Source organism: Arthrobacter sp. 05L428 (assembly GCF_056397665.1).
The window spans coordinates 57,110-114,780 of the sequence record NZ_JBFTNW010000005.1 but is presented as its reverse complement, the minus strand read 5'-3'; the positions used below and the strand labels follow the sequence as shown (position 1 = coordinate 114,780).

The following is a 57,671-nucleotide window of genomic DNA, read 5'->3' as shown; positions in this document are numbered from 1 at the left end:
GAAATCTCCGCGGGATCCTGGCTGGACCGGAAGGTCACACCCTTCTTATGGATGTTGCGGTACAGGTTGCGGTTGACCGGCTTCATGTCCGCCAGGACGTCCTTGAAGTCGCGGTCCAGGTCCACGATCCAGCTCAGTTCGGGCTGCAGGTTCGCCGGCGCGGGCCGCAGGCCGCGGCTGCGCAGCACGGTGCCGGCGTCGGCGGCCGCGAACCCGGCGCTGACCGGTTCCAGCCGGATGCACACCGCCCCGCACCGTTGCGCCAGCGCCGTCAGGGACTCCAGCGCGGCGTCGAAGGCGGCTAGGGACTCGGCCAGCGGCCCGTACGGCACGTACAGCACCTTCCCGGCTGGGTTGCGTTCCTCGACGGCGAGGAAACGCCAGCCCTCCCCAGCCTGCTCGTGCACGGTGCGGCCCAGGGCGCGCTGGACGTCGGCCCAGTGCGGGCCCTGCAGGAAGTAATCCACGGTTCAGGCCTTCATTCCGGTAGAGACGGCAAAGGCCACGGCGGGCCCGGTGGCACCCGCGACGGGGTGCACGTTGACCGGCGCCTCGGCGGCCGGGAGGAATGCCGAAGCGCCCCGCTCCAGCTGCAGATCGCCCTTGGGGGAGTCCAGCAGGATTGCGCCGGACACCACGATGATGACCGCGGCGCCGGCCTGCGCCAGCGGCACGGGTTCCGCGCCGGGGCGCAGTTCCACCCGCTGCAGCGCGAATTCCTGGAACGGCGGCCGATAGATCTCCTGGCCGAGCATCGTCGTCTCCGCGCTGAGCGCCGGCACGCCGACGGCCTCGAAGGCGATCGTCTTCAGCAGTTCCGGCACGTCCACGAATTTCGGTGTCAGCCCGCCGCGCAGCACGTTGTCCGAGGACGCCATCACCTCGATGCCGAGCCCGTGCAGGTACGCGTGCACATTGCCGGCGGGCAGATACACGGCCTCGCCGGGGGCGAGGGAAATCCGGTTCAGCAGCAGCGAGATCAGCACGCCGGGATCCCCGGGGTAGTCCTGGTTGAGGTTCACCACCGTGGTCAGCTCCGCCCCGTGCGATGCCATGGGCGCGCCGGAGACCAGCGCGGCGACGACGGCGGCCGTCGCGGCGGCGACGTCCTCGCCGCCGGCGATCAGCCGCTCGAAGGCTGCCCTAAGGGCCGCCGGTTCGTCGGACCGGGCCAGGTCTTCAAGCAGCCGGGGGAGCAGGGCCGGGACGTCCAGGCCCGCGACCTCAAGGCACTGCACCAGGTGCAGGAACACGGCCCGCGACTCTGCCGCCGGCCGGAACCCGCAGAGGGCCTCGAACGGCGTCAGGGCGAAAATCATCTCCGGCTTGTGGTTGTCGTCCTTGTAGTTCCGCTCCGTGGCGGCCCGGTCGACGCCGGCAGCCTCCTCGCGGGCGAACCCGGCCCGCGCCTGCTCCAGCGTCGGATGCACCTGCAGGGACAGCGGGCGTTCGGCGGCAAGAACCTTGAGCAGGAACGGCAGCCGGGGACCGAAGCGGGCCACGCTGTCGCCGCCCAGATGGTGCTCCGGGTCGCTGGCGATCAGCTCGTCCAGGGCCAGCCGGCCGCCGTCGCCGTCGCCGTCGGCGGCTGCTGCGGTGACTGCCAGCGACGGGGAGTCCGGGTGGGCGCCAATCCAGAGCTCGGCCTCCGGGCCGCCGGAGGCCGGCCGGCCGAGCAGACCGGCGATCGCGGTGGTCGACCCCCAGGCGTAGGGCCGGAGGACGTTCTCAAGTTCGTACACGGAATACCTATCTGCTCATGGCGAGCTGTTGGTTGGAACCTGCTGGAGGGACGGAACAACCGTCCGGACCTAGAGTGGCGCGCACTGGCCGTTGGTGGCTACCAGGTTGCGGATGGACTGCTCATCGCCGTTGCGTTTGAAGTCGTTGAGCATTTTCTCCGTGATCGGCTCGCCCTCCGGCGTCGTGGTCACGGGGGTGAAGTCCGACGACGACGGCGACGGCGAAGGCTCGGTGGCGGAGAGCGCTCCGGCCGCGGAGAGCGGTCCGGGCACCAGGGCAGGCTGGCGGATGGAGTCGTCGGCTGCCCCGGCCGCGGGAGCGGGGCCGAGCAACTTGTCCACCGCCTGGTGGATCTTGTTGAAGTCCGGCACCGTGGAGAAGGAGGCGTCGAAGTCTGGCGGCCCGATCGTCAGCCGGCTTACGGGCTGCCCCTTGGACTTCATCGCGAGGTCCACGAAACTGCCGAGCTGGCTGGCGGAAATGTTGGAGTCGACCACCTTGGTGCCCGCCTTGACGATCCCCTCGAATTTGGCGAGCAGCGTCGCGGGATCCATCTGCTTGAGCATCGCCTGCTGGACGCACTGCTGGCGGGCGATCCGGGCGTAATCGTCCACGAATTCGCGGGAGCGGCCGTACCAGAGGGCGTGATATCCGTCGAGCTTGTTGTCGCCGGCCGGGATCCAGCCCAGCGGCATGCCGTGGATTCCGTTGGCTTCGTCGATGGTGGGGCCGCTGATCGGGACCCACCCGCCGGCCTTGATCCGGATGCCGCCCATGGCGTCGATGAGTTTGGCGAAGCCGTCCATGTCCACCAGCACATAGGCCTGGACCTTGATACCGAGGGTGCCGGAAACCGCCTCGAGGGTGGCTTGGGCGCCCGGGTCCTGCACGCCGGGGTAAAGATCCTTGTACTTGTTGGTGACCTCGGTGTTGATGGCGTTGATGAGGCACTCATTGCCGCAGTCGTAGCCGTCCGGGTAGATCTTCCGCATCGGGGAGCGCTCGCTGAACTGCGCGTTCTGGAGGTTGCGGGGGATGGAGATGATCGCCGCCTTGCCGGTCTTGGCGTCCACGCTGATCACGGACAGGCTGTCCGGGCGGCGGCCGGTGCGGTCCGCCCCGGCGTCGCCGCCCATCATCAGGAAGTTGTAGCGGCCCTCGGACGGCTCCATGGCCGGGCCGTTGGCGAAGATCGTGCCGATCGCGTCCCGGCCGACGTTCAGCAGGTACGCCGCGTAGCCCAGGCTGCCGCTGCTGAGCAGCATGGCCAGCATCAAGGTGGCGACGACGGCGGTGCGCGTCCCGGTCTCAAGCAGCACCGGGCGGACCAGGCGCAGCGTATTCAGGAACAGGGCCGCCCAGCCGAGGGCGAGCAGCGCAAGCACGATGACCAGCACCAGCGAGGTGGCGGGATTGGCGATGAAGTTGATCAGCGTCGGGCGGGACACCACCAGCAGGACCAGGGCCGCGATGACCAGGGCCCATGCGGTCAGGGTGACGCGGAGCGCGAACCGCCCCAGCCGGCGGTTGCCCGCGACGGTCTGGGCGCTGCCGGGGACCAGCAGCGTCATCAGGATCAGCAGGAAGGCGCGCTTGGCCAGGACCGGCGACGCCGCTCCGGAGGGGTAGCGGACCGGGTCCGTCAGGGCACTCCGTGGCGGCTGCGACTTTTCCCGCGCAGCGGCGAAACCTTGGCTCATGTGCTGGACCCCTACCGGCCGCCCCGCGTGACGCTGTTTTCGTCCGAGAAGACTTCGGCCACCTTGCTGCGCAGGTTCGCACCCTTCCGGGTGGCGGCGTCGTTGAGTTCCTGGGCAAACTGCACCAGTTCGGACCGCAGCTGGTCCGCGAGGGCATCCGTGCCCGAGGCCAGCATCCGGACCGCGAGCAACCCGGCGTTGCGGGCGCCGGCGATCGAGACCGTGGCCACCGGCACACCGGCGGGCATCTGAACGATGGACAGCAGCGAGTCCATCCCGTCCAGGGTCTTCAGCGGCACGGGCACGCCAATCACGGGCAGGGGAGTCACGGAGGCGAGCATGCCGGGGAGGTGTGCTGCGCCGCCGGCGCCGGCGATGATCACGCGCAGGCCGCGTTCATGCGCGGTCTGCCCGTAGCGGATCATCTCGGTGGGCATGCGGTGGGCGGAGACGACGTCGGCTTCGAAGGGGATACCGAATTCGGCCAGCGCCTCGGCGGCGGCCTCCATCACGGGCCAGTCGGAGTCGGACCCCATCACGAGGCCCACAATCGGGGCGGCCCCGTTGTTGGAGTTCCGGGAAATGGAGTCTTGTGCTTCGGTGCTGGCGTTCACGCGTTCTCCTCGGGGTTCCCCGGGGCGGCGGCATGCGCCCGTCCGTCCCGGATGATGTTGGCGACAGTCGCGGCCCGCTGCCGGACGGAGTCGACGTCGGCGGCAGAGGCCCCGACCAGATTGACGTGCCCGATTTTCCGGCCAGGCCGCACGGCCTTGCCGTAGCAGTGGACTTTGGCGGCCGGCTCACTCGCGAGGGCCGCGGGGTAGGCGGAGAACAGGTTCTGGTTCGCGCCGCCGAGGAAATTCTTCATGACCACCACAGGTCCCAGCAGGTCGGTGGCTCCCAGCGGCAGGTTCAGGATGGCGCGCAGGTGCTGTTCGAACTGGCTCGTGACCGAGCCGTCCTGCGTCCAGTGGCCGGTGTTGTGCGGACGCATGGCGAGTTCATTGATCAGGAAGCCGGCGCCGACCCCGGGGGTTTCGAACATCTCCACGGCCATGACGCCGGTGACGCCGAGCTCGTTGGCGATCCGGACGGCGGCGTCCTCGGCCGCGGCGGCAACCTCCAGCGGGATGTCCAGGGCGGGGGCGATGACTTCGTCGCAGACGCCGTCGACCTGGACGGTGTGGACCACCGGCCAGGCCCGGGATTCGCCGTCGGGCGTCCGCGCAACCATGGCCGAGAGTTCACGGCTGAACTCCACTTTGGCCTCGGCCAGCAGCGGGCTCATCGCCTCGAACCAGTCGGCCGCGTCCGCGGCTTCGTCGGCGGAGGCGACGATCCGCACGCCCTTGCCGTCGTAGCCGCCCCGCGGCGTCTTGAGCACCACCGGCCAGCCGGCGTCGTCCCCGAAGGCAACCAGATCCTGCACGTCCGCCACGGCGGCCCAGCGCGGGTTGGGAAGCTCCAGCCGGTCGATCGCTGCGCGCATCACCAGCTTGTCCTGGGCGTTGACGAGGGCATCCGGGCCCGGGTGGACGTTGACGCCGGCCTCGATCAGGGCGCGCAGGTGCCCGGTGGGGACATGCTCATGGTCAAAGGTCAGCACGTCCAGGCCGCGGGAGAACTCCAGCAGGTGGTCAAGGTCCGTGTAGTCGCCGACCGGGGCCTTGGCCACGGCCGCGACGGCGGAGACGTCCTCAGCCTCGGCGAGGACACGGAGTTCGAAGCCGAGGGCTGTCGCGGCAGGGGCCATCATGCGGGCAAGCTGGCCGCCGCCAACCACACCGATTACAGGAAAAGTCACATCTCCCAGCCTACCGAACACCTGCGCGGAACCGGCCTTCGCACGCCCGGGCCGCCCAAACAGCCCTCTAAACAGCGGCATTTTCGGCGCGGTTTGCCGGGCGCCGCCGCGGATTGGGGCCGGCTGGGGGCGCACACCCGGGAAACGGCGCTAAAATGGGCCGTTGGCCATGTGGCCGCCAGATTCCACCAGATTCAAACGGCCATGGAGGGTCATGATTAACACACTTGCAGATCGTGCGCGTGGGCTTGCCTCGCTCTTCTGGCGCGAAGTGGCCAAGTTCGGCGCCGTCGGCGGTGTCGCCTTCATCATCGACAACGGCCTGACGTACTACCTGATGCACGGCGCCATGTCCGACAGTGAGGCGAAGGCCCGCTTCGTCGGCGCAACGGTCGCCACGATCTTCTCCTGGATCGCGAACCGCTTCTGGACCTTCCGCCACCGGCGCCAGGAAAACGTGCTGCGTGAATTCGCCATGTTCGTCCTCATCAACGGCATTGGCATCGGCATCTCCACCGGCCTCACCGCCCTCGCCAAGTACGGCATGGGCATCACGGACAAGAACATGCTTTTCTCCGCCGGCATCGTCGGCATCCTCGTCGCCACGGTGGTGCGGTTCTTCGCCTACCGCTTCCTGGTTTTCAACAAGGAACTCGACGACGAGCCGGAGTTCTCGCACGACCACGAAATCATCGAGCGGCACCCGCACGGCCAGGACGCCGTCAGGGTTCCCGGGCAGGGCCTCCAGGACCCGGACGTTCCCGGAGCCGAACCCGACCACCGCTGATCCGGTCCCTCCGCTGACAAGGCCGGCCCGGGTCAGCTCCGGCTGACGCGCTCGTCACTGAGCAGCCGGTCGGTCACCGCAACGTCCGGGTGCACCAGCACCACGGAACCATCGCGCTGCCACGCCCCGAGGGACTGCGCCAGGACCGATTCGAGGCCCTCGGCGCCCCGGACCAGCAACCGCTCCCCGCCCTCCGCGGACTCCGCCGCAGGGGCCTTCGCCGGGGCGGCAAAACCCTGCAGCAGCTCGGCGTGGCTGTACGCCCCGCCCGCAGCACCCTGCACGGCCCGGCGGCCGGCTTCCGGGTCCACGTGCGGCATGAAGAAGTCGCCATGGGAGCGCACCTCGGCGGCGTAGTCCACGACGCCGGAAGGCAACTCGCCCAGCCAGCGCATCGCCAGCGCCGGCAGCGCGACCGCCACGACGGCGTCGAACGCACCTTCCGCGGCCGCCGGCCCCGGATCCGCGGTGGCGAGCAGCTCGGCTTCCGCGGCGTCGAGCACCACCTCCATGCCGAGCTGCCAGGCGGCCAGCGCGAGCACCACGGATTTCCAGTGCGCCGGCAGATCCAGTCTCAACCGCGTTCCCGGCTCGGCGTCCAACTCGTCCTGCAAGAGATTGCTGGTCTTGGCCACCCAGTTGTCCAGCACCCGGCCGGAGAGTTCCACGCGTTCGGCGTCGGGCCCGTACCAGGTCAACCGGGGCGAGGTCGACTGGCCGGATCGCAAGGCTGTCATCAGTTCGATTGCCGGGATGCTCATGCCCTCATCTTGCCACGGCGGCGGGGCGTGATCTCGGTCACAGCCGGAACGGGGACCCGTCCCGGAGGGCGGCAGGGCGGTGGAGGGCGGCGCCGGAAAATCAGCGTAAACGCAGGAGAATCGCAGAAAAAGCACAAGAAAGTGGTCAGCAGGCTGTCAATTCCTTGCCAGCGGGCGGACGGAGCGCGAAAACTCCCGGGCGTGGCGTGCCCCGGCATTCTGACGGGAATTGATTATTATCTCCGCTGCGGCTTGACTCCCGGATACTTACACGCGTGTAATTAGGTATCGAAAGCCAATGCGCATCAGGCGGCACACAACCGAGTGTCCGAGGGTCAGGCAAAGGCTGCAAAATCAGAGAGGGAACGCCAATGGGGCTTGCAGAGCGTATCCATGAAGATGAAGTTGTCGCCGGCCAGGCGACGGCAAAATACCGTTCACGCGGGGTGCCGAGTGACTGGTACGTCGACCCGGCCGATCCGGACGCCGCGGAGCGGTACAACGAACACACCCAGGATTCGCTGCAGGACCAGGCCACGGCCTTCCTCGCAGCCCATGAAGCACTTCTGGCGGGGAATCCGGAGCAGGACAATGATCCGCTCGACCCGCCAATGGAACTGCAGACCCTGCACTCCGGAACCACCGCCCAGCCGGTGTGGATCGGGTTGCCGTCCCGGCAGGACTTCGATGACGAAGGCGAGCTCGGATGGCAGACAGACGCACTCTGCGCGCAGACCGACCCGGAGGCCTTCTTCCCTGAAAAGGGAGGCTCCACCCGCGACGCCAAGAAGGTGTGCGGTGCATGCAATGTACGCTCACAGTGCCTGGAGTACGCCTTGTCCAACGACGAGCGCTTCGGCATCTGGGGCGGCCTCTCCGAGCGGGAACGCCGCCGGCTTAGGAAGCGGGCAGTCTAATTCTTCAAGAAGTACGAGTCACCGCCGTTGTGGTAGCCCACAATGGCGGTGACTATCTCCCCAGGACCCTGGCGGCATTGGCGGCGCAGACCCGTCCAGCGGATGCAGCCATCGGGATCGACACCGGATCACGCGACCACTCGGCGGCACTGCTTGAGCAGGCGCTCGGCAAAGCCAGCGTCACCGTCTTCGACCAAGCCAGGACCGGTATGGGCGGTGCCGTCCAGGCCGGACTGAAGGCGCTCGCGCCCTGGCGCGGGGACGCCGGGCACGCCGCCTCCGAATGGATCTGGTTGCTGCACGACGACGCCGCGCCGGCTCCCGAGGCCCTCGCCGAGCTCCTGCACGCCGTGGAGCGGGCGCCATCGGTCACCGTGGCCGGCTGCAAGCAGCTGGACTGGCACGCCGGCCGACGGCTGATCGACGTCGGACTTTCCACCAGCCGCTGGGCCGAGCGCCTGACGCTCATCGAAGCCGACGAACTCGACCAGGGCCAGTACGACGGCCGCAGCGACACCTTCGCCGTCAACTCGGCCGGCATGCTGGTGCGCCGCGACGTCTGGGAGGAGCTCCGCGGCTTCGACCCTGCCCTTCCGGGCAGCGGCGACGACGTCGACTTCTGCTGGCGCAACCGGCTCGCCGGCCACCGCGTAGTGGTGGTCCCGAGCGCCCGGATCTTCCACGTGTCGCACCGGCCGCACGCCCAGGGCAACGCGACGGCGGCCCGCAAGGCCCAGGTCCACCTGCGGCTCAAGCACGCCTCGGCCTGGAAGGTTTCGCTGCACGCCGTCGGCGCCCTGCTGGGCAGCCTCTTCAAACTTGTCCTCAGCATCGCCGTCAAGGACCCCGGCCACGGATTCTCCCAGCTGCTGGCAACCCTTGGCGCCCTCGGGAGGCCCGCGGCCGTGTACCGCGGCCGGCGCAACGCGGCCCGCACACGGCGCATCCGCCGCTCCGTCATCAAGGGGCTGCAGACGCCGCGGCGCGAGGTCTGGGCGCACCGGCGTTCGCTGATGGAGGCGCTCGGATCCGACGATACCGAGGCGTCGTCCAGGCACGACCCGCTGGCCGAACAGCCCAGCGGTGATTCCGCCGACGACTTCGCCGCCCTGGACACCACCGGGCGCGGCTGGGCGGGAAACGGCGCCCTGCTGGCGCTGCTGCTCACCGCCGCAGCCTCCCTGATCGGCCTGCTGAGCCTGTTCCGCGCCGACGCCGTCACCGGCGGGGCGCTGATCCCGGTCTCGGCCCGCCTCGGCGACATCTGGAACCATGCCTCTGGCTGGTGGATTGCCCTCGGTGCCGGCCTGCCGGGCCACGGCGACCCGTTCGGCTACGTGCTCTGGGGGCTGGGCGTCATTGGCGCCGGCAACACCAACGGCGCCGTGGCCTGGCTGCTGGTGCTGGCCATGCCGTTGTCCGCGCTGGGGGCCTGGTTCGCCGCCGGCGCCCTGACGCGCCGGCGCAGGCTGCGTCTTGTTGCCGCGCTCATCTGGGCCGGCGCTCCCGCCCTCCAGGTGGCACTCAACCAGGGCCGCCTCGGCGCGCTCATTGCGCACGTGATGATGCCGTTGCTAGTCCTGGCCCTGCTCCGCGCCACCGGCTCCGTGCCGGGCCGCGGACGCTACGCCGTCCCCGCGCCGGGCGAGCGGCGCTTCACCGAGGCGCCTCCCGTCAAGCCCGGAATCAACGGCACGCCGTCCTGGACCGCGGCGGCCGCGGCGGGACTGGCGCTGGCAGTCGTTACCGCGGCGGCGCCGTCGCTGCTGCTGCCCTCCTTCACCGTCGTCATACTGTGCGGCGTGCTGCTGCGAGGCCGTGGGCGGACCGTCTGGTGGTCGCTGCTTCCCAGCCTTGCCCTGTTCCTTCCCTTTGCCCTCTCTGCCCTGGACCGGCCGCGGGCCCTGCTGGCCGACCCGGGCCTGCCGCTGGGCTTCGATGCCGCGCCGCTCTGGCAGCAGGCGCTGGGGCAGCCGCTGCGGTTCGAGTCCGGCGCCGGCCTGGCCGGACTGACGGTCTTCGGGCCGGGGGCCGTGCCGTGGGCGCTGCTGCTGGCACTGCTGCTCGGCCTGCCCCTCCTGCTGCTGGCCCTCACCGCGCTGTTCCTCCCGGGCCGGCGCGGCACGGGCCGGCGGCCGCGGCTGGCCCGCAGTTTCTGGGCCGCCGCCGTGCTGATGCTGGCGGGCGGCTGGCTGGCCGGGCACGTCGCCACCGGCGCCAGCGCCGACGTTCTGGTCTCCCCTTTCACCGGGCCGACGGTATCGGCGGCGGCGTTCGCGCTGCTGGGGGCGGCGCTGCTCGGCGCCGAAGCCGTCCTCGACGCCGCAGACGCGACCGCTACGGCCGCGCCGGGCCGGGCGTTTTTGGTTCGCAAAATCCTCATCCGGGGCACCGCCGTCGCCGCAACGGTGCTCCTGCTCGCCGGGCCCCTGGCCGGGCTCGCCGCGTGGGCCGCGCACAACGTGCTGCAGTCCGACCCGCCTCCGGCCGCCGCGGCCGCCCCGGGCGGGGACGCGTCAGATGCCGCCGCCGGCAGCATCGCGGGGGCGGATGCGGACACCAACGCTGACCATGGCAATGGTGCGCTCGGCACCCGCCGGCTGGTCCAGGCCAGCAAGGCCCGCACGCTCCCGGCGACGGCCATCGACCGCGGCGAGGGACCGGAACAGACCCGGACCCTGGTCCTCTCCGCCAAGGAGGACGGAACGTTCGCGGCCGCGCTCATGCGGGGCGACGGTACCAGGCTGGACGAGCTGTCCGCCGTGGCCTCCGCCCGTCAGGTGATGGGCGAGCCGGGCAAGGAAACGGTCCGGGACGACGACGCCGTCGCGGCTTCCCTGCGCAGCGTGGTCGCCACGATTGCCGCCGGCCAGGGCGTGGACCCCCGCCGGCAGCTCGAGCAGCTCGGCGTCGGGTTCGTCGTCCTGGAGGCCAGCGACAGCTCGGCGGAACTGACGGCCAGCCGGATGGACGCCGTTCCCGGCCTCGTGGCCGTCGGCCAGACCGACGTCGGCTGGTTGTGGCGGATCAGCCCGCTGAACGAGACGGCTGCCAAGGCCGCCGACGTCGCGCACCGCGTGCGCGTCGTCAACGCTGCCGGCACCACCGTCGGGCTGCTGCCCGCCGGGGTGGTCGGCGCCGACGCGGCCGTGCCTGCCGGGCCCGAAGGCCGGCTGGTGGTCCTCGCCGACCGCGCCGATCCGGGCTGGAGCGCCTGGCTCGATGGCCGGCGCCTGACCGCCACCACCGCCGACTGGGCGCAGGCGTTTACCCTGCCGGCCCAGGGCGGCCAGCTCAGCATCCGCTACGAAAACCCGTGGGCCCTCTGGACCGGAATCGTCCAGGCCGTCGTGATCGGCCTGACAATCCTGCTGGCCATTCCGATGCCTGCCCGCCGCCCGAACACCGGGCTCTCCAGGGACGAAGGCTCCCTGCGTAAGGAACATCAGCATGCATGACAACCATGGGGCCCCAACGCCTCCGGAACGGCCCGAACCGGCCAAGCAGCCCCAGACACCGGCGGTTGGGAGCCGGCGGGACAGAAGCGCACGCGGCGCCCAGCCGGACACGGCCCACACCGGGGTTACCGCGTTGGCCCGGCTGAAGAGCCTCTCGGGGGCCGTCGGCGGAGTTCTCTCCGCCGCAGTGCTCGTCGCCGCCGGCGGCGGGCTGGTCGCGGCAGCCGCACTCACCCCGCAGGTCACCGGCAGCCGGCCGCTGGAGGCGCCGCTGGCCGCGGTTCCGGCCGGCAGCAGCGTGGGCATCTGCCCCGGACCTGCACGGCTGCTCGAAGGCACGCCCGTCGGCACCGACCCGCAGTTCAGTCCGGAATCGGCGACCGCCAAGAGCGCGGTCAACGCCGTCGTCATCAGCTCCAGCACCGGCGCACTTCCCGGAAGCCGGCTCGCCGCGCTGGCCGGCAGCCGGCTGGTGGAACTTGCCAAGGCCACCCCTGCCACCGCGGGGCCTGCCGCAAGCCCCGCCCCGGGCGACCCTTCGGCGCTGCGGGCCGGCGTGGTGCCGCAGCGCGCTGTCGACGGCGTCAGTGTGCTCAGCGCGGATGCCCAGGGAAACCAGCAGCCCTCTGCCGGGGCCGTGATGAGCTACACGGCCACGGACGGGGATCTGCGCGGCACGGCTGCCGCCGCCTGCCAGCGTCCGGCCAACGACCTGTGGCTGGTCGGGGCGAACACCGCCCTCGGACGGACCGCCGTGCTGAACCTCAACAACGCCTCCGGGACGCCGGCTACCGTCAGCCTGGATCTCTTCGGCGCCAAAGGCCCCATCCAGGCCCCCGGCAGCCGCGGGCTGCTGGTCGCGCCGGGCAGCACCCGGTCCATCATCCTGGCCGGCCTGGCGCCCGGGCAGGACCAGCTGAGCGTGCGGGTGCGCAGCACCGGCGGCCCCGTCGCAGCCGTCATCCAGCAAAGCGTGCTGCGCGGGCTGACCCCCGGCGGGGTGGATTTCATTTCGCCGGGAACGGCCCCCGCGACCCGCCAGGTCATCTCCGGCATTGATATCCAGAACCCGGACGCCCTGGCGGCGCTGGCCGCCAAAACCGGCTTTGCCGACGCCAAACCTGCCCTGCAGATCACCGTCCCCGGCGCCGCGGACGCCGTGGTGGAAGTGAAACTATTCGGGCGCGACGGCCAAAAGGCCCTGCCCGGCGGCGGCGTAGTCACCGCCAAGTCGGGCGCCGTCACCGAGGTCTCCCTGGCGGGCGTCCCGGCGGGGCACTACACGGTGGCGGCCAGCTCGGACGTTTCCTTCGCCGCCGCGGCCCGGGTCACCCGTGGGCTCAAGGCCGATGAAGCCGCCGATTTGGCCTGGGCGCCGTCTTCGGCGAGGCTCGGAAGCCAGCACGTCGTTCCGGTGCCCCGGACGGGCGAGCGGTTCCTGATGTTCGGCGCGCCGGAAGGCCGCGCCAAGATTTCGTACACGCCGATCACTGCCGACGGCAAGGTCCGGGCCGCGGCCACAATGGACATTGCCGGCGGAACCACCGCCTCCGTCAGAATTCCCGGGGACGTGGGTGGCTCGCCGCTGGTGGGGTACCTGGTCTCGGCGGCGGGGGATGCGGCCTACGGGGCCGTCATGCTGCAGCAGGGCGGCAGGTCCGACATCGCCAGCATCCCGGTCCTCCCCGGGGCGGCCGGCCAGGAACAGATCCCGGTCACCCTCGGGTACTAACCGCGACGGCCGGCGCCCAGCAACGGCGGCCTAATAGCGGCGGCGGTACACCGGGTCCAGCGACTCGGGCGGGACGCCGAGCATCTCCGCGGTACGCTCCACCACCACGTCATGCACGAGGTCCTGGAGTTCGTCGCGGCTGCCGCAGGCCTGCTCGACAACCCTCCGGTAAAGTGTGATCACGGGGCCCTCCTCCGCCGTCGCCGGTGTGTAGGAGCCCATCGGCGCCGGGGTGCCGTCGGCTACGAGTTTCTCGAGTCCGGGCGGGATTTCCTCGACCGCAAAACGGACCCCGTCCAGCGGCTTGCCCCAGATATCGTGCAGGCGCTGGGCCGAATCCAGGACAAAGTCATCGAAGCGGTCCGAACGTGTCCGGTAGCCGGGCAGCGTCGGGAGCATCAGCTCGCCGCGCAGGCCGCGGCCGTGCCGGTTCCTGCGGCGTTGCCGGAAGCTCTTCCCCTTGGCGGCGCCGCCGTCGCCGGGGTCAGCCAACCGGACCGTAAAGCCGGGATCATGGTGCGATGACTGCATATCTTGACTCTAAACCCGGCGCCTGATTTCTGCGATATGGCGGCCGCCGCGACCCGCCGTCGGAGCCCGCCCGACGCCGTCGGCCGCCCTGGGCGCAGCGTCCCGGGGCCGGACGGGCGTTTCAATGCGCGGGAGCGGGCAGGTGGGGGAGTAGTCTGTGATGTCGTGGGTGCAATTCGTCAGTGTTCAAGGTCAGCCTGCCGCAATTCGGCGGTGGCTACTTTGACGTACGTGTATGCCGACTCCACCGCGGTGCTCGGCCCGCTGGCCACCTACGCCGAGCCGCACTGCTACGACCTTTGCGAACAACACGCCGGCACCCTGACCGTGCCGCGGGGCTGGGAAGTCCTGAGGCTCGCGATGCCGGCCACTCCGGCCGGTCCCGGGCCCGATGACCTGCTGGCCCTTGCCCATGCGGTCCGCGAGGCCGCAGCCCGGCCCGCAGCCGCAGAGCCCGCCCAGGGCCAGCGTGCCGCGCATCCGGCCCTCGAAGCCCCGGCCGCCGCCGACGGTACGCGCCGCGGGCACCTGCGCGTCCTGCGCGAACCCTCCTGAGCCGCGAACTGGCGGTAGGCTGGGAACTGAAATTTCCGTACGCCACCGGCGCCAGCGGCGTCGCCCCCAGGGAGCCTTCACCATGCCACTGATCAGTCCCGAACTGTTGTCTGTCCTGCGCTGCCCCGTGACCGGCTCAGCCCTGGTGCAGGAGGGCGAAGAGCTCGTCGCCGCGTCGCCCGACTCGAACGGGCAGAAGCTGCGCTACACGATCGAGGACGGCATCCCGCTGCTGCTGCCGCCGGAGCTGCTGGCCGCGGCCACCGCCGCCTCCTCCGATCAGCACGACGGCGGCCGTCACGACGGCGCGCCCCGCCACGCCGCAGAGTAGCCCCGCCCTCCGGTGCGGGCGGCGGACGGAACAAGCGCAGCCGACCCATCGGAGGGCGCCCCGGCGCCGAACCACTTGCAGTCCCTTCAGCTATATTCCGGCTACCCCAAAGGATCCCCATGACTTTCGACTATAAAATTGCCGACATTTCGCTGGCCGAGGCCGGCCGGCACCAGATCCGCCTCGCAGAGCACGAGATGCCCGGGCTGATGTCCCTGCGCGAGGAGTTCGGCGCGAGCCAGCCACTCAAGGGTGCCCGGATCGCCGGCTCCCTGCACATGACGGTGCAGACGGCCGTGCTGATCGAGACCCTCACCGCCCTCGGCGCCGAGGTCCGCTGGGCTTCCTGCAACATCTTCTCCACCCAGAATGAGGCCGCAGCCGCCGTCGTGGTCGGCCAGGGCACCGTCGAGGACCCGCAGGGCGTTCCGGTGTTCGCCTGGAAGGGCGAGACGCTCGAGGAATACTGGTGGACGGCCGAGCAGATCCTGACCTGGCCCGGTGCGGACAGCAACCCGGACCTGGGCCCGAACATGATCCTCGACGACGGCGGCGACGCCACCATGCTGGTGCACAAGGGCGCGGAATTCGAGGCCCTGGGCGCCGTGCCGGCGGCAGGCGACGATGAGTCCGAGGAGGGCCGCGTCTTCCTCGAGGTGCTGCGCGCCTCGCTGCAGAAGGACCCGCAGAAGTGGACCCGGATCGGCTCGCGCCTGCTCGGCGTAACCGAGGAGACCACCACAGGCGTCCACCGTCTCTACCAGCTCGCCGAGCAGGGCAAGCTGTTGTTCCCGGCGATCAACGTCAACGACTCCGTCACCAAGAGCAAGTTCGACAACAAGTACGGCATCCGCCACTCGCTGCCGGACGGCATCAACCGCGCCACCGATGTGCTGATGGGCGGCAAGGTCGCCGTCGTATGCGGGTACGGCGACGTCGGCAAGGGCGCCGCGGAGGCGTTCCGGGGCCAGGGCTCGCGCGTGATCGTCACCGAAATCGACCCGATCTGCGCGCTGCAGGCGGCGATGGACGGCTACCAGGTGGCCACGCTCGAGAGCGTGCTGGCTGAAGGCCACATCTTCATCACCACCACGGGCAACAAGGACGTCATCATGGCCGAGCACATGGCCGGGATGCGCGACAAGGCGATCGTGGGCAACATCGGCCACTTCGACAACGAGATTGACATGGCCGGGCTCGCCCGGATCCCCGGCATCAAGAAGGTCGAGATCAAGCCGCAGGTGCACGAGTGGGTCTTCGATGCCGGGACCGCGGAAGAGCGCTCCATCATCGTCCTGTCCGAGGGCCGGCTGCTGAACCTCGGCAACGCGACTGGGCACCCCTCCTTCGTGATGAGCAACTCCTTCGCCAACCAGACCATCGCGCAGATCGAACTGTTCACCAAGGCGGGCCAGCCGGAAGGTGAGCGCGAGTACGAAAAGCAGGTTTACGTGCTGCCGAAGATCCTCGACGAGAAGGTGGCCCGGCTGCACCTTGGCGCCCTCGGCGTGCAACTGACCGAGCTGACCAAGGAACAGGCTGCCTACCTGGACCTCGACGTCGCCGGCCCGTACAAGCCGGAGCACTACCGCTACTAAGCGCGACACTGCGAGCAAAAGGGGCCCTGGACTTAGCGTCCGGGGCCCCTTTTGTGACCGTATCGTGGCGCTGGCAACGGCGGGCCGCACCAGAAATTCACATATGCTTTCAAGGTAACGTCTGGAAGGACCCGAGTATTGTGATCGCCCCGAAAAGCTGGAGCACCGGCCGGAAAGCCGCCGTGCTGGCAGCCGTATGCGCCCTGGCAGCCGGCGGCGGAGTCTTCGCCGCGGCAGGACCCCTGGCGCACGCCTCCTTTGCCTCCGAAGCAGGATCGCCGGAGCGATCGACCCAAGGCCTGGCCTTCCCGGTGGTGCCCCCGCTCCAGCTCGCCGCCGCGCCCGCCGACGCCGCCGTCCAGGTCAACCCGGCCGCCCCGGTCACCCTGAAGGTGGGCAACGGCCGGATTGAGCGGGCGGCCCTGACAAGCGAGACGGGCCAGTCCGTGGACGGGAAGCTCAGCGCCGACGGATCCAGCTGGGCCGCCACCGGGCCGCTGGAATTCAACACCCGCTACAGCTACAGCTACTCAGTGGTTGACGGCGCGGGACGATCAACCGAGAACACCCGCAGCTTCACCACGGTGACCACCGCCAACGAGGCGGACGCTGCCATCTATCCGCTGGACGGCATGAAGGTCGGGGTCGCGCAGCCGCTCCAGCTCACCTTCAGCGAGCCGGTACTGAACCGCGCCGCCGTCGAAAAGGCAATCAAGATCAGCTCCACCTCGGGCCAGGTCGGGGACTTCCACTGGTTCAGCAACACCATGGTCCGGTACCGGCCGCAGAATTTTTGGGCGGCCAACAGCACCATCACCATGGACATCAAGCTCTTTGGCGTCAATCTGGGCAAGGGCCAGGTCGGCAACTTCAATAAGTTGGTCACGGTCCACATTGGCGACAAGAAGGTCGCCGTGGCGGATGCCAAGGCGCACACCTTCACGGCCTCGATCAACGACCGGCAAGTCGGGCGGTGGCCCGCGACCATGGGGGACACCCGGTTCCCGTCGGCGCGCGGCTACCTGGTGCTGATGGAGAAATACCGGGTGGAGCACATGGACGCCCGCACCATCGGCCTCAAACCGGGCGACCCGGCCTACTACGGGCAGCTCGACGTCAATTACGCCACACGACTGACCCCCAGCGGCGAGTTCATCCACCAGGCCACGGCCTCCGCGATGCCCTACATCGGCAAGGTGAACCTCTCACACGGCTGCGTCGGCCTGGGACCGGCCGGTGCCAAGTGGGTCTTCGACAACATGACGACCGGGGACGTGGTCCAGGTGGTCAACACCGACGGCGACTATGCGGCGTACGACGACGGCTTCGGGGACTGGAACATCCCCTGGGCGAAGTACGCGAACTGAGCCGGGGCGCCTGGCAAGGCGCCGGGGGATTTGCACAATGGGGGAATTGCAGTTGGGGGATGCGGGATGGCCAAGACGGTAAGGCAAGGCAAGAGCGGTCGAAGTACCGGCAAGATGCTGGCAGTAGCCGGCATCTGCCTCGCCATCTGTGCCGGCGGAATTGGCGTCGCCACCGGCCCGGTCTGGGCGGACAGCGACCTGCCCTCGGAAGCGGGGTCGCCGATGCGCAACGTCTCGGGCCTGGTTGCGCCTGTCGTGAAGGCCGTTGAACTCGGGGTAACGCCGACCGACGGCGCCCGGGACGTCAACCCGGCCGCCCTGCCGTCGGTCAAAGCCGTCAACGGCGTAGTCAAGGACGTGGTGCTGCGGCCCGAACCCGGCGGCGCCCCGGTCCCCGGCACCACCAGCGCGGACGGCTCCATCTGGACCGCCGGGGACCCCCTGGAGTTCGACACCCGGTACCACTACAGCTTCACGATCGTGGACCTGGCCGGCCGGGAGACGAAGAAGGTCCAAAGCTTCTCGACCGTCGCCACGGCCAACGAAGCCGACGCCGCGGTCTATCCGCGGGGCGACAGCACCATTGGCGCCGGGCAGCCCATTGAGATCGTGTTCAGCGAGCCGGTCATCAACAAGGCGGCCATGGAGAAGGCCGTGAAGGTCACCGTCTCCTCCGGTCAGGCCGTCGCCTGGCGCTGGTACTCGGACCGGCGCGTCCGGATCCGGCCGGAGCGCTTCTGGGCCGCCAACAGCCGGATCACCGTGGACCTGAAGCTGTTCGGCGTCGACTTCGGCAACGGCATGGTCGGCAACTCGAACGTCCCGGTGTCCTACAAGGTGGGGCCGCAGCGGCTCGCCGTCGTGGACGACGTCACGAAGACGATGAAGGTCTACTTCGACGGCCGGCTGGTCAAGACCGCACCGGTCACCCTGGGCGGCGAGGACTGGCTATCACCCTCCGGTTACGCCGTCATCATGGAGCAGGAACGCCGCTCCAAATTCAACGCCGGCAGCATCGGCCTCAAGCCCGGCGACAAAGGCTACTACCCGCCGCTTACCGTCGAGTACGCCAACCGGCTGACGACGTCGGGCGTCTACGTCCACCAGGCACTGGAGTCCGCGTGGGGCGCGGTGGGCCGGTTCAACGTCTCTCACGGTTGTGTTGGACTGCTCCCGGCGGACGCCCAGTGGTTCTTCAACAACATGAGGACCGGCGACGTGGTGCAGACCCTGAACACGGGGGCGGCGCCGGTGGAGCCGCTGGAAGGCTTCGGTGACTGGAACATCCCCTGGGCCCAGTACGGCAAGCGCTGAGCCCGCGCGGCCGGCAAACGCCGAGCCCCGCGGCCGGACGAGGTCAGCGGGCCCGCTGGTGCGGCAGCCGCCCAAGCCGTGCGCCGAGGCGCGCGTTGCGTTCCCGGGTGAGCCGCAGGCGGTCCAGCTCGCGGCGGCTCCGCTCGCCCAGCACCGCGGCCAGGTATTCCTCCGGCCCGGTTCCGGCCGGCGGCGGGGGAGCAACGTGCGCCGCTAGCTCGGTGGCCAGCGACTGCGCCATCGCCACCCGGGAGCCGGGGGACATGCGGTGGGCCTGGCGGATGAAGAGCGAGGCGCGGCGGGCCGCGGCGTCCGGAATCCGGCCAATGTCCGCGAGCGACACCCAGGGCTGGAGGTGGAACGGCACGCTGTGCAGCACGGGAGCTTCGGCCTGCACCCGCCGTCGCAACGCATAGGTGCCGGCCACCAGGTCACCGAGCCGCTTGGACTTCCCGTTGAAGAGCGCGACGGCGATCGCCAGTCCGCCCAGCGTCGTGTAAATCTCGAGGAAACCTATCAGGCCCCGGATCAGGGCATGCCGGAAACGGATCGCGCCGCCGTCGTCGCGCACGATCCGCAGGCCGGTTGCCAGCTTCCCCAGCGACAGGCCGCGGCTGAGGGTTTCCACCGTGACGGGCAGCACCACGAAGCAGAAGACGACGACGACGGTGACCAGGGCGCCCATGGCGGCACGATCCAGCTCGGGGGCGGCGGCGCCGACTACCACCAGCAGGCCCCAGAGCACGGCGGTGTGTGCCAGGACGTCCAGCAGCAGGCCCAGCGCCCGGGCGGCGAACGACGCCGGCCGCAACTCCAGGACGACGCCCTCGCCTGTGATGATGGAACTCAACCCGGACCCCCGCTCGTCTGCCAGTCAGGCACAGTCTAACCATCGTCAGGTGCCGGTCCTGAGCGCGGACAGACCTTTGCCGCCACGTTTTCCGGGGCAACCGGGGCCGGAACTGCCCGTTCGCGCCGTGGTGGGGCCGCAACTGCCCGTTCGCGGGCGCTAGGGTGGTGCCGTGGACATCGAGGCGTTCTCCCTGGTGAACGGGGACAAATGGGCGCGGCTGCACGCGCTGGCGCACCAGCGCAGGCTCAGCGGGACCGACGCCGACGAGCTGTTGCGGCTCTACCAGGGCGCATCGGCCGACCTTTCGCTGCTGCGGTCCGTGGCCCCCGAGAGCGGGCTGTCCGCCGCGCTGTCCGCCAGCCTTGCTCAGGCCCGCACCCGCTTCACCGGCGCGAGATCCAACTTCATGGAGGACCTCGCCCAGTTCTTCGTCGTCGCACTGCCCGCCGCCCTCTACCGGATCCGCTGGCTGACCGCCTGGTGCGGGCTCGCGTTCTGCCTGATCGCCGCCGCCTATGCGCTCTGGATCGGCAACTCCCCGGAGGCCCTGCGCGCCCTGGGCTCGGATGCCGAGGTCCGCCGCTACGTGGAGCAGGACTTCATCAACTACTACTCGGAGAATCCCGCCGCGTCCTTCGCCGGCCTGGTCTGGACCAACAACGCCTGGATCGCCGCTCAGGCCGTGGCGCTGGGCATCACCGGGTTCTGGGTCCCGATGATCCTGATCGGCAATGCCCAGGGTGTCGGTGTCGCCGCCGGGGTCTTCGCCGGCGCCGGCAAGCTCGACGTGTTCTTCAGCTACATCCTCCCGCACGGGCTGATGGAACTGACGGCGGTCTTCGTGGCCTGCGCGGCAGGGCTGCGGATCTTCTGGGCAGTGGTGGCGCCCGGGCCACGCCGCCGCTCGCAGGCGCTCGCCGCCGAGGGCCGCTCGCTCATCACCGTGGCCCTCGGCCTCGTCCTGGTGCTGCTGGTCTCGGGCGTGGTTGAAGGCTATGTGACGCCGAGCGATCTGCCGGTGTGGGCCAAGATCACCATCGGCGCCGCCGTCCTGGCCGCTTACTGGGCGTACGTGCTGGTGTTTGGCGGGCGTGCGCACCGTTCCGGCGCCACCGGTGACCTCGGCAGCGGGGACGCCGGTTACGCCGAAATTTCCGCCTGAATCCGCCCGGCCACGGGGTGGCACCTCGCCGGGGCTGAGGCCCTGACGGTAGGCTCGGTGTCAGATATGTGGCGCCGCCGGCCCAAGGCCCGGCGGCGCGGAACCCTACGGAAGCGAAGCTGCAGTGACCGAAAAAAGTCCCACCCCTCCGAATCGGCAGGATCCGCACCTGGATTCTGCCGACGACGCCGGCGAGCCTGCCTTCGAGTGGATGAAGCCGGCCGGCGCGGGCAAGCGGTCCGACGCAGCCTCCGGAGCTCCCGAGACCGAGCGGACCGCCGCGGCGCCGGACGCTGAGCCCACCGCCGCGGCGCCGGACGCTGAGCGCACGGCCGCGGCGCCGGTTCCGGTCGATCCGGCCGGAACCCCGGCCGCCGGTGAACGCCAGGGCCGGCGCGCCGAACGGAAGGCAGCCGACGACGCCGCGGCCGGCGCTGCCACGCCCGCCGGCGCTGCCACGCCCGCCGGCGCTGCCGGGACGGAAAAATTCAACGAGTCGCTGCCCACCTCGGCCCTACAGGTCCGGCCGCCGCGCGAAGAGGTGGAACGCCGCAACGCCGAGCGCGAACATGCCGCCAACGCCAAGCCGGTCGCCCCCCGGGTGATGCAGGTCCTGCTCGCGGTCTGCTACCCGGTGATCCTGCTGGTCCTGGCCGTCCGCGCCGTGACCAGCCCGCTGTTCCTCTGGGTGGAATACAACCGCCCGGGCTTCCCGGGGGACGGCTACGGCTTCAACACCGACGACCGGATGACGTACGGCTCCTACGCTGTCGACTACCTGAGCAACTGGTCCGGCCCGCGCTACCTCGGCGAGCTCGTGAACCGCTCCGGCGAGCCGCTTTTCAAGGACGGCGAAGTCAGCCACATGGCCGACGTCAAGCTTGTCATCCTCTCCGCCTTCGGAGCCGGTGCCTTGCTGGTGGTGCTCAGCCTGGTTGCCATCCTGTACCTGCGCCGGCGCAGCACCGGGGGAGTACGCCGCGGCCTGTTCGCAGGTTCCATCGTCACGCTCGTGATCATCGTCGGCCTGGGCGTACTCGCGGTGCTGGGCTGGGAGCAGTTCTTCACCGAGTTCCACCGCGTCTTCTTCGCCAACGGCACCTGGACCTTCTCCCTTCAGGACACCCTGATCCGGCTGTTCCCGGGCCAATTCTGGGTTGACGCCGGGATCGTGATCGGTGCCCTCGTCCTGCTCGCAGCCCTGCTCACGCTGATCCTCACCTGGCCGACCCGCAAACGCCGCGGACTGCCACCCCGGGTCCGGAATGCCTCCGCCGCCGAGGACGCCGGGGACGTCGCCGCGGACCCGGCCGAGCTCAAGGGCCGCCGCTTCAAGCGCAGCCGGAACGGCGCCGTCGACGGCCCGGCCGGCCGCGACGCAGACGCCGGAACCGACGCCGCCAGCAACGAAGCGGCAGCCGCTCGCCGCGAGGGCGCCTCCTAAGCCTGGAGACCCGGAGACCCACAGACCCGGAGAGACAAAAAGCGGCCGGCACGAGAGTGCCGGCCGCTTTTGCGTGCGCCGCTGCCGGGCGCCGCGTCCCTAGCCGTAGATCCGGTCGATGTGGGCCTGGAAATCACGCACAACGGCGGAGCGCTTGAGCTTCAGTGACGGCGTGAGGTGCCCGGACTCGACCGTGAAATCGGCGTCCAGCACCACGAAGGTGCGGATCGACTCCGCCTTGGACACCAAGGCGTTGGCGTCGTCGACGGCGGCCTGGATGGCGGCCCGGACCTGGTCGTTGGCCGCCGCCTCCGTGGCGCCCATGACGGGGATGCGCTGCGCGGCACACCAGTTCTCCAGGCCCTCCGGGTCCAGGTTGACCAGGGCTGACACAAACGGCCGCCCGTCACCGACCACCACTGCCTGCGCCACCAGCTGGTGCTCGCGGATCTTTTCCTCCAGCGGTCCGGGTGCCACGTTCTTTCCGCCCGCGGTGACCAGCAGGTCCTTCTTCCGCCCCGTGATGGTCAGGAAACCGTCGGCGTCCAGGGAGCCGAGGTCGCCGGTGCGGAAAAACCCGTCGACGAACGCTTCGGCGTTGGCCGCCTCGTTGGCGTGGTACCCCTTGAAGACACCGATGCCCTTGACCAGGATCTCGCCGTCGTCGGCGATCCTGATGGTGGTGCCGGGCACCGGGATGCCCACGGTCCCCACTTTGGTGCGCGTCGGGGTGTTGGCCGTGCACGGCGCCGTCGTTTCGGTCAGGCCGTAGCCTTCGAGAACGGGGACGCCGGCGCCGCGGAAGAAGTGCGCATCGTGGGAACTGAGCGGGCTGGCCCCGGAGACGGTGTAGCCGAGGCGGCCGCCGAACGCCTGCCGCAGTTTCGGGTACAGCACCCGGTCGAAGACGCCGTGCTTGGCGCGTAGGAGCCAGCCGGGCCCCGCGCCCTCACCGCGGGCGGCGGCGTCGAGCGCCTTTGAGTAGTCGACGGCGACGGCGGCGGCCGCCTCGAAGAGGCGGTCCTTGCCGGCCAGCGCCGCTTTGTGCGCGGCGCCGGCATAGACCTTCTCAAAGATCCGGGGCACCACGAGCAGGAAGGTCGGCTGGAACGTGCCGAGGTCCTCCAGCAGTTCCTTGGCATTGGAGGTGTGGCCCAGCGTGGTCCCGGCACTGAGGCAGATCACCTGCACGGCGCGGGCCAGGACGTGGGCCAGCGGGAGGAACATCAGCGTCCGGGTGGGGGGCTGCAGCAGGATCTCCGGCAGGAACAGGACGATGTTCTTCGCGACGAGGGCAAAGTTGCCGTGCGTGATTTCGCAGCCCTTGGGCCGGCCCGTGGTGCCGGAAGTGTAGACCAGGGAGGCCACATCGGCGAGGCCGGCCGCCGAGCGCTGCCGCTCCAGCTCTGCGTCGCTGACGCCGGTGCCGGCGGCAGCCAGGCTGGCGAGGTTCGGCGCCGCGCCGGCGTAGTCCATCCGGACCACGCCGAGCACCCGGCCCGCCAGCAGCTCCGAGCCGTCCAGCACGCCCTGTACCAGCGTGGCCTTCGCCGCGTTTTCGACGACGACGCGGCGGGCGCCGGAGTCGTGCAGGATCCACTCGACCTGGCTGGCGGAGGAGGTCTCATAGATGGGGACGGTGACGCCGCCGGCGAACCAGATGGCGAAGTCCACCACGGTCCATTCGTACCGGGTGGCGGACATGACCGCGACCGTCTCGCCCGGGGTAAGTCCGCCGGCGATCAGCCCCTTGGCCAGGGCCGTGACCTGGTCCAGGAACTGCTGGGCCGGAATGTCTGTCCAGCCGGCGGGGCCCTTGCGGGCATAGAGCGCATGCACCGGATCCTTGGCGTGCTGCTCCAGCAGCAGGTCCGTGACATTGCTTTCCGGATCCAGCTCGACGAGCAGTCCGGTGCTAGCTTCTCTCACAACCCGTGTCTCCCGTTCCGGTCCGCGGCCCCGCGGACGCGGGCTCCGCTAGTAATCCTGCCCTAGATCCAGGACGGCATCCACATCCGCAGGCGCCAGTCCTGGTACGTAATCAGCTCCGCGGTCCACACCGGGTAAAAGAACGCCGAGAGCAGCACGGCCGCGACGACAAACAGCGCGACGAGTAGGAGGCCGGAGCGGCGCCGCCAGAGCGGGTCGGTGCGCCGGCCCAGGACCAGCCCCAGGCAGTACACCAGGGCCAGCACCAGGAACGGCTCGAAGGACACCGCATAGAAGAAGAACATGGTGCGTTCCGGGTACATGAACCACGGCAGGTAGCCGGCGCCCACGGCGGCCAGGATGGCCCCGGCGCGCCAGTCGCGCCGGCCCGCCCACCAGAAGAGCAAGATGCCGAGGCAGACCGCCGCGCTCCACCAGATCAGCGGGTTGCCGACCGAGAGGATGGCCGAGGTGCAACTGGGCAGCTCGCAGCCGGCCGTTCCCTGCTTGGACGACTCATAGAAGAACGACGTAGGCCGGCCCAGGACCAGCCAGCTCCAGGCACTCGCCTCGTAGGGGTGGTCCGCGCTCAGGCCCTGATGGAACTTGTAGGCCTCGAGGTGGTAGTGGGCCAACGAACGGAGTGAATCGGGCAGCCAGCCCCACTGGGCCGAGGGGTTGGTTTCGGCCCAGTGCCGGAAATAGGCGTTGCTGGAGCGGAACCAGCCGGCCCAGGTGGCCGTATAGACCAGTGCCGCGACCGGGACGATGCTCAGGAAGGCGCCGATGCCGTCCTTGAGGATGCCGCCCGTGATCCAGCCATGCACGCCGGCGATCCGGCGCGCGCTGAGGTCCCACAGGACCGTCATCAGCCCGAAGCCGGCCAGGAAGAACAGAGCTGACCATTTGGTGCCGACCGCGAGACCGAGGCAGACACCGGCGGCCAGCCGCCACCAGCGGATCCCCAGCCACGGCCCGGCCGCAAGCTGCAGCCGGGAGGGGCGCTCCTCGGCGGAGGCCGCGGCTTGTCTGCCGAGCCGCTTCGCGAGCCGGCGTCGGCCGTCGTCGCGGTCCATCAACAGCGCGCCAAAGGCCGCGAGGATCCAGAACATCAGGAAAATGTCCAGCAGCGAGGTGCGGGACATCACCAGGTGGTGGCCGTCCACCGCCAGCAGCACCCCGGCCACGGCGCCCAGGGTGAGCGAGCGGAAAAGCTTCTGCGCAATCAAGGCGAGCAGGAAGATCGAAAGGGTGCCGGTCAGGGCGGCCCCGAAGCGCCACCCGAACGGGTTTTCCGGGCCGAAGAGCCACATCCCGGCGGCGATCATCCACTTGCCCACCGGCGGGTGGACCACGTACTCGGGGCTGTCCAGCAGTACCCCGGGGTTGCCCGCGATGAAGGAGTCGTTGGCCTTGTCCGGCCAGGCGCGCTCGTAGCCGCTGACCAGGAGGGAGTAGCCGTCCTTGACGTAGTAGGTTTCGTCGAACACCAGGTTGTGCGGGGTGTCCAGCCGGACGAAGCGCAGGATTCCGCCGAGCACCGCGGTGAGGGCCGGGATGAGCCAGAACCACAGGCGCAGCGAGGGCGGATAGTCGCGCCAGCTGCGGATGTTGCCGATCAGCCGCTCTGTCAGGTCCTCGGCGTCGAATGCCTTGCCGGGACGGCTGATCCAGCGGTGCCCCTCGAGGTTGCGTCCGGTGCCCGGCAGGTCCGGCTTCCGGGCGTGGTGGCGGGTGCTGTCCGGGCTGCCGTCGGCGGGCACGGCCTCGGCTGAACCGGCCTCGGCAGGCCGCATGGGGGTCTGCGTCACGTTGCCATGCTACCTTTCGCGGCCGTGATCGTCGGTCCCGCGCGCCCGCCGGCAGTAGGCTTATGGGGTGGATCCCGAACAAAGCACCTCCCAAGGCAATTCCCCGGCACCCGCCTCCGCCGACGCCGTTCCGGCAGCGGGGACGGCCGCCGGACCGGGCCGGATCGTGCTTGCCGCCACCCCGATCGGCAACGTCGGCGACGCCTCCGCCCGGCTGATCGGGCTGCTGGAAACGGCGGACATCGTCGCCGCCGAGGACACCCGGCGGCTGCACCGGCTGGTTCAAAGCCTCGGCATCACCGTGGCGGGCCGGGTGATCAGCTACCACGAGCACAACGAGGCAGCCAAGACCGGCGAACTCCTGGACCAGGTCCGCTCCGGCAAGACCCTGGTCATGGTGACCGACGCCGGCATGCCCTCGGTCTCGGACCCCGGCTTCCGCCTGGTCGAAGGCGCCGTCGCCGCCGGGCTCACCGTCACCGCCGTTCCGGGCCCGTCCGCCGTACTGACCGCGCTCGCCCTGTCCGGGCTGCCGACGGACCGCTTTTGTTTCGAGGGCTTCCTGCCGCGGAAGGCCGGCGAACGGACCTCGCGGCTCGCGGACCTCGACGCCGAGCGTCGCACCATGGTGTTCTTCGAGGCGCCGCACCGGCTGGAGCCCATGCTCCGGGCCTTGCACGAACGCTTCGGCGCCGACCGCCGCGCGGCCGTCTGCCGGGAACTCACCAAAACCTACGAAGAGGTCATCCGCGGGACCCTGCGCGAACTGCTCCGCTGGGCCGAAACCAACGAGGTCCGTGGCGAGATCGCCGTCGTCGTGGGCGGTGCGCCCGAGCGGGAGCCGGGTAAGCCGGAGGACCAGGTCGCGGCCGTGAACGCGCTGATCGCCCAGGGCATCAGGCTGAAGGAGGCCGTCGCCGCGGTGGCCGATGACGCCAGGGTCAGCAAACGCGAACTCTATTCCGCCGTTCTCGCCGCGCGCTGACGCGGGGCTCCGGCCGCGGGCTGCGGGGCCGCGCCGCCGTTGTGCAGCTGCACAGCAGATCCGGCTTGGTCTAGTGCGCAGATGCGTAGACACCCCGGAGAGCCCGGCAGTACCGTGGCAGTAGTCCAGGCCCGCGGCGCAAGCCGGTGCGGGGCTGATCAGAAAATTTTCCGAACCCATTGCTGACGAGGGAGTCATTGTGACTGTAACTGCCCAGCCCACCGTTACCGCGGAGCGCGAGGCCGCACTGCTGGCGTCCGTGCCGACAGGCCTGCTGATTGACGGACAGTGGCGTCCGGCCGCGTCCGGCAAGACGTTCGACGTCGAGGATCCCGCCACCGGCAAGGTGCTGTTGAGCCTGGCCGACGCCGGTCCCGAGGACGGCGCCGCCGCCCTGGACGCGGCCGCCGCCGCGCAGGAGTCCTGGGCCAAGGTCCCGCCGCGGGAGCGCGGTGAGATCCTGCGCCGCGCCTTCGAGCTCGTCACCGAACGGGCCGAGGACTTCGCGCTGCTGATGACCCTGGAGATGGGCAAGCCGCTGGCCGAAGCCCGCGGCGAAGTCACGTACGGCGCCGAGTTCCTGCGCTGGTTCTCCGAGGAAGCCGTCCGCGCGTTTGGCCGCTACTCGGTTTCCCCGGACGGCAAGTCCCGGCTCCTGGTGACCAAGAAGCCGGTGGGGCCGTGCCTGCTGATCACGCCGTGGAACTTCCCGCTGGCCATGGCCACCCGCAAGATCGCCCCGGCCGTCGCCGCCGGCTGCACCATGGTGCTCAAGTCCGCGAACCTCACGCCGCTGACCTCGCAGCTCTTTGCTGCCGTCATGCTGGAAGCCGGCCTGCCCGCGGGCGTGCTGAACGTGATCCCGACCTCCACCGCGGGCGCCACGACCGGCCCGCTGATCAAGGATTCCCGGCTCCGTAAGCTTTCCTTCACCGGCTCCACCGAGGTGGGCCGCCGGCTGCTCGCGGACGCCTCCGAGACGGTGCTGCGGACCTCGATGGAACTCGGCGGCAACGCCCCGTTCGTGGTGTTTGAGGACGCCGACGTCGACGCCGCGGTAGCCGGAGCAATGCTGGCGAAGCTGCGGAACATGGGCGAGGCCTGCACCGCGGCGAACCGCTTCATCGTGCACGAGTCCGTGGCCGACGAGTTCGCGGAGAAGTTCGCCGCGAAGATGAAGGACATGACCACGGCCCGGGGCACCGAGGCGGACTCCAAGGTCGGCCCGCTGATCGACGCGAAGAGCCGCGACAAGGTCCACGAGCTCGTCACGGACGCGGTGAACGCCGGCGCTGTGACAGTGCTGGGCGGCGCCGCCGTCGAGGGTCCGGGCTACTTCTACCAGCCCACGATCCTCAAGGGCGTCACCGAGGGCACCCGGATCCTGTCCGAGGAGATCTTCGGACCCGTCGCCCCGATCATCACCTTCGACACCGAGGACGAGGCCGTCCGGCTCGCGAACAACACCGAATACGGCCTGGTGGCGTACGTCTTCACCAAGGACCTCAACCGGGGCATCCGGATGGGCGAACGCCTCGAAACCGGCATGCTGGGCCTGAACGCCGGCGTCGTGTCCAACGCGGCAGCACCGTTCGGCGGAGTCAAGCAGTCCGGCCTGGGCCGCGAGGGCGGCCTCGAAGGCATCGAGGAATACCTCTACACGCAGTACATCGGCATCGCCGACCCCTACGCCGGCTAGCTTCGGCGAAGCCTGCGGGCGGCGTCGCGGACCCTGGACCAGGATTCCGCGGCGCCGCGTCCGGCTGCCCTGGCCGGGACCGAAACGGCCCGCAGCGGTGTCCATGCCCGGCGCCGCCAGCCGGCCGTGAGCGACGGCGGCAGCCAGATGGCGCGCCAACGGGTCCACCACGAAGCGTGGGCGCGCAATGCGTCCCGGACCTGTTCGACCCTGTCCGCGGGAGAGTCCGGCAGGGAGCCCGGCAGGGAGTCCGGCCGGGAGTCCGGCCGGGAGTTGCCCGCCGGGGAGTCCGGGCCGGGGCGGCCGTAGCGCTGCCGTTCAAAGTCGGCGCTCAGGGAGGCCACGGCAGCGTGGGCCGGGGCGTCCACGCCGCCCGGCTCGCCGAGCGCCGCTGAACCGCGCAGCCGGGCGGAAAAATGCCGCGGCGTTTCGCTGCTGCGCGGCGGGATCCCGAAGTCCGTGGCCAGGTCCCGCAGCTCCGCCCAGGCCGGGGCGGCTGCCCCCGACAAGCCGGAGGCCTTGAGCCGCCGCCGCCGGACGCCGCCGCGCGCCAGCGCCGGGGCCGACAGCAGCAGGAGCACCAGCAGCAGCCCGCCGGAGCCGTACAACAGGGGGACCAAGCTGCTGCCGGACCCGTCCCCGCCCGCGGTTGCGGGCAACGGCAACGGTGCGGGCGCAGGGGCCGCCGTGGGTTTGAGGTCATCCTCGGGGATCAGGCCATCGTTGTTCTCGTTGGTGCTGGCGCCGCTGCGCGCCGCCGGCTCGGTGGCGTAGCCCGGCACCACGCCGCGCGAGGGCGTCGGCTCGAAGGCCACCCAGCCGACGCCCTGGAAGTACAGTTCGGGCCAGGCATGCGCGTCACGGGCGTCCACCTCATACTCGGGCAGCGCCCCCAGGCCCGGGATCGTCACGGTGGACCCGGTGGCGCGTCCGGGAGCGTAGCCGACGGCGACCCGGCTCGGGATCCCCTCCAGCCGCGCCATCACGGCCATCGCCGAGGAGAAGTGGATGCAGTAGCCGCTCTTCTGGGCCAGGAAGTCCGCCAGCACGGACAACCCGTTGCCGTCGTAGCCACCCTGGACGGGGGACTGGAGCGAGTAGCTGAACTCCGCGGAACGCAGGTACTGCTGGATCGCCATGGCCTTGGCGTAGTTGCCGCGGCTTCCCGCCGTGACCGTGTCCGCGGTCTGCCGCACGATCTGGGGGACGTTGGCGGGGACCCGGGTGAAGGTGTCCGGCACCGCCTGCGCCCTGTCCGGGGAGTCAGCCAGCACGGCCCGGGTGAGCTTCGGCGCCACCGACGCCACAACGTACTGCTGGTTGCGCGAGTTGGTGTCCAGGCCCTTGATGCTCAGCGTGGCCGGATCCCAGCTCCACCGGCCGGTCAGGCCGTTCACCGACTCGGGCGCGTAGGGGGCGGGCAGGTACGGGCTCGTGAACTGGCCCGTGTTGACGGCCGTGACCACCCGGACCTGTTCTTCCACGCTGGGGGCGGGCCCCGGGTCCATTCTTCCGGTGCCCGGCTGCCGGCTGGCGTCACGGTCGTCCGGCGCCCACGCATCGCCGTCGAAGCTGTCCACGGTGACGGAGCGCAGGTACGGCGCCTGCGAGGCGTTGGTGGCGTAGGTAATCCGTCCGTCGCCGGTGGGGCTGCGCAGGCTGTTGCCGAGGCTGATCATAGGGTTCAATCCGCTCGCGGATCCCCAGGGATTCAGCCGGGATCCCTGCGGAAAGATGCCCTGGTCGAAGCCCGGGATGGCCAGCTGGAACAGCAGCGTCAGGACCAGCGCCACCGCCCCGGTCAGGGAAGCGCGTTTGAGCTGGCCGGGATTGCGCGCCGTGTCCGCCCGGGTCCGGGAGTTGGGGTGGAACCAGTGGCTGCTGGCCAAGATCATGAGGTAGCCCGCCGCGGCGCCGGTGAAGCCCAGCCAGCCGACGCTCTGCGGTTTCACCATGGCCGGAACCACCAGGATGGCCAGGATCCCGAGCCCGCTGGTCGCCGGCAGCGCGAGCGGGACGGCGAGGGCGTCGACCAGGACCACCACCAGGCCGAGCACCCCGCAGATCAGCAGGACGATGCCGGCGTTGGGCGCCACCGGTGAGCTCTCGGCGAGCACGGTCTCGCTGGCCCGCCGCAGGTACCGCTGCAGCTGGGCCATGGTGTCGCCGGACGGAATGAATCCGGCGATGCTGTGCTGGCGGAAGAAGGTGAAGGTGAGGACCAGGGCCAGCACCACGAAGCCTCCCGCGCCGACCAGGACGCCGTGCAGCCGCAGGGCCCGGAGCCCCGCCATCGCCAGCGCGACGGTGAAAACCGTGGTGAGCACCGCCGGGTACCAGGCCCAGCCGCGCAGCACGCCGTTGAGCCCCAGCGCCGCGCCGGCGACGGCCACCGCGACGGCGAGCCCCATTGCCCAGGGCTCGACACCGGCACCCTTCGGCCCGGCGGCCGCGCCCGGCACCGGGACGGAGGGCCGTCCGGGCTCGGCCGCGGACGGTCCCGGGACCCTGTTGCGCTGCGGGGTCAGGGTCATCGCCGGCCTCCCGCGACGGGCCGGGCTCCGTCGGCCGCCGCTGATCCTGCGGCCGGCGGAAGCCCGGCGGCGCCGTCCTGGTCGAAGGCGGACCAGGCGGCCGGCAGCGGGGTAGCCGCGGAGACGGCGACGGCGCGCCAGCCGCCGCGGCGCAGGATCTCCAGGACCGGCCCGGTGTCAGCCGCGCGGTCCGTGACCAGGAGGGCGAAGGCATTCGCGCCGAACCCCGCCGCCGGGGCCAGCGCGCGCGCCTCCGCCGGCGAGAGACGGCCCAGGATCGCCAGGATCGGCCCCCGCAGGCGGTGCGCGGAGAGCTTGTCCATCAGCCGGTCGTCGAAAGGCTGCGGCCCGGCGTCGGCTGCGCCGTGGCGCGGACCGCTGAGCGCGATGGCGGCCAGGCTCTCCGCAATGGACTGCAGGCCGCCGGTCCCGGCGTACTCGTCGGCCTCCGGCTCCGGCGCCGACGGCGAATTCAGGAAGGCTGGATCCCCGGCCGGGTCCAGGCAGCGCAGCGCGTAGTTGCGCTCGCCAAGGTGGGTGCTGATGGACATCGCGGCCGTGACGGCCCATTCGAAGGCGTCGCTGGTGACCAGTTCATGCCCGTCCGCGGCCGCGCCGCCGGAAACATAGCCTGCGCCCTGCGCGTAGGCCTGGAAGCGCTGGTCCAGGATGATCGTGGCTTCCGGAGTCGTGACCGATTCCTCCTGCCGCACCATGAGGGAGCCGTGCCGGGCGGTCGCCGCCCAGTGCACGCGTCGCATCGGATCGCCGTGCCGGTACTCGCGGGTCATGACGTCGTCGTCGCTGGGGTTCGCGCGGATCCGCGTCGCGGTGACGCCGTCGTGGCCGCGTGCGCCCGCGAGCCCGGTCGCGGGGAGCTCGACGGCGGCGGGGGTCACCGTGAGGACGTCGCCGGCGTCGATCGCGTGGCGGTGCACGGAGAGCCCGAAAGGGTCGCTGAATTCGGCCGTGACCGGCCCGATCAGGAACTGGCCGCGTTTCGCGCTCCGAAGCTGGTATTCGTAGCGGCTGGTTCCCGCGACGGCGGTCCGCGCCGGGAAGCGGAACACCGGGGACTGCCCGAACCGGGACGGCAGCTGCTCCTCCATCAGGGCCAGGCCGTTGCCCGGACCGGTGCGGGCCACCGCCAGCCGGACGGTGGTCGTCGCGGAGGTTTCCACCGGGGATGGGTTGAACTCGCGGTAGACCCGGAACCGGGGTTTCAGCACGCGCGTGCCGGCAAGGGACAGCAGCGGGAGGACCAGCAACAGGAGCGCCAGCGCCAGCAGGTCGCGGCGGCCCAGTATTTGAGCGGCCAGCAGGGACAGGACGCCCGCTCCCAACAGGCCCCAGCCGCGCGAGCTGAAGATGTGCCTAGGGAACCGGTCCAGCACCGCCACGGCCGCCTCAGCCCCCTAGCGGCCGGTGGGGAGGGCCGACGGCCGCGCGGCGGAACGGCCGCCGTCGCCGTCGGTGCGGGTCCGGGCCTGCGCTGGCGCCGTTTCCTGCCCGACCGGCACCCGCGCGAGGATGGACCGGATGACGCTCTGCGGCGTCTCTCCGGTGCTGGCGGCCTTGCGGTCCAGGATGATCCGGTGGGCCAGCACCGATTCCGCCACGCTCACGACGTCGTCGGGCAGCACGAAGTCCCGGCCCTCCAGTGCGGCGGTGGCCTTCGCAGCACGCAGCAGCTGCAGCATGGACCGGGGGCTCGCGCCAAGCCGGAGCATGGCGCTCTCCCTCGTGGCGCGGCCCAGGGCCACCGTGTATTCCTTGATCGGGCGGGATACATAGACCTGCTGGACGGTGGCGATCATTGACGCCACCTCGTCCGCGGTTACCACGGCCGTCACCTTGGTCAGCGGGGACGTAGCCTGGTGGGTCTCCAGCATCTCCATCTCGGCGTCGCGGTCCGGATAGCCCATCGAGATTCGGGCCATGAAGCGGTCGCGCTGCGCTTCCGGCAGCGGATAGGTGCCTTCCATCTCGATCGGGTTCTGCGTCGCCACCACCATGAAGGGTTCGTCCAGTTTGTAGGATTTCCCGTCCACCGTGACCTGGTGCTCCTCCATGCACTCCAACAGCGCGGACTGGGTCTTGGCGGAGGCGCGGTTGATCTCGTCGCCGATCACGATATTGGCGAACACCGCGCCGGGGCGGAACTCGAACATCCGGGAGGCCTGGTTATAGATGGACACGCCCGTGACATCGGAGGGCAGCAGATCCGGGGTGAACTGGATCCGGCTGACGGAACAGTCGATGGTCCGGGCGAGGGTCTTGGCCAGCAGCGTCTTGCCCACGCCGGGAACGTCCTCGAGGAGCAGGTGGCCCTGGGCGAGGAGCACAGTCAGCGCCAGCTTGGCGGCTTCGGCCTTGCCGTCGATCACCGTGTTGATGGCCCGCAGGATGCGCTCGCTGGCGGCGTGGAATGCCGCGGCCTCCATCGGCGCCGGAATAACGCCGGCTCGCGCCGGGAGGCCCTGCGGCTCCGGCAGCGCTTCGTCAACGGAGGTACGTCGGTGGTAGTCCATCGGCAGCCTTTCAGCCCTGGTGCGGTCCGGGCGGAGCGGCGCGAAGGCCGGGCCCCCACTGCTGCACGCCTGTCTTGGTATCAGCGTACTAACACAACTGACAAAGCAGACAGAGAGTTCCGGGTAATTCTCCGCCCGGCCCGCAGCTAGGCTGGAAGGATGTGCAATCCGCTGATCCCCGCACCCTTCCGCGAGACCGGCAGCGACGGAAGCGGCGCCGGCCCGTCCGGAACTGCCCCGTCCGGCCGGAAGCCGTATCCGCCGGCGCCGGAACCGCTGCCCGTCCCGGTGATGGACAACCACACCCACCTGGACTTCCCGGATGCCGATTTTGCCAACGGGAGCCCGGCAGTCAGCATCAAGGATGCCCTCGACGCCGCCGAGGCCGTGGGGGTCCGGGGCGCCGTGCAGGTGGGCTGCGACCTTGAGTCATCCCGCTTCACCGTGCAGGCGGTGGAGGAGGACTCGCGGCTGCTTGGCGCCGTCGCGCTGCACCCCAACGACGCCCCGGCCTACGCGGCCCGCGGCGAACTGGAGGAGGCGCTGGCGGAAATCGAGGCGCTGGCCTCCCACCCGCGGATCCGTGCCATCGGCGAGACCGGCCTTGATTTCTTCCGCACCGAGGGGGAGGGGCTCGCCCAGCAGCGGTACTCCTTCCGCCGCCACATCGATATCGCCAAGCGGCTTGGCCTGACTCTGCAGATCCACGACCGCGACGCCCACGACGACGTCGTACAGGTGCTCCGGGAGGAGGGCGCTCCGGAACGGGTGGTTTTCCACTGCTTCTCCGGCGGCGAGGAGCTCGCCCGGACCTGCAACGCCGAGGGCTGGTACATGTCGTTCGCCGGGACGGTGACCTTCAAGAACGCGGCGAACCTGCGCGCGGCCCTGGCCATCGCCGAGCCCGGACGCATCCTGGTCGAAACCGACGCCCCGTTCCTCACTCCGCACCCGCACCGGGGGAGGCCAAACGCCAGCTACATGATTCCTTACACGGTTCGGGCGATGGCGGAATTGACAGGCCGCGAGCTCTCCGCGCTGTGCACGCAGTTGGCCGAAAATACCCTGCAGGCATACGGATCCTGGGACTAAAGGCAGCACCCGCCGTCACTCTGGCAACATACCGGGTATGTACAAAATCTTGGTTGGTTTATAACGCTACGGTTACAGTGGACAACTATTAGCCGGGGTCGGGGAAGGCCTTCGGAGAATTTCACTACCTCAGGGCGCGCATTGTGGCAAAGGATCCACGTGTGCGCTCTCGTTTGGAAGTGTGGCGGTGCCCGCGTTTTCCGCAAATATCCGGAGCTGCTCCGGAGCTGCCCTTGGGGGTGTTTGCGCCGGGGAAACGTGTGCGCTTTTCCCCGTGCCCGGATGGTCCAAAAGATATGGGCAATCGTGGTCAAGTTCTTCACATCGGACGGCAAGTTCAGCTTCGTCAAGGTCGGCGCGCAACTCGTGGTGCTCGTGGCACTCGTGCTCGGCCTGGTCGCCTTCGTTGGCAACAACAAGACGGTCACCCTCAACGTCGACGGACGAGTGAGCTCCGTGCAGACCTTCGGCGGCACCGTCGGCCAAGTGGTCCGCGGCGCCAAGGTCGAGCTGCAGGCCGCCGACAAGGTGTCGCCTTCGGCTGAATCCCATGTGCAGGACGGATCCGTCATCAACGTCAACCTCGCCAAGGCCGTGAAGGTCAGCGTGGACGGCGCCGAGCGGACCATCACCACCACCGCGCCCACCGTCGAAGGGCTCGTGACGGAACTCGGCGTCGCCTCCGCCTCGAAGATCTCCGTTCCGAAGGACGCGCAGCTGGCCGTCTCCGGTTCCTTCGTCAGTATCTCCACGCCGAAGGCCGTGACCCTCGTGGCCGACGGCAAGGCCACCAAGACCATGACGACGGCGGCGACCGTCGGCGGCGTCCTCGCCGACGCCGGCGTCAAGCTCGGCGCCAGCGACCGCACCTCGCAGCCCGGCAACGCACCGGTCGTCAACAACATGGTGGTCAAGGTCTCCCGCGTTGACACGTCCAAGACCGCGGCCACCACCGAAGCCGTACCCTTCGAGACGCTGACCGCCGAGGACGCGGCGCTGCCGAAGGGCGAGCAGAAGGTCATCCAGGCCGGTGTGGCCGGCAGCATCAGCAAGAGCTTCAAGCTGGTCCTCGTGGACGGCCGTATCGCCTCCCGGACGCTCGTGGCCCAGAAGGTCACGCGCGAGCCGGTCACCGAAAAGGTCAGCATCGGCACCAAGGAGAAGCCCAAGGTGGAGGCTGCCGCCCCGGCCGCCGCAAACACCGGCGCCGCGGCCCCGGCGATGATGAACGTGGGCATGTGGGACAAGATCGCGCAGTGCGAGTCCGGCGGCAACTGGTCCATCAACTCCGGCAACGGCTACTACGGCGGGCTCCAGTTCGACGTCCAGACCTGGCTCGGTGCCGGCGGCGGCGCGTATGCCCCCAACGCCAGCCAGGCCAGCAAGGCCCAGCAGATTGCCATTGCCAACCGCGTCTACGCTGAGCGCGGACTGTCCCCGTGGGGCTGCGGCTGGGCGGCCTCCAGCTGACACCCCATTCCGGCCCGCGTGGCCGGTCAGGCAACCACGGTTGCCGCATCGGCTGACCACCGCCGCGGCGCACCTTCGAAGGCCGGTCCCGGATCCCGGGACCGGCCTTCGCCGTTGCCGCCGCGGGATAGGATACCTAGGTGACTGAACCGACCCCCTCCGCCCCCGTCGAGCGCTCCGCGGCGACCGCCGGTGCCCCAGCGCAGCTCCTGGGCGCCTCCGACATCCGCAGGCTGGCCGAGGAAATCGGGGTCCGTCCCACCAAGACCCTGGGCCAGAACTTCGTCATCGACGGCAACACCATCCGGCGCATCGTCGCCGCGGCGGACATCAGCGCGGACGAGACCGTGCTGGAAGTCGGCCCGGGCCTCGGCTCGCTGACCTTGGGCCTGCTGGACGCCGCCACCTCGGTCGTCGCCGTCGAAATCGACCCGGTCCTCGCCGCCAAACTGCCCGACACCGTGGCACGCTGGCGCCCCGGCGCCGTCGAAAATTTCCACCTGGTCCTCGCCGACGCGATGAAGGTGACCGAGCTGCCGGTGCAGCCCACGGCGCTGGTCGCCAATCTTCCCTACAACGTGGCCGTCCCCGTCGTGCTGCACCTGCTGCAGCATTTCCCGAGCCTGCGGCACGGCCTGGTCATGGTCCAGGACGAGGTGGCCGACCGGCTCGCCGCCGGCCCGGGTTCCAAGACCTACGGCGTCCCCTCGGTCAAGGCAGCCTGGTACAGCGGCATGCGCAAGGCCGGTGTGATCGGGATGAACGTCTTCTGGCCGGCGCCCAAGATCCATTCCGGGCTCGTCGCCTTCACCCGGCGGGAACCGCCGGCAACCTCCGCCACCCGGGAAGAGGTCTTCGCCGTCATCGATGCGGCCTTCGCCCAGCGGCGCAAGACCCTCCGGGCCGCTCTGGCGGGCTGGGCCGGAAGCGCCGCCGAAGCCGAACGCTGTCTCCGGGCCGCCGGCGTCGACCCCACCGCCCGGGGCGAAGTGCTCGATATCACCGCCTTCGCCCGCGTCGCCGAAGCACACGCCCGGCCCGCCACCTGAGCGCCGCGGCCGACGGTTCTGCTTGGAGCCTCAGCCTGCCATGCCATAGCGTGGAGCCATGAACGCAGTGAGAGGGCGCTTTGCCGCCAGGACTGTCCGGGTCAAGGCACCCGGCAAGGTGAACGTCTCACTGGATGTCGGACCGCTACGCCCGGACGGCTACCACTCGGTGGCAAGCGTCTACCTTGCCGTATCCCTGTATGAAGAGGTCGCCGCCACCAGCACGGACACCGGCGAGATAACGGTCAGCATCAGCCCGGCCAGCACCCTTGACCTGGACGGCGTCGACATCCCGCTCGACGAACGCAACCTTGCGTACAAGGCCGCGGCCATCATGGCCGATGTCTCGGAGCACTCCACCGGCGTGCACCTCGAAATCATCAAGCGGGTTCCGGTCGCCGGAGGCATGGGCGGCGGCTCGGCCGACGCCGCGGCCACCCTGCTGGCCTGCGACGCGCTGTGGAACAGCGGGCTCTCCCGGGACGAACTGGCCCACCTCGCTGCCGAGCTGGGGGCCGACGTGCCGTTCTCCCTGCTGGGAGGGACTGCCGTCGGACTGGGCCTGGGCGACGAGCTCTCCCCGGCGCTGGTGAAGGCTCAGACGGACTGGGTGCTCGTCACCGCGGATTTCGGTCTGCCTACCCCCGCGGTCTATAAAACCCTGGACCGGCTGCGCGCGGACGAAGGGGTGGAAGTCGAGGAGCCCACCGCCGTCGATCCCCGCGTCCTCGCCGCGCTCCGCAGCGGCGACGCCGATGCGCTCAGCCGGGTCTTGGTCAACGATCTGCAGCGCGCCTCGATCGAGCTGGCACCCGGGCTCCGCGACGTCCTGGGGCTGGGCGAATCCTGCGGCGCGATCGCGGGAATCGTCTCCGGCTCCGGCCCCACCGTGGCGCTGCTGGCGCACAGCCCGGCCGCGGCCGAGGGACTCGCCGAAGACCTGCGCCACCACGGCCTCGACGCCCTGGCGGTCCACGGCCCGGTGCACGGCGCCCGGATCATTTCCGATACGCTCCTTTAGTAGCTTTGACTGTATATACGTCATATACGTCAGAGCTGCGTCAGCTAAGCAGCGTCTTTAGCTCGACCATTTCATCTAGGAAAGCAGTTCCCAGTGGCACACCTGCTCGGCGGCGAGAACCTCACGGTCTCGTACGCAACCCGTACCGTCCTCGATGGCATCACCCTCGGCCTTGAAGAGGGCGACCGGATCGGCATGGTGGGCCGCAACGGCGACGGCAAGTCCACGCTGATGCGGCTGCTGGCCATGCGTGCCACCCCCGACTCCGGCCGGGTGACCAAGCGCAGCGAGGTCAACATCGGCTACCTGGACCAGAGCGACGTGCTCGACGGCGACCTCACCGTCGGCGCCGCGATCGTCGGGGACCAGGCCGACTACGAATGGGCCCGCAACCCGCAGATCCGCGAAATCATGGGCGGACTCGTGTCCGACGTCGACTGGCACGCCAACGTGCACGCGCTCTCCGGCGGGCAGAAGCGCCGTGTGGCGCTGGCCAAGCTGCTGATCGAGGACCACGACGTCATCATGCTCGACGAGCCCACCAACCACCTCGACGTCGAGGGCGTCGCGTGGCTGTCCCGGCACCTGAAGACCCGCTGGCGGCCCAACCAGGGCGCGTTCCTCGTGGTCACCCACGACCGCTGGTTCCTCGACGAAGTCTGCAACAAGACCTGGGAAATCCACGACGGCATCATGGACCCGTTCGACGGCGGTTACGCCGCCTACGTGCTGGCCCGCGCCGAGCGTGACCGGGCTGCCTCCGTGACGGAGGGCAAACGCCAGCAGCTCGTCAAGAAGGAACTAGCCTGGCTCCGGCGCGGCGCCCCCGCCCGCACCGCGAAGCCCAAGTTCCGGATCGAGGCAGCCAACGCCCTGATCGCGGATGTCCCCGAGCCGCGCGACTCGACGGCCCTGAGCAAGATGGCCACCGCCCGGCTCGGCAAGGACGTCCTGGACCTCGAGAACGTCTCCCTCGACTTCCTCGGCGGCGAGCCCGGGCAGAAGCTCTTCGACAACATCACGCTGCGGCTCGCGCCGGGCGAGCGGCTGGGACTCGTGGGCGTCAACGGTGCCGGCAAAACCACCCTGCTGAAGCTCCTCAACGGCGAAATCCAGCCCACCTCGGGGAAGGTCAAGCGCGGCAAGACCGTGGTCACCGCGGTCCTGACCCAGGAGGTCAAGGAGCTCGACGACGTCAAGGACCTGCGCGTCATCGAAGTGATCGAGCGCGAGAAGCGATCGTTCAACGTCGGCGGCAAGGAGTTCACCGCCGGGCAGCTCGTGGAGCAGCTCGGCTTCACGAACGAGAAGCAGTGGACCCCGGTCAAGGACCTCTCCGGTGGCGAACGCCGCCGCCTCCAGCTCCTGCGCCTGCTGGTGGGGGAGCCGAACGTCCTGATGCTTGATGAGCCCACCAACGACCTCGACACGGACACCCTCGCCGCCGTCGAGGACGTGCTGGACGGCTGGCCGGGCACGCTCGTGGTGGTCAGCCACGACCGCTATCTGCTGGAACGCGTCACGGACCACCAGATGGCCCTGCTCGGTGACGGAAAGATCCGCGCCCTGCCGCGCGGCGTGGACCAGTACCTGGAACTGCGCGAGGCTGCGCTGGCAGGCTCCACCATCACCGGCGGCGGCAACCCGGTCACCTCCTCCAGCGCCGCTGCGGCCCCGGCTGCCACCGGACCGTCCGAAGCCGAGAAGCGCGACGCCCGCAAGGCCAAGAACCGGATCGACCGGCAGCTGGGCAAACTCAAGCAGCAGGAAGACAAGATCCACGCCCAGATGACCGCCGGCGCCGGCGACGCCTCCAAGTTCGACGAGCTCGCCGGCCTGAACGCGAAGCTGCAGCAGCTCTCCGCCGAACGCGAGGCCCTCGAACTCGAATGGCTCGAAGCCCTCGAGGTCCTCGGCGAGTAAAGCCCAAGGCGGAGTCTTCTCCGGACATGTTCCGTGTGCAGGGTCAGGAATGGGCATGCCCGCTGCAGCCCTGCAGGACTCACGGACATGTCCGTCGTTCGGGCCCGGGAATGGGCATGCCCGCTCCAACCCTGCAGGACTCACGGACATGTCCGTCGTTCGGGCCCGGGAATGGGCATATTGGTGATATGTCCATTGCCCGCGAGCAGGGACGGGCATGTCCCTCGGGTGGGCGTGAAGCGGGGCCGCTGGGCATGTCCCTCGGCCCGCGAGCAGGGACGGGCATGTCCCTCGGGTCGGCACGCGGAGGATTGCTTATGGCTCCCGTTCCGGGCTCAGGGCCGCTGCGCCGCGTAAGTGACCGCTGGGCAACCAACCATTGGGCGGGGTTGCTCAGTCCTCGCTGCGGAGTCCCGGGTCCTTTTGCAGGCCGGTGAGGCCGTTCCAGGCGAGGTTGACCAGGTGCGCGGCGACTTCGCGTTTGTCCGGGGTCCGGCTGTCCTGCCACCACTGCCCGGTCATCGCGACCATGCCGACCAGCATCTGGGCGTACATGGCTCCGTCGGCTGCGCTGAAGCCGCGGTGGGCGAACTCGTCGGCCAGGATGTACTCGACCCGTGCCGCCACCTGCGAGAGCAGGGTGGAGAACGCGCCTTCGGGCTGGGACGGCGGGGCGTCGCGCATCAGGATGCGGAAGCCGTCGGTCCGGTCCTCGATGTAGCCCAGCAGCGCCAGGGCGGCCCGCTCCACCAGGACGCGGGGCTTGGCCTCCTCGGAGAGCGCGTCATTGATGGAGCCGAGCAGGATCCGGAATTCGTGCTCCACCACCTGGGTGTAGAGGCCTTCCTTGGAGCCGAAGTGTTCGTAAATCACCGGCTTCGAAACGCCGGCTGCGGCGGCAATCTCTTCGAGGGTGGTGCCGTCGAGGCCGCGGAGGGCGAAGAGTCCCCGGCCGATGCCGATCAGCTGGGTGCGCCGCTGGGGCCCGGTCATTCGCGACCTGGGGATGTAGCCGGAGGCCCGCACCGGCCTGCCGGTGCGGTGGTCCGCCCCTCCGGACACGCCTGCGCTGTTGCTCACAGCACCATCATGCCTTACAGCGGTGCCCGTCCCCGGGCGTTGAGTCGCACGAGCAACATCCTTCGTGGCAGAATTGTCTCTTGTGCCACCGGCTCGCTGCCGTGGCATGGTCCGCTCTGGTGTAATGGCAGCACCCCGGCCTTTGGAGCCGTGGAGTATAGGTTCGAGTCCTATGGGCGGAACTGTCGTGGGCGCCCGCAGCCGGAGGAACCGGTCCGGGCGGGCGGGGGCCGGCGGAAGTCCAGTAGGATGAAGAGCATGCCGCGACCGGAATGCGGTCCGGCACGGCCGCGCGGAGCCGGCAACAAGGTGGACCACCTGGCTGTCGCCCCGGGTCAACCGAGATCGACCGAGCAGCGGCACTGAGTCAGGCCACTGAGCAAGGAGAGCCCGTACGTGAGCCCCGAGAACACCGGCCCCGCCGCCGTCATCGTCCTAGCTGCAGGCGCCGGTACCCGGATGAAATCCCGTACCCCCAAGATCCTCCACGAGATTGGCGGTCGCTCCCTCGTCGGCCACGCCCTCAACGCCGCCCGCGCCATCCGGCCCCGCGAGCTGGCCCTCGTGGTCCGCCACGAACGCGACCAGGTCGCCGCGCACATCGCCGAAATCGACCCGCAGGCCTTGATCGTCGACCAGGACGACGTCCCCGGCACCGGCCGTGCCGTCGAAGCCGCCCTCGAGGCCCTCGACGCGCTCCACCCCGAAGCCCGGCTGAGCGGAACCGTCGTCGTCACCTACGGCGACGTCCCCCTTCTCACCGGCGAACTGCTTTCCGAACTGGTTGCCGTGCACGAGGCGGACGGCAACGCCGTCACCGTCCTCACCGCCGTCCTGGACGATGCCAGCGGCTACGGCCGCATCCTCCGCGGCGTGGACGGCACCGTGAACGGCATCCGCGAACACAAGGACGCCAGCGACGTCGAACGCGAAATCCGCGAGGTCAACTCCGGCATCTACGCTTTCGACGCCGGCGTGCTGCGGGACGCCCTGGTCCACGTCACCACGGACAACGTCCAGGGCGAGAAGTACCTCACCGATGTCCTCTCCCTGGCCCGCGCTGCCGGGGGACGGGTCGCCGCCGTCGTGACCGAGGACCGCTGGCAGGTCGAAGGCGCGAACGACCGCGTTCAGCTCTCCGCCCTCGGCGCCGAACACAACCGGCGCATCGTCGAGGCCTGGATGCGCGCCGGTGTCACCGTCGTCGACCCGGCCACCACTTGGATCGACGCCACCGTGACCCTCGACGAGGATGTCCGCCTGCTGCCCAACACCCAGCTGCACGGCTCCACCACCGTGGCGCGCGACGCCGTCGTCGGCCCGGACACCACGCTGACCGACGTGCGGATCGGTGAAGGCGCCAAGGTGGTCCGCACCCACGGGTCCGGCTCCACCATCGGCGCCAACGCCAGCGTAGGCCCCTTCACCTACCTGCGCCCCGGCACCGTCCTGGGCGAAACCGGCAAGATCGGCGCGTTCTACGAGACCAAGAACGTCACCATCGGCCGCGGCTCGAAACTCTCCCACCTCGGCTACGCCGGCGACGCGGAGATCGGCGAGGACACCAACATCGGCTGCGGCAACATCACGGCCAACTACGACGGCGAGAAGAAGCACCGCACGGTCATCGGCTCCGGTGTCCGCACCGGATCCAACACGGTGTTCGTGGCTCCGGTCCAGGTGGGCGACGGCGCGTACAGTGGCGCGGGCGCCGTGATCCGCAGCGACGTCCCCGCAGGCGCACTGGCCTTGACCATCGCCAAGCAGCGGAACTCCGAAGGCTGGGTCCTCTCGCACCGCCCGGGCTCCATCTCCGCCGCGCTGGCCGAAGCCGCCGGCGCCACCTCATCATCTTCCAGTACTCCGGCATCGACAGAAGAGGGCTAGCAAACATGAGCGAAATTACGGCACACGGGGAGAAGAAGCTGGTGCTCGCCGCCGGGCGGGCACACCCGGAGCTGGCGCGCGAGATCGCCAAGGAGCTGGGCACCGAACTGCTGCCCCTGGACGCCTACGACTTCGCCAACGGCGAGATCTACGTCCGGGCCGGCGAAAGCGTCCGCGGCACCGACGCCTTTGTCATCCAGGCGCACCCGGCACCGCTGAACAACTGGCTCATGGAACAGCTGATCATGATCGATTCGCTCAAGCGGGCCTCCGCCAAGCGCATCACCGTGGTCTCGCCGTTCTACCCGTACGCCCGCCAGGACAAGAAGGGCCGCGGCCGCGAGCCGATCTCCGCCCGCTTGGTCGCGGACCTGTACAAGACCGCCGGCGCCGACCGCATCATGAGCGTGGACCTGCACACCTCGCAGATCCAGGGCTTCTTCGACGGCCCCGTGGACCACCTGATGGCTATCCCGCTCCTCGCGGACTACATCCGCACCCGCGTCGGCTCGGACAAGATCACCGTCGTGTCCCCGGACACCGGGCGCGTCCGCGTAGCCGAGCAGTGGGCCGAACGCCTCGGCGGCGCGCCGCTGGCCTTCGTGCACAAGAGCCGTGACCTGACCGTGCCCAACCAGGCGGTCTCCAAGACCGTCGTGGGCCAGATCGAGGGCCGCACCTGCGTGCTGATCGACGACATGATCGACACCGGCGGAACCATCTCCGGCGCCGTCCAGGTGCTCAAGAACGCCGGTGCCAAGGATGTCATCATCGCCGCGACCCACGCCGTGTTCTCCGACCCGGCGTCGCAGCGCCTCGCCGAATCCGGCGCCCGTGAAGTCGTGGTCACCAACACCCTGCCGATCTCCCCGAGCAAGCACTTCCCGCAGCTCACCGTGCTGTCCATTGCTCCGCTGATCGCCCGCGCGATCCGCGAAGTGTTCGACGACGGCTCCGTCACGAGCCTCTTCGACGGCAACGCCTAGCGGCTAAGCAGCAACACCCAGCCGCGTGCCCGTCCGAGCACCCGGTACCCGGTGCCGGGCCCCGTTTTCGCTAAACGGGGCCCGGCACTGCTAAACTCGTTCCGATACCTTGGCGAGGGAGAGCACCGGTAAACCGCTTGCACGGAAAATGTGCGCGGTTGGCTGTACTGCTGGTCTCCGTAATCGACTGGGTCTGAATCTCCCTTCTGAAGGGCGGCCCGGCCGCCCGGCGTTGAAGGTCGCTGACAGACCTCCGCCCTTGCTGAACACCGTTCGTCCCAGAGGAGATATCCATGTCTGAGCAGAAGCTCGCAGCAGAAGTCCGCACCGAATTCGGCAAGGGCTTCGCCCGCCGCGCCCGCATGGCCAACCTGATCCCGGCCGTCATCTACGGCCACGGCGCAGAGCCGATCCACATCACCCTGCCGGCCAAGGCCACCACCCTGGCCGTCCGCACCGCCAACGCCCTGCTGTCCCTGGACATCAACGGCGAAGAGCACCTCGCCCTGGTCAAGGACATCCAGCGCAACCCGATCAAGCAGATCATCGAGCACCTCGACCTGCTGACCGTCCGCAAGGGCGAGAAGGTCACCGTTGACGTCCCCGTTCACGTCACCGGCGACGTTGCCCCGGGCAACGTCCACAACCTCGAGATGACTACCGTCTCGCTCGAGGCCGAGGCAACCCACCTGCCGACCGCCGTCGAGGTCAGCATCGAAGGCCGCGGCGCCGGCGAGCACATCCACGCGTCCGACCTCGTGCTGCCGAAGGGCACCCTCCTGCTGGCAGACGCCGACGCCCTGGTTGTCAACATCTCCGAAGCCGTCGAAATCGTCGAGGAAGAAGAGACCACGGAAGAGGCTGCTCCGGCCGCCGAAGCCGCAGAGTCCTCCGAGGCTGCCGCCGAGTAATTCCGGCGCATTCTCAGGTGGCCGGGTCCCGACGGGGCCCGGCCGCCGTCGTCTCCGCCCCCCGCCGCACCTGGCCCGACGCCCCAAGAAGGATTGATCCATGACTGACAGCTGGCTGATCGTAGGCCTCGGCAACCCGGGTGCCGAATATGCCCACAACCGGCATAACGTGGGTCAGATGGTGCTCGATGAACTCGCGCACCGGGTCGGCGGCGGCTTCAAGTCGCACAAATCCCGCGCCCAGGTCCTCGAGGGCCGGCTCGGTATCGGCGGTCCCCGCGTGGTGCTCGCCAAGCCCCTGAGCTACATGAATGTCTCCGGCGGGCCGGTCTCCGCGCTGGCGAAGTTCTACGACATCGAGCCCGCCCGCGTCATTGCCGTCCACGACGAGATTGACATTCCTTTCAACACCGTCAAGCTCAAGATCGGCGGCGGCGAGGGCGGCCACAACGGCCTGCGCGATATCTCCAAGGCGCTGGCCACGAAGGACTACCTGCGGGTCCGCGTGGGCGTGGGCCGGCCGCCCGGCCGGATGGACACCGCCGATTTCGTGCTGCGGGACTTCGCCGCGCCGGAGAAGAAGGAACTCCCGTTCCTGATCGACGCGGCTGCCGACGCGGTGGAGGCACTGGTCCGTGACGGACTCCAGTCTGCCCAACAAAAGTTCCACCCCGCGAAAGCCGAGTAGCCGCCCTCGCCCTGCCGAGTAGGCGGGAGCCCAGTGACACCCGCCCCGTCTCAAGGGCCGGTATTCCTTTCCAAGCGTCCCGGCTTGCCGTTATGATCTGTCTACTTGTCGGGGGATAGGGTTACGCTACTTCTAGGCGGACGGTTTCAGGTTTGCCGTCCGCACAGCGGTACGAAGGAAACTAGATGTCGAGGGATTCACTGGGCTGGGGGAATGTTTCCACTGCATTGGCACCGGCCGAAGTTCAAGAGGCCGCGGGGCCGGTGAATAGACACGCGTGGTCCGGTCTGGCACGCGGCGCCGATGCCGACCGCGTGCGGGCCGCCCTGACCGCGCCCGACAGCATGGGTGTGGTCATCACGGGGGACCGGGGAGTCGGCAAATCCCTCGTCGGACGCAGTGCCCTCGCCGGATTCGGTCCGGACGTCTTTACACTCCAGCTCCGAAGTTCCGGCTCCGGCTCCGCCACGCCCTACGGATGCCTCGCATTCACCCTGGCCCGGCTCCCGCAAAGCGCCCTCGGATCGCCCACCGCGATCCTGCACGGCATCACCTCGCTGATCCGCAACGACGCCGCCGGCCGAAAGTGCGTGATCCTGCTGGACAATGCGGGCTCCCTCGACGAACAAAGCACCGGGGTGCTGCTGAATCTGCTGCAAACCGGAACGGCCAGGCTCGTCGCCACCGCACAGCGCGCCACCGACCTGCCGCCCGACTTCTACTGGCTCATCACCTCCGGACAGCTCGCCGAGGTCCGGCTCGACACCATGACCGAGATCGAAACCCGGGAAGTGCTCCAGGCTGCGCTCGGGCACCGGGTCTCAACCGCCTTGGCAAGCCAGATGCACGAACTCGTCGGCGGCAGCCCCACGCTCCTGCAGGCCGTCGTGTCGGAGCAGATCGAACGCGGCAATCTGGTGCTGTCCGGCTCCGTGTGGACGCTGGTGGACGAGGTCGTGCTGGACGGGAAGACGGCGCTGGAGGACATCGTCAGGGCCCGGTACGCCAGGGAATCGCCGGAGGCGCGGGAAGTGATCGAGGTGCTTTCCTGCGCACGCTGCATGTCCCTGTCCCGGCTTGCCCGGATGTACGGCCCTGGACTCATCGCTGACATGGAGGATGCCGGGCAGATCGTCGTCGACCGCACCGACCAGCACCTCGTAACGCTCGGGGACCGGTACCTGGGCGACATCGTCCGGAACTGGCTGAGTGTCGAGCGCCGGCTGGAGCTGCGCGACAAGGTTCCCGGCCACCAGGAACATGAACTGGCGGAACTGACCGTCGAGGACCTGCTGGCCTACGCGGCCTGGACGCACGACTGCCACGCCGAGCTGGCGCCGGCCCACGCCCTGGCGGCAGCCCAGGCCGCTGTCCGCCTCTTCGACCCGAAGTTCGCGCTCAAGTGCGCCGGCAGCATCAGCTCCGGCGACGGCGAATGGCCCGCCGGGCAACTGCAGAAGGCCGCCGCATACCTGCAGCTGGGGCTTCCCCTGCAAGCGATGTCCGCGCTCGACGACATTTCCGAGGCACAGATCAACGGGCTGGAGCCGGAGACCTTCGCCGAGCTGGTTGCGGCCAAGGCCGATTGCATGGCGTGGCTGGAGGACCGCAGCGGGAAGGTGCCGGAGCTTATCCGGCAGGCCCGGCTGCGGCTGCAGGAATTCCGGCAGGGCGACCCGCCGGCCGGCGCTGAAGCACTGGCCCGCGCCGGCCTGTGCCTGGACCTGTGCGAGTTCAATTACCTGTCCTTCATCGGCGACTACGAGCCGATGATGGACCGGCTCCGCGCCGCCGCCACGGCCGCCGACGCCGACGCGCTGGACCCGGTGCACCGGCTCCGGACCTCGATCATCCTGATGGAAGCCCTCTGCGTGACGGGCAAGGAACTCGAGGCCCGCCAGCTGATGCGCGAGATCGGCGGGAAGCTGGGCGACTGGTCCAACGTCCCGCGTATCCGCGAGAACTTCGCCTGGCGGGCCTTCAACGTCCTGCTGCTCTCGGGCCAGTGGCGCCAAAGCATCGACATGCTCAAGGACGCCAGCGGGCGTGCCGGGCACGGCCTGCATTCCGGCAGCGCCGCCACCGACCTCGCCGTCGGGCTCGCCTATGTGTACGCGGGCCGGGGCTACCTGGCCCTTGACCCGCTGCTGGCCGCGATCGCCCAGCTTGAAGTCAGGACCAGCCTGCATGCGCTGCGGCAGGCCTACGCCGCAACGGCCTTTGCGTACGCGCAGATGGGCAATTCAGTGCAGGCCACCGTCTACCTGGACCGCGCACGCTCCGCCGACGGGCCGGCACGCTTCGTGGTCAGCAGTTCGACCGAGTTCTGCATGGATATGGCCTCCCGGTGGCTGGGCGACCCCGAAGCGAAAGACCGGCTGGTTCACGCCGCCGAGCGGCACTTCCGCAACGGCCGCTACACCCTGGCCGGGATCTGCATGCTGGGCGCCACGGTCAACGGCAGCGTCAAGGACTTCCAGTTCATGGAAGACATCGCAGCGCTCCGGCAGGGCCCGCTCGCGGAGCTGTCCCGGGTGGTGGCGGTCGGAAGCCGGAAGAAGGACGCCGTCGTGATGCTCGAGGCCGCCGGACAGGCGGCCGCGCTGGAGCTCGACGCCGTCCAGGCCAGGTGCGCGGCGCTCGCGTTCGACTTTGCCAAGGCGGCCGGGCTGGCGGGGACCGCGACTGCGGCGCACAACATGCTGGAGGTCCTGTCCGAATCGGTGCCGGCGCTGCCAATCGTTCCCCGGACCAAGGGGCCCCTGCTGACGGAGCGGGAGCGGCAAATTGCGGCCCTCGCCGGGAATGGAGTTTCCAACAAGGACATTGCCCTGGAAGTGGGTATTTCGGTTCGAACGGTGGAGGGGCACTTGTACCAGGTATTCACGAAACTCGGGGTGTCCTCGCGGAGTGATCTGCTTGGACTCATCTAGGGCCCGGGCGGAAGCGCCTGTGGAGGAGGAGAACCGCGTCCTGACGGGGCGCTCGGAGGACGTAAGCTCCGCGGTGGAGGCACTCCAGGGCGGCACGCGGGTCGCCGTGCTGCTGCTCGGGGACCACGGGATCGGCAAGTCAACGGTGATGGAGGCCGTCGCGGCCAAACTCAGCGGCGAGGTGACGCCGGTGCGCCTGCACGGCAGCCCGGCCCTGAGCCACGTGCCGTACGGCGTCCTGGCGCCGTTCATCGTCGACTTGCCCGTCGAGGACGCCACCTCCCAGCTGGCCGTTTTGCGGATCTTCTGGAGCTACCTCGAGGGGCAGCGGCGGGCGACCCAGAAACCTCTCCTGCTGATTGTCGACGACGCCCATGACCTGGATGAGGCGACGGCCGGTGTCCTCGTGGAACTCGCCGCCGCCGGCTGGGCAAAACTGCTCGTCAGCGCGGCGGCCCGCCCGGGACTGCCGGAGCCGCTCCTCCAGCTTTGGTTCGAGGGCATTGCCGAACGTCACGACCTGCGCCCGCTCACCCGGGAGCAAACGACCGAAATCCTGGTGCACCAGCTGGGTCCCCAGGTCCTGCCCAGCGTCGCCGAGGTGCTCTGGGAGGCGTCCGCCGGCAACCCGCTGCTGCTCAGCTGCCTGGTCGACGACGCGAAGAATGACGGTACGTTGCTCCAGCGCAACGGGGTGTGGCTGCTCACCCGCCCGCTGAACAGCCACGGGGAACGGCTGACCGACGTCGTCCGGCGCCAACTGCTCCGGCGCTCGGCCGACGAACGCAAGGCCCTGAACCTTGTGGCGCTGGCCGAGCCGGTGTCCCGGACGCTGATTGAAGCCTTGGTGGACGAAGCCACCGTGGCGGGGCTGATCGAAGAGGAGCTGGTCCGGGTTTCGGACGCCCCCCAGCCTGAACTGCGGCTGTGGCATTCGGTCTACGGCGACACTCTCCGGAACCTGATCTCCCCGGCACGCAGCCTCCAGCTCCGGCAGAGCCTGCTGCGGCTGATGGACCGGGAACCGGCGTCGGCCGAGGGCCTCCTCCGGCACGTCAGCTGGTCGATGGAATGCGGCGTCGAGGTCGAGGACCGGCAGCTGCTCCGGGCCGCGGTGCTCGCCAGCAGGCTCTTCGAGGACGACCTCGCCCGCAAGGCCGCGTCCCAGGTCAAGGACCCGGAGCTGCAGATCGCGGCGCGGTCGGTGATAGCACGCACGCACTACAACACCTCCAACCATGCCTCTGCCCGGGACATCCTGGAGGCGGATTTCGCCAAGGGACGCACGGTGACGAGCCTGCTCACCGGGTCCCTGCTGTGGGCGGCGGTCCTCTCCGCGCTGGGCCATTCCCCGGCCGACATCATTAAGCGCGCTGACGCACTGCTGCGCGCCGGCGAGCGACTCGCCGCGGAGAACCCCGGCGACGCCGACAGCATCCTTACCGCCACCCGCGACCGGGTGCGGACCATCCGCAGCATGGTCCTGGCACTCGCGGGCTACGGCGAGGGCGCGGCGGCCGCCGGAGCCCCGGACCGTGAAACCGGCGGCAGTGTTTCCGGCGGCGACGATGACCGGCCGCCAGCCGCCAACAATCTTGACAGGGCCTTCAGCCTGGCGCTCCAGTCGGAGCAGCTGCTGGTTCAGGGCAAACCTGACAGCGCCTTCGCGGCGGCCACGGCAGCCTTGGAAGCAGCCGGGGCCGACCACGGCGAACTGTATTTCCTCTCCGACTTCCTGGTGGTCCGCGCCGTCACAGCGGCTATCCACGCAGGGGACTGGACCGCGGCGGAAAGCCTGCTTGGAGGGTTCGTGGCGGCCTTTGGACCAAGCCTGATCTCGTTCGGCGGCGGGGTGCACGCGGCCACCGGCATCATCCTGCTCTACCAAGGCAAGGCGGCGGAGGCCAAACGGACGCTTCGTGCGGCGCTTGAGGCCCTGCGGGTCGCGGATCCCCAGCAACTGTTTTCCCTGACGGCGGCCATGGCCTTCGCCGCCGCCGCCGAGATCGGCGCCACGGAGAAAGCCGCAGGGTTGCTGGCGGACTACGAATCCGCCCGGCCGGCTGTCTCCAGGTACCTGCGGACGCTCTCCGAGATGGCAGTGGTGTACGGCAAAGCCAGGCTGGGCGGCCACCGTCGCGCGGCGGAGGAGCTGGAAAAACTGGGCAGGCCCGACGGCGCCGGCGACACCGCGGGACTGGAGTTCGACGCCCTGGCCTTCCGGCTGGCCCTCGGCGATACGGATGCCGCCGTGCGCCTGCGGGAGCTCAAGCCGGTACTGGAGGGCCGCCGGGCCGCGGCCGTCTGCGGCTACGCCGAGGCGCTCGGCACGGAGCAGCCCGCGCAGCTGATTGACGCCGCCAAGAGCTGCGAGGAAGCCGAACTTTGGGGCTTCGCGGGCCTGGCGTACGGCGCCGCCGCGAGCGCCTACCACGCCGCCGGCGACACGCTGCGGGAGCGGATGGCAGTGTCGCAGCAGCAGCGCTGCCGCGATCGTGCCGAGAGCCTGCCGGGGCAGGAACCGGCCGGGCCGGACGACACGCTCGGACTGCTGACCCGCCGGGAACGCGACATCGTGGCGCTGGCCGTCCGCGGCCTGAGCGACCGTCAGATCGCCGCGGAACTGCAGGTCTCGGTCCGGACCGTTGAGGGCCACCTGTACCGCAGCTACGCCAAGTTGAACATCAGCGGACGCGACGAACTTCGAAGGGTGGCCGGGGAGTAGGTGTTTCCTGCTTCGCCGGAGCGCACCACACCGGCGGCACTCGTAGACCGCCGGCGACTACTTGGTTTGCGGCCCGGGGGCGCCTCGGGGTTTCCGAGTACAGCCACGTAGACCCGGGATCGATACCCGCACCGCAATCGAGTACTACCTACGGATGCCTTTGCCCGGGGTAGTCCATACCGTGGAGATATCACTGGTTAAACATTGATTGCGAAGGTCTCTCCCATGTTTCAGCAAGAAGCCGGCGTGCCTGCTGGCAGCGGTAAAACGGACGCGCTCCTAGCAATACACCGGCCAACCCAGGGACGGCAGGATAAACCCTTCACCCGACAACAGACCGTTTCGGAGATCGTCGAAACCCTGACCTCAGGAGCAGGCTGCGGCGTTGTGCTCGTGGGCGAACACGGGGCCGGGAAGTCCTTCATCGCCCAGCGCGCCCTCGAACAGCTCGGCGATGACTACCTGGTTGTCCAGGTCCGCGGGAGTTCCATAGCCTCAAAGCTGCCCTACGGCGCCCTGAGCGTACTCCTCAATGACCTCGATGCCTCGCACCTGGAACACCCCCTCATGGTGCTGCGCGGACTCACCCACCTGCTGCAGACCAAAGCCCAGGGCCGCGGCGTCGTCCTGTTCGTGGACAACGCCCACGACCTGGATGACCTGTCCTGCATGATGGTGGCCCAGCTCAGCGCCGGAGGGCACGTGACGCTGCTCGCCGCCAGCGTGGACCTGCACCATGTTGGCGGGGACATCATGGGGCTCTGGAAGGACGACCTGCTCCGCCGCGTGGACCTGGAACCCTTCGACTTCGCCGAGACCTCGGCCACGCTCAACCAGGAGTACGGGGGACACTTCTCGCATTCCGCCGCCCGGGCGCTCTGGACTGCCAGCGGAGGGAACGCGCTCTTCCTGCATTCGCTGGCCCGGGAGCAGATCAAGCTCGGCACCGTCGTCCGGCAGGACGGCTCGTGGATCCTGGACGGACGCCCAATCGCGCTGACCGGTGAGGTGCGGGACGTCGTCAAGGCCCGGCTGAACCGGCTCAGCCCGGGCCAGCGCGACGTCTTCGAACTGTTGGCGCTCGCCGGCGCCGTCCCGCTGCAGACGCTCATGAGGATCTTCAATCCGCAGGACATGGACAACCTGCAGGAGCGCGCCCTGATCCAGGTCAGCCACGACCACCCGCCGATGGTCAGTGTCGCCAACGCGGTCACCGCGTCAATCGTCGCCAGCGTGGTCCCTCCGGGCCGCAGCGCGGAACTCCGGCGCCGGCTCACGGCCGTGCTGTCGGACACCGAACAGGCCAAAGCCGGCGGAGCCACGGACCTCGCCTGGGCGCTCGACTGCGGGGAGCGGATCAGCGCGGAAACCGCCGTGGCGGCCGCACGCCAGGCCAACAACGCCTCGGATCCCACTTCGGCGCTGAGGTTCATCCACGAAATCGATGGTTGCGGGGCGCTCGCCGGGGCGGTTGTCGAAACGGTGAAGGCCCATATCTCGTTCAACAACAACGAGTCCGCGCGGCGGATCCTCCACGGACTCGATGATTCTGCCGCCGACGAATACCCGCTGACCGAGTGGGTGGCCCTGCAGCTCCTTCGGGCCGAGCTGGACCACCGCAGCGCGGCCACCGCAGCCGAAGCCCCGGCCAGGTTGCGGATGGTCCGCGAGCGCCTTTACGGGCAGCCCGCGGAAGATCCGGCCGAACTGGAATGGGCCCGCGGGCAGCTGCGCCTCGCCGAAGTCAAACGTGCCGCCTTCGAGGGCCGCTATGACGACGTTCTGGCAGTCCGTGCCGATCTTGACCCCGAACTGGGCAGCGAAACCGGCATTCTCACCGCGAGCCTGCTCTGCGAGACCATGGCCGTCAGCGGAAATGTCCTCGGCGCCATGGCGCTGGGCAAGCAGATTATGGCGGCGGCCGCGACCGTCCCGCTGGCAGACACCACCGTGCGCGACATCAGGGGACGCTTCCTGCTGCTCCTGCTCCTTTCCGCGAAGTTCCGGGAGGCGTCTGCCTTTATTGCGACCGCGACCGGCACGGCCGAGCCGCACGCCCGCCTCGGGGGGATGTTCGAAATCGGCCAGGGTGTCATCGATCTTCATGCCGGGCGCCTTGAGAGCGCCATTCCCTGGCTGGAGGCCGGGATGTGGCAGCTCCGGACCCAGGATCCCGACGGGTTGTCCGGCCTGGCCACGGCCGCATGTGCTTATGCGGCAGGGCTCGCCGGCGACGAGGAAAAAGCCAGCCTGCTGCTCGCCGAAGTGGCGCAGCCGCAACGCCACGGTTCCTGGCTGGTTGGCCGGGTGACGCGCTACTTTGAGCTTTGCGCGCTGGCTGAACTCGGCCAACGCGCAGCTGCCATCCGCACCCTCCTCGCCGAGGCGGCGAGCGAGGCGGACGCCGGCTCGCCGGCCACCGGGCTGCTATTCCTGTCCGCGGCGGCACGGCTCGGGGACCGCCAGCTTTGCCAGAAGCTTGCCGGCCTCGCCGCCCAGGTCACCGGGCAGTTCGCCCAGCTGTGCCTGCGCCTGGCAGAGGGAGTGAAGGACGGCGCCAGCGAGCAGCTGCTGGCCGTGGCCAAGGATGCCGATGCCGCCGGGAACGCGCTCTTTGCCCGCGACGTGGCCCGGCGGGCGGTCTACTGCGCCAATGAAGCCGGGAACCGGATCGCGCTCCGCATCTCGCAGCGCACGGAACAGTCCCTCGATGACAGGTTCGGAAGCCCCGGAAACGGCCTGCATTCGCTGACCACCTCCACGCTGACGGCCCGCGAGTGCGAAGTGGCTGTCCGGGCGGCGGCCGGAACATCCAACCGCAAGATCGCGGAACAGATGCACGTTTCGGTCCGCACGGTGGAAGGCCACCTTTACCAGGTGTACTCAAAACTCCATGTCGCGAGCCGATCGGAGCTGAAGGATGTCATCTCGGCACCGGCGGCCAGCGCCCGCATCGGCTGACCGGCGCAGGGGCAGACCCGGCACGCGGGGCTCGGTCGACGACGGTGCGAGGGGCCCGCTGTGGAAGGCCTGACCGATGCGGCCACCCTGATCGGCCGATTCGGCGTCGTCCGGGACGTGATCCACTGCCTGCGCGAGGAGGGCAGGGCCGGGGCCTTGATTGTCGGGGGAGCGGGGTCCGGGAAAACCGTCGTCATCAAGGCCGTGCTGGCGGAGCTTCGGCCGCAGGGAGCAGTGATCCGCCTCGCCGCCACGCCGGCGCTCGCAGCGGTCCGCTTCGGAGCGCTGACGCCCTACCTGGCGGGCCTGCCGGACCACGATCTCGATTCCTATGCGGCCGTGCTGGGGGCGGTGACTGCCAGCCTCAGATCCGAGCCGGCCCTCGCGCTGTTCGTGATCGACGACGCCCAACACCTGGACCGGGGGACTATCCAGCTGATCGCCCAGGCGGTCGCCACCGGCGCGGCGCGGCTGCTCGCCGCCTGCCGGCCTGGTCCGCTGGTCCCCGAGGAGTTCCTGGCGCTCTGGGGCGACGGCCTCATCTCGAAGTTTGACCTGGCCGCCCTGAGCTGGGGCGAGGTGCACCAACTCTGCGAACAGGTGCTGCGGGCGGACGTGTCTCCGTGGGTGAGCGAACTGTTCGCCAAAATGACCGCGGGCAATCCGTTCATGCTGATGTCGCTGATAGACCATGCACGGGACACAGGCGCGATCGGAAAGCGCCGCGGAACGTGGTTCCTCCTGGCCCCGCCGGACCTCGGCGATGTCCCGGCAGCGGATCTGGTGGACCACCAGCTCCGTTCCATGTCAGCGGAGGAAAAAACCGCCGCCGCCATCGTCGCCCTGGCCGGGCCCCTGTCGCTGGGCCAGATTCTCCGGTTCAGCAGCCCCCGTGCCGTCGACGCCCTTGAAATGGCCGGAATCATCACAGTCTCGCGGGACCTGGAGCGCATCGTCAGGCCGGCCAGCCCGCTCATCGGCGAAATCATCCGCCGCCGCGTCCCTGCGGGCCGGAGTGTCAGCCTCAGGTCCAGCCTCCTGGCCCTTCCCTGGGTGGGCGCCGTGCACCCGGACGCATTCCTGAACCAGGTGCGCTGGTCGCTGGATTCCGGCGCGGAACCAGCGTCCCCGGAACTGCTCGCGGCTGCCACGGCCGCCAACGCGGGCCTGGACGCCGCGACGGCGATCCGGGCCGCCGGGGCGATCCAGGAGGACCGGTTCATGTCGGAGGCCAAGATCCAGCTGGCCTATTCCAGCTATATCCTCGGCCGCCACGGGGAGGCGGCCGACTTTCTCGAGGCCGCGCAGCCGTGGCGGTACGGCCGCGCGTCCTATCTCGCCGCACTCCTGGCTGCCCGGCTCGGGAACTTGGTGGCAGGCGTCGATGTGCCGCGTGAGGCTGGCGCCGGGGAACCGATTCCCGGCATCCGGGATGAGCCGGCGTGGGCGGAGGCAAGCGTGGGCCTCGCCACCGCACTCTTGCTGGAGGACTGGGAGGGGAGGACCACGGAGCTTCAGGAGAGGCTTCGGGAGCTGATCACCGCCGCCGACGCCAACGCGGAAATCCGTATCCCGGCGATGTCGCGCCTGGCCGAGGTCTGGACCGCGCAAGGCCGGGTGCTGGAGGGACTGGGTCTCGGCCGGGAGGCCTGGCGCGACGTGCAGGAGGACGGCCTGGTGCTTCCCCTCGTCCACGAGGACGTCCTGGCGCGGTACTGCCTGAGCCTGATCCGGGCCGGGGAGTGGGAGGAACTCGCTTCGGTCCTGGACGAGTATTCCTCGAACCTGGCCCCGCGGCTGGTGTACAGCGGCGGACTGCTGCACGTGATGCGCGGCTACTCCCGGCTGCGGCAGGGGCGGGTCCCGGAAAGCCTGGCGGAGCTGCTGCTCGGCGTCGAAGAACTCCTGATCGCCGACCCCTGGGAACTGTCCGCCTTCGCCCGTGCGGTGACAGCCTACGCCGCCTCCGCCGTCGGGCATCCAGGCGAGGCGGCAGAGCAGGCGCAAGCCTTCCGCAGCGCCGCCTACCGGGCGCCGGGGACACTGCGGCTGCTCGCAGAGGCTTACTGTACCGCCGCCGAACAGGCCTCCGGCGGGGACGCGAACGACGCGCGCCGCGAGCTGGGCCGGCTCGCGGACGAGGCGCAGCAGCAGGGGCTCAGAGCCGTCGAGACCGACATCCGCCGGTTGGCCCTCCGTGGCGGGGACACTGCAGCCGCCGCGGCGCTGGCGGCCAGCAGCGGCGCCGTCGACGTGCCGGAGGCGCGCCTGCTGCGGGCCTACGCGCTCGCCGTCACGGCCGCGGATTCGACGGCGCTCACGGCGCTCAGCGACCGGGCCGTGAACGCGGGGCACCTGCTGCTGGCGCTCGAAGCCGCGCAGCAGGCCGCACGACTGCTGGAGAACGACCCGGAAAAATGGAAGCTCACAGCCGTGCAGCGCAAGGTGCACCGCCGGATGGTCGCGGCCGGCATGTCCGGTCCATTGAACAACGCCCAAGGTGAACACCGTGCCGAGTTGACCGCCCGCGAATCCGAGATCCTGAAGCTGGTGACGGCCGGGGACACGAACGCGGAAATTGCCGCCAAACTCACCGTTTCCCAGCGGACCGTCGAGGGGCACCTGTACCGGATCTTCGGGAAGCTCGGCGTCAGCCGCCGCGGCGAACTCATGGAAATCCAAAAGGATCTTGATTTGCCCTAGCCTCCAGACCGACAGTAACCAAGGCATCGAGGGCGCCCAGTCCCGCAGTTACAGGCGTCCCCCGGTGGCCTGCGTATCGAGCGAGTGACACCAACGCCGGACGAGTATGGCCAAGTAGTTCCGCAGCCAGGAAAGAGGGAGAAGTCGGGTAAATCCTACTCGTGTGCAGATCCGGCCCCCGCGATTGACTTAAGTCAGTCCCGGGAACGACTCAAAAAGTCCTAAAATTAGTATTTAGAGGGCGGTATTGGAACGCGGGCAACCGCAGCAGCCACCGGAAACGCTGGCTGCGTAGACACCTCCCACACCCGAACTCCTTCATTGGAACGGTACGGTGCCGCAGGCGGCAGCCGTACCCCAAAGACGGAGCCGGCGGCGTCAGAGCCTTCTGAGACCGAGGCTCTCCCCCCAGCCGCCGCCGGCTCCCTTTTTACGGTCTGCAGCACGGAAAGTCGGGGGAACTGCCGTAGACGCGGCAACGGACACCGCGCCCGCCCTAGTAGGCGAGGCAACGGTTCGGATCAAAGCCCCGCCAGGGTGCCACGGCACCCGGCGGGGCATTTGACGTTCCGGAACCGTTTCGGGACATGTGCCGGCTTCACCGCGGAGCACAATCCGGCGGGCCGCCAGCGGTACGGATGTCCCTGTGGCCCGCCTGGCCCGACTCAACGGCCGGGCCGAAACCGGGCGCCGCCG

Annotated in this window: 40 protein-coding genes and 1 tRNA gene (1 of these 41 cut by a window edge); 27 read left to right on the top strand and 14 right to left on the bottom strand. The window is 69.6% G+C overall.

Going from position 1 to position 57,671, the window contains the following annotated elements; translation table 11 throughout:
- The 5 genes from AC1DH3_RS11360 to AC1DH3_RS11340 form a co-directional block, all read right to left on the bottom strand.
- Positions 1–467, bottom strand: the beginning of a protein-coding gene (locus AC1DH3_RS11360) for a lipid II:glycine glycyltransferase FemX (RefSeq protein ID WP_476909351.1). The gene continues 493 nt to the left of window position 1, outside the view; the window shows 467 of its 960 coding nt (coding positions 1–467); it begins with the start codon at positions 465–467; the stop codon falls past the left edge of the window.
- Between the two features lie 3 nt (positions 468–470).
- Entirely contained in the window at positions 471–1,742 is a 1,272-nt protein-coding gene (gene manA, locus AC1DH3_RS11355) for a mannose-6-phosphate isomerase, class I (RefSeq protein WP_476909350.1), read from the bottom strand.
- Positions 1,743–1,811: 69 nt separating this feature from the next.
- Positions 1,812–3,443 carry an LCP family protein gene (locus tag AC1DH3_RS11350; RefSeq protein WP_476909349.1) on the bottom strand — a complete coding sequence of 544 codons (1,632 nt, stop codon included), beginning with the start codon at positions 3,441–3,443 and terminating at the stop codon, positions 1,812–1,814.
- A gap of 11 nt (positions 3,444–3,454) precedes the next feature.
- Positions 3,455–3,979: a 5-(carboxyamino)imidazole ribonucleotide mutase gene (gene purE, locus AC1DH3_RS11345; protein WP_476893291.1), complete on the bottom strand. Its 525-nt coding sequence runs from the start codon at positions 3,977–3,979 to the stop codon at positions 3,455–3,457.
- Positions 3,980–4,053: 74 nt separating this feature from the next.
- A complete protein-coding gene (locus tag AC1DH3_RS11340) occupies positions 4,054–5,247 on the bottom strand; it encodes a 5-(carboxyamino)imidazole ribonucleotide synthase (protein ID WP_476893246.1) in 1,194 nt (397 codons plus the stop codon).
- Positions 5,248–5,461: 214 nt separating this feature from the next.
- On the opposite strand from AC1DH3_RS11340, the gene AC1DH3_RS11335 reads away from it, so the two are divergent.
- Positions 5,462–6,034: a GtrA family protein gene (locus AC1DH3_RS11335; RefSeq protein WP_476909348.1), complete on the top strand. Its 573-nt coding sequence runs from the start codon at positions 5,462–5,464 to the stop codon at positions 6,032–6,034.
- A 32-nt stretch (positions 6,035–6,066) separates the two neighbouring features.
- Here the strand turns inward: AC1DH3_RS11335 and AC1DH3_RS11330 are convergent, their stop codons facing one another.
- Positions 6,067–6,795: a TIGR03089 family protein gene (locus AC1DH3_RS11330; protein WP_476909347.1), complete on the bottom strand. Its 729-nt coding sequence runs from the start codon at positions 6,793–6,795 to the stop codon at positions 6,067–6,069.
- 371 nt (positions 6,796–7,166) lie between these two features.
- On the opposite strand from AC1DH3_RS11330, the gene AC1DH3_RS11325 reads away from it, so the two are divergent.
- The 3 genes from AC1DH3_RS11325 to AC1DH3_RS11315 are packed head-to-tail and all read left to right on the top strand — an operon-like array spanning position 7,167 to position 12,902.
- Positions 7,167–7,712, top strand: coding sequence for a WhiB family transcriptional regulator (locus AC1DH3_RS11325; RefSeq protein WP_175322802.1), 546 nt, complete (start codon positions 7,167–7,169; stop codon positions 7,710–7,712).
- 29 nt (positions 7,713–7,741) lie between these two features.
- A complete protein-coding gene (locus AC1DH3_RS11320; protein ID WP_476909346.1) occupies positions 7,742–11,170 on the top strand; it encodes a glycosyltransferase family 2 protein in 3,429 nt (1,142 codons plus the stop codon).
- On the top strand, positions 11,163–12,902 hold the full coding sequence (locus tag AC1DH3_RS11315) for a DUF5719 family protein (RefSeq protein WP_476909345.1): 1,740 nt from the start codon (positions 11,163–11,165) through the stop codon (positions 12,900–12,902). Before AC1DH3_RS11320 ends, AC1DH3_RS11315 begins: the two co-directional genes overlap by 8 nt.
- A gap of 30 nt (positions 12,903–12,932) precedes the next feature.
- Here AC1DH3_RS11315 and AC1DH3_RS11310 read toward each other — a convergent pair whose 3' ends face one another.
- Positions 12,933–13,433: a metallopeptidase family protein gene (locus AC1DH3_RS11310; RefSeq protein WP_441418466.1), complete on the bottom strand. Its 501-nt coding sequence runs from the start codon at positions 13,431–13,433 to the stop codon at positions 12,933–12,935.
- A 165-nt stretch (positions 13,434–13,598) separates the two neighbouring features.
- On the opposite strand from AC1DH3_RS11310, the gene AC1DH3_RS11305 reads away from it, so the two are divergent.
- The 5 genes from AC1DH3_RS11305 (at position 13,599) to AC1DH3_RS11285 (ending at position 18,598) form a co-directional block, all read left to right on the top strand.
- A complete protein-coding gene (locus AC1DH3_RS11305; protein WP_175322798.1) occupies positions 13,599–13,988 on the top strand; it encodes a DUF3499 domain-containing protein in 390 nt (129 codons plus the stop codon).
- Between the two features lie 82 nt (positions 13,989–14,070).
- Positions 14,071–14,319, top strand: coding sequence for a Trm112 family protein (locus AC1DH3_RS11300; RefSeq protein ID WP_441418465.1), 249 nt, complete (start codon positions 14,071–14,073; stop codon positions 14,317–14,319).
- Between the two features lie 119 nt (positions 14,320–14,438).
- Positions 14,439–15,917, top strand: coding sequence for an adenosylhomocysteinase (gene ahcY, locus AC1DH3_RS11295; protein ID WP_441418464.1), 1,479 nt, complete (start codon positions 14,439–14,441; stop codon positions 15,915–15,917).
- Positions 15,918–16,060: 143 nt separating this feature from the next.
- Positions 16,061–17,284 carry a L,D-transpeptidase gene (locus AC1DH3_RS11290; RefSeq protein WP_441418566.1) on the top strand — a complete coding sequence of 408 codons (1,224 nt, stop codon included), beginning with the start codon at positions 16,061–16,063 and terminating at the stop codon, positions 17,282–17,284.
- Between the two features lie 114 nt (positions 17,285–17,398).
- A complete protein-coding gene (locus tag AC1DH3_RS11285; RefSeq protein ID WP_441418463.1) occupies positions 17,399–18,598 on the top strand; it encodes a L,D-transpeptidase in 1,200 nt (399 codons plus the stop codon).
- A gap of 43 nt (positions 18,599–18,641) precedes the next feature.
- On the opposite strand, the gene AC1DH3_RS11280 is transcribed toward AC1DH3_RS11285, so the two are convergent.
- On the bottom strand, positions 18,642–19,448 hold the full coding sequence (locus AC1DH3_RS11280) for an RDD family protein (RefSeq protein WP_441418462.1): 807 nt from the start codon (positions 19,446–19,448) through the stop codon (positions 18,642–18,644).
- A gap of 172 nt (positions 19,449–19,620) precedes the next feature.
- Between AC1DH3_RS11280 and AC1DH3_RS11275 the strand changes: the two genes are divergently transcribed.
- Both AC1DH3_RS11275 and AC1DH3_RS11270 read left to right on the top strand, forming a co-directional pair.
- Positions 19,621–20,613, top strand: a complete 993-nt coding sequence (locus AC1DH3_RS11275; protein ID WP_441418461.1) for a stage II sporulation protein M — start codon at positions 19,621–19,623, stop codon at positions 20,611–20,613.
- Positions 20,614–20,737: 124 nt separating this feature from the next.
- Positions 20,738–22,057, top strand: a complete 1,320-nt coding sequence (locus AC1DH3_RS11270; protein WP_476909344.1) for a TIGR01906 family membrane protein — start codon at positions 20,738–20,740, stop codon at positions 22,055–22,057.
- A 99-nt stretch (positions 22,058–22,156) separates the two neighbouring features.
- Here AC1DH3_RS11270 and AC1DH3_RS11265 read toward each other — a convergent pair whose 3' ends face one another.
- Positions 22,157–23,986, bottom strand: coding sequence for an AMP-dependent synthetase/ligase (locus tag AC1DH3_RS11265; protein ID WP_441418459.1), 1,830 nt, complete (start codon positions 23,984–23,986; stop codon positions 22,157–22,159).
- Positions 23,987–24,048: 62 nt separating this feature from the next.
- Positions 24,049–25,797 carry a dolichyl-phosphate-mannose--protein mannosyltransferase gene (locus tag AC1DH3_RS11260; protein ID WP_476909343.1) on the bottom strand — a complete coding sequence of 583 codons (1,749 nt, stop codon included), beginning with the start codon at positions 25,795–25,797 and terminating at the stop codon, positions 24,049–24,051.
- A 67-nt stretch (positions 25,798–25,864) separates the two neighbouring features.
- Here AC1DH3_RS11260 and rsmI point away from each other — a divergent pair, with 67 nt between their 5' ends.
- Both rsmI and AC1DH3_RS11250 read left to right on the top strand, forming a co-directional pair.
- Entirely contained in the window at positions 25,865–26,782 is a 918-nt protein-coding gene (gene rsmI, locus AC1DH3_RS11255; protein WP_441418457.1) for a 16S rRNA (cytidine(1402)-2'-O)-methyltransferase, read from the top strand.
- A 199-nt stretch (positions 26,783–26,981) separates the two neighbouring features.
- Positions 26,982–28,481, top strand: a complete 1,500-nt coding sequence (locus AC1DH3_RS11250) for an NAD-dependent succinate-semialdehyde dehydrogenase (RefSeq protein WP_441418456.1) — start codon at positions 26,982–26,984, stop codon at positions 28,479–28,481.
- Here the strand turns inward: AC1DH3_RS11250 and AC1DH3_RS11245 are convergent.
- The 3 genes from AC1DH3_RS11245 to AC1DH3_RS11235 are packed head-to-tail and all read right to left on the bottom strand — an operon-like array spanning position 28,478 to position 33,546.
- Positions 28,478–31,015, bottom strand: a complete 2,538-nt coding sequence (locus AC1DH3_RS11245) for a transglutaminase TgpA family protein (protein ID WP_441418455.1) — start codon at positions 31,013–31,015, stop codon at positions 28,478–28,480. The two genes, AC1DH3_RS11250 and AC1DH3_RS11245, sit on opposite strands and share 4 nt — an antisense overlap.
- Entirely contained in the window at positions 31,012–32,415 is a 1,404-nt protein-coding gene (locus AC1DH3_RS11240; protein ID WP_476893233.1) for a DUF58 domain-containing protein, read from the bottom strand. Before AC1DH3_RS11240 ends, AC1DH3_RS11245 begins: the two co-directional genes overlap by 4 nt.
- 15 nt (positions 32,416–32,430) lie before the next feature.
- Complete coding sequence (locus AC1DH3_RS11235; protein WP_476893232.1) at positions 32,431–33,546, bottom strand: AAA family ATPase; 1,116 nt, start codon at positions 33,544–33,546, stop codon at positions 32,431–32,433.
- A 159-nt stretch (positions 33,547–33,705) separates the two neighbouring features.
- On the opposite strand from AC1DH3_RS11235, the gene AC1DH3_RS11230 reads away from it, so the two are divergent.
- From AC1DH3_RS11230 to AC1DH3_RS11210, 5 genes are all read left to right on the top strand, one after another.
- Positions 33,706–34,638, top strand: coding sequence for a TatD family hydrolase (locus AC1DH3_RS11230; RefSeq protein WP_476893231.1), 933 nt, complete (start codon positions 33,706–33,708; stop codon positions 34,636–34,638).
- Between the two features lie 282 nt (positions 34,639–34,920).
- Complete coding sequence (locus tag AC1DH3_RS11225) at positions 34,921–36,108, top strand: ubiquitin-like domain-containing protein (protein WP_476893230.1); 1,188 nt, start codon at positions 34,921–34,923, stop codon at positions 36,106–36,108.
- A 140-nt stretch (positions 36,109–36,248) separates the two neighbouring features.
- A complete protein-coding gene (rsmA, locus tag AC1DH3_RS11220; RefSeq protein ID WP_476893229.1) occupies positions 36,249–37,157 on the top strand; it encodes a 16S rRNA (adenine(1518)-N(6)/adenine(1519)-N(6))-dimethyltransferase RsmA in 909 nt (302 codons plus the stop codon).
- 58 nt (positions 37,158–37,215) lie between these two features.
- The gene (locus tag AC1DH3_RS11215) at positions 37,216–38,178 is read left to right on the top strand and encodes a 4-(cytidine 5'-diphospho)-2-C-methyl-D-erythritol kinase (protein WP_441418449.1); all 963 of its coding nucleotides are present in this window, start codon (positions 37,216–37,218) and stop codon (positions 38,176–38,178) included.
- Between the two features lie 93 nt (positions 38,179–38,271).
- Positions 38,272–40,101 carry an ABC-F family ATP-binding cassette domain-containing protein gene (locus AC1DH3_RS11210; RefSeq protein ID WP_441418448.1) on the top strand — a complete coding sequence of 610 codons (1,830 nt, stop codon included), beginning with the start codon at positions 38,272–38,274 and terminating at the stop codon, positions 40,099–40,101.
- A gap of 393 nt (positions 40,102–40,494) precedes the next feature.
- On the opposite strand, the gene AC1DH3_RS11205 is transcribed toward AC1DH3_RS11210, so the two are convergent.
- A complete protein-coding gene (locus tag AC1DH3_RS11205; RefSeq protein ID WP_441418565.1) occupies positions 40,495–41,094 on the bottom strand; it encodes a TetR/AcrR family transcriptional regulator in 600 nt (199 codons plus the stop codon).
- 197 nt (positions 41,095–41,291) lie between these two features.
- Here AC1DH3_RS11205 and AC1DH3_RS11200 point away from each other — a divergent pair.
- The 9 genes from AC1DH3_RS11200 to AC1DH3_RS11160 all read left to right on the top strand — a co-directional run bounded on the left by AC1DH3_RS11200 (position 41,292) and on the right by AC1DH3_RS11160 (position 56,975).
- Positions 41,292–41,363: transfer RNA gene (locus AC1DH3_RS11200), tRNA-Gln, on the top strand.
- A gap of 214 nt (positions 41,364–41,577) precedes the next feature.
- The gene (glmU, locus tag AC1DH3_RS11195; RefSeq protein ID WP_476909342.1) at positions 41,578–43,068 is read left to right on the top strand and encodes a bifunctional UDP-N-acetylglucosamine diphosphorylase/glucosamine-1-phosphate N-acetyltransferase GlmU; all 1,491 of its coding nucleotides are present in this window, start codon (positions 41,578–41,580) and stop codon (positions 43,066–43,068) included.
- Between the two features lie 5 nt (positions 43,069–43,073).
- Positions 43,074–44,054, top strand: coding sequence for a ribose-phosphate diphosphokinase (locus AC1DH3_RS11190; RefSeq protein WP_175322781.1), 981 nt, complete (start codon positions 43,074–43,076; stop codon positions 44,052–44,054).
- A gap of 293 nt (positions 44,055–44,347) precedes the next feature.
- Positions 44,348–44,965: a 50S ribosomal protein L25/general stress protein Ctc gene (locus AC1DH3_RS11185; protein WP_476893227.1), complete on the top strand. Its 618-nt coding sequence runs from the start codon at positions 44,348–44,350 to the stop codon at positions 44,963–44,965.
- Positions 44,966–45,065: 100 nt separating this feature from the next.
- The gene (gene pth, locus AC1DH3_RS11180; RefSeq protein WP_441418445.1) at positions 45,066–45,653 is read left to right on the top strand and encodes an aminoacyl-tRNA hydrolase; all 588 of its coding nucleotides are present in this window, start codon (positions 45,066–45,068) and stop codon (positions 45,651–45,653) included.
- A 263-nt stretch (positions 45,654–45,916) separates the two neighbouring features.
- The gene (locus tag AC1DH3_RS11175) at positions 45,917–48,586 is read left to right on the top strand and encodes a helix-turn-helix transcriptional regulator (RefSeq protein ID WP_476909341.1); all 2,670 of its coding nucleotides are present in this window, start codon (positions 45,917–45,919) and stop codon (positions 48,584–48,586) included.
- Between the two features lie 19 nt (positions 48,587–48,605).
- A complete protein-coding gene (locus AC1DH3_RS11170; protein WP_476909340.1) occupies positions 48,606–51,311 on the top strand; it encodes a helix-turn-helix transcriptional regulator in 2,706 nt (901 codons plus the stop codon).
- A 225-nt stretch (positions 51,312–51,536) separates the two neighbouring features.
- Positions 51,537–54,272 carry a helix-turn-helix transcriptional regulator gene (locus tag AC1DH3_RS11165; protein ID WP_476909339.1) on the top strand — a complete coding sequence of 912 codons (2,736 nt, stop codon included), beginning with the start codon at positions 51,537–51,539 and terminating at the stop codon, positions 54,270–54,272.
- Positions 54,273–54,332: 60 nt separating this feature from the next.
- Positions 54,333–56,975: a helix-turn-helix transcriptional regulator gene (locus tag AC1DH3_RS11160; protein WP_476909338.1), complete on the top strand. Its 2,643-nt coding sequence runs from the start codon at positions 54,333–54,335 to the stop codon at positions 56,973–56,975.
- The last annotated feature ends 696 nt before the right edge of the window (positions 56,976–57,671 follow it).

What these genes read in the sequence shown, in the direction of transcription:
- AC1DH3_RS11205 (WP_441418565.1), bottom strand. Translation starts at nt 41,094, where the DNA reads ATGACCGGGCCCCAGCGGCGCACCCAGCTGATCGGCATCGGCCGGGGA.
- AC1DH3_RS11215 (WP_441418449.1), top strand. Translation starts at nt 37,216, where the DNA reads ATGAACGCAGTGAGAGGGCGCTTTGCCGCCAGGACTGTCCGGGTCAAG.
- purE (WP_476893291.1), bottom strand. Translation starts at nt 3,979, where the DNA reads ATGGGGTCCGACTCCGACTGGCCCGTGATGGAGGCCGCCGCCGAGGCG.
- AC1DH3_RS11300 (WP_441418465.1), top strand. Translation starts at nt 14,071, where the DNA reads ATGCCACTGATCAGTCCCGAACTGTTGTCTGTCCTGCGCTGCCCCGTG.
- AC1DH3_RS11190 (WP_175322781.1), top strand. Translation starts at nt 43,074, where the DNA reads ATGAGCGAAATTACGGCACACGGGGAGAAGAAGCTGGTGCTCGCCGCC.
- AC1DH3_RS11245 (WP_441418455.1), bottom strand. Translation starts at nt 31,015, where the DNA reads ATGACCCTGACCCCGCAGCGCAACAGGGTCCCGGGACCGTCCGCGGCC.
- AC1DH3_RS11165 (WP_476909339.1), top strand. Translation starts at nt 51,537, where the DNA reads ATGTTTCAGCAAGAAGCCGGCGTGCCTGCTGGCAGCGGTAAAACGGAC.
- AC1DH3_RS11315 (WP_476909345.1), top strand. Translation starts at nt 11,163, where the DNA reads ATGCATGACAACCATGGGGCCCCAACGCCTCCGGAACGGCCCGAACCG.
- AC1DH3_RS11185 (WP_476893227.1), top strand. Translation starts at nt 44,348, where the DNA reads ATGTCTGAGCAGAAGCTCGCAGCAGAAGTCCGCACCGAATTCGGCAAG.
- AC1DH3_RS11285 (WP_441418463.1), top strand. Translation starts at nt 17,399, where the DNA reads ATGCTGGCAGTAGCCGGCATCTGCCTCGCCATCTGTGCCGGCGGAATT.
- AC1DH3_RS11330 (WP_476909347.1), bottom strand. Translation starts at nt 6,795, where the DNA reads ATGAGCATCCCGGCAATCGAACTGATGACAGCCTTGCGATCCGGCCAG.
- pth (WP_441418445.1), top strand. Translation starts at nt 45,066, where the DNA reads ATGACTGACAGCTGGCTGATCGTAGGCCTCGGCAACCCGGGTGCCGAA.
- ahcY (WP_441418464.1), top strand. Translation starts at nt 14,439, where the DNA reads ATGACTTTCGACTATAAAATTGCCGACATTTCGCTGGCCGAGGCCGGC.
- AC1DH3_RS11235 (WP_476893232.1), bottom strand. Translation starts at nt 33,546, where the DNA reads ATGGACTACCACCGACGTACCTCCGTTGACGAAGCGCTGCCGGAGCCG.
- AC1DH3_RS11350 (WP_476909349.1), bottom strand. Translation starts at nt 3,443, where the DNA reads ATGAGCCAAGGTTTCGCCGCTGCGCGGGAAAAGTCGCAGCCGCCACGG.
- AC1DH3_RS11335 (WP_476909348.1), top strand. Translation starts at nt 5,462, where the DNA reads ATGATTAACACACTTGCAGATCGTGCGCGTGGGCTTGCCTCGCTCTTC.
- AC1DH3_RS11230 (WP_476893231.1), top strand. Translation starts at nt 33,706, where the DNA reads ATGTGCAATCCGCTGATCCCCGCACCCTTCCGCGAGACCGGCAGCGAC.
- AC1DH3_RS11310 (WP_441418466.1), bottom strand. Translation starts at nt 13,433, where the DNA reads ATGCAGTCATCGCACCATGATCCCGGCTTTACGGTCCGGTTGGCTGAC.
- AC1DH3_RS11225 (WP_476893230.1), top strand. Translation starts at nt 34,921, where the DNA reads ATGGTCCAAAAGATATGGGCAATCGTGGTCAAGTTCTTCACATCGGAC.
- AC1DH3_RS11325 (WP_175322802.1), top strand. Translation starts at nt 7,167, where the DNA reads ATGGGGCTTGCAGAGCGTATCCATGAAGATGAAGTTGTCGCCGGCCAG.